Source organism: Paenibacillus sp. J22P277 (genome assembly GCF_059383675.1).
This window is the reverse complement of record NZ_JBXENS010000003.1, coordinates 403,701-461,371: the sequence shown is the minus strand read 5'-3', so window position 1 is coordinate 461,371 and position 57,671 is coordinate 403,701. Positions and strand designations below refer to the sequence as shown.

The 57,671-nt window shown below is 59.6% G+C and carries 55 protein-coding genes (2 of these 55 cut by a window edge); 45 read left to right on the top strand and 10 right to left on the bottom strand.

What is annotated here, in order from left to right; all coding sequences use genetic code 11:
- The 6 genes from AC50YL_RS11085 to AC50YL_RS11060 all read left to right on the top strand — a co-directional run.
- A protein-coding gene (locus tag AC50YL_RS11085; protein WP_494831884.1) for a thymidylate synthase crosses the window boundary here: on the top strand, positions 1–609 show its 3' portion. Its footprint begins 354 nt before the window's first position; 609 of the gene's 963 nt are visible here — the last part of the coding sequence; its start codon lies beyond the left edge, outside the window; its stop codon occupies positions 607–609.
- Between the two features lie 44 nt (positions 610–653).
- Positions 654–1,151: a type 3 dihydrofolate reductase gene (gene folA / locus AC50YL_RS11080; RefSeq protein ID WP_494831883.1), complete on the top strand. Its 498-nt coding sequence runs from the start codon at positions 654–656 to the stop codon at positions 1,149–1,151.
- Between the two features lie 206 nt (positions 1,152–1,357).
- Positions 1,358–2,845 carry a glutamate synthase subunit beta gene (locus AC50YL_RS11075; RefSeq protein WP_494831882.1) on the top strand — a complete coding sequence of 496 codons (1,488 nt, stop codon included), beginning with the start codon at positions 1,358–1,360 and terminating at the stop codon, positions 2,843–2,845.
- Positions 2,846–2,944: 99 nt separating this feature from the next.
- Entirely contained in the window at positions 2,945–3,268 is a 324-nt protein-coding gene (locus AC50YL_RS11070; protein ID WP_494831881.1) for a hypothetical protein, read from the top strand.
- Between the two features lie 48 nt (positions 3,269–3,316).
- Positions 3,317–4,438 carry a hypothetical protein gene (locus AC50YL_RS11065; protein WP_494831880.1) on the top strand — a complete coding sequence of 374 codons (1,122 nt, stop codon included), beginning with the start codon at positions 3,317–3,319 and terminating at the stop codon, positions 4,436–4,438.
- A gap of 21 nt (positions 4,439–4,459) precedes the next feature.
- Positions 4,460–7,024 carry a DNA topoisomerase 3 gene (locus AC50YL_RS11060; RefSeq protein ID WP_494832540.1) on the top strand — a complete coding sequence of 855 codons (2,565 nt, stop codon included), beginning with the start codon at positions 4,460–4,462 and terminating at the stop codon, positions 7,022–7,024.
- Positions 7,025–7,121: 97 nt separating this feature from the next.
- Here the strand turns inward: AC50YL_RS11060 and AC50YL_RS11055 are convergent, their stop codons facing one another.
- Entirely contained in the window at positions 7,122–7,895 is a 774-nt protein-coding gene (locus AC50YL_RS11055; protein WP_494831879.1) for an HAD family hydrolase, read from the bottom strand.
- Positions 7,896–8,019: 124 nt separating this feature from the next.
- On the opposite strand from AC50YL_RS11055, the gene AC50YL_RS11050 reads away from it, so the two are divergent.
- Positions 8,020–8,157 carry a hypothetical protein gene (locus AC50YL_RS11050; RefSeq protein WP_494831878.1) on the top strand — a complete coding sequence of 46 codons (138 nt, stop codon included), beginning with the start codon at positions 8,020–8,022 and terminating at the stop codon, positions 8,155–8,157.
- Positions 8,158–8,258: 101 nt separating this feature from the next.
- Here the strand turns inward: AC50YL_RS11050 and AC50YL_RS11045 are convergent, their stop codons facing one another.
- Entirely contained in the window at positions 8,259–8,480 is a 222-nt protein-coding gene (locus tag AC50YL_RS11045; RefSeq protein WP_161741908.1) for a hypothetical protein, read from the bottom strand.
- A 170-nt stretch (positions 8,481–8,650) separates the two neighbouring features.
- On the opposite strand from AC50YL_RS11045, the gene AC50YL_RS11040 reads away from it, so the two are divergent.
- From AC50YL_RS11040 to AC50YL_RS10985, 12 genes are all read left to right on the top strand, one after another.
- Positions 8,651–9,376, top strand: a complete 726-nt coding sequence (locus AC50YL_RS11040; protein WP_494832538.1) for a phosphonate ABC transporter ATP-binding protein — start codon at positions 8,651–8,653, stop codon at positions 9,374–9,376.
- Positions 9,373–9,909 carry a GNAT family N-acetyltransferase gene (locus AC50YL_RS11035; protein WP_494831877.1) on the top strand — a complete coding sequence of 179 codons (537 nt, stop codon included), beginning with the start codon at positions 9,373–9,375 and terminating at the stop codon, positions 9,907–9,909. The genes AC50YL_RS11040 and AC50YL_RS11035 overlap by 4 nt, the downstream gene beginning before the upstream one ends.
- Positions 9,910–9,995: 86 nt before the next feature.
- Positions 9,996–10,610 (top strand): DUF3298 and DUF4163 domain-containing protein, encoded by a 615-nt coding sequence (locus tag AC50YL_RS11030; RefSeq protein ID WP_494831875.1) that lies wholly within the window; start codon positions 9,996–9,998, stop codon positions 10,608–10,610.
- 19 nt (positions 10,611–10,629) lie between these two features.
- Positions 10,630–11,199, top strand: a complete 570-nt coding sequence (locus tag AC50YL_RS11025) for a response regulator (protein WP_494831869.1) — start codon at positions 10,630–10,632, stop codon at positions 11,197–11,199.
- Positions 11,200–11,508: 309 nt separating this feature from the next.
- Positions 11,509–13,215, top strand: coding sequence for an APC family permease (locus AC50YL_RS11020; RefSeq protein ID WP_494831867.1), 1,707 nt, complete (start codon positions 11,509–11,511; stop codon positions 13,213–13,215).
- Between the two features lie 259 nt (positions 13,216–13,474).
- The gene (locus AC50YL_RS11015; protein ID WP_494831865.1) at positions 13,475–14,137 is read left to right on the top strand and encodes an MOSC domain-containing protein; all 663 of its coding nucleotides are present in this window, start codon (positions 13,475–13,477) and stop codon (positions 14,135–14,137) included.
- 19 nt (positions 14,138–14,156) lie between these two features.
- Positions 14,157–15,185 carry a phosphotransferase gene (locus tag AC50YL_RS11010; protein ID WP_494831863.1) on the top strand — a complete coding sequence of 343 codons (1,029 nt, stop codon included), beginning with the start codon at positions 14,157–14,159 and terminating at the stop codon, positions 15,183–15,185.
- 135 nt (positions 15,186–15,320) lie between these two features.
- A complete protein-coding gene (locus AC50YL_RS11005; protein ID WP_494831861.1) occupies positions 15,321–16,241 on the top strand; it encodes a polysaccharide deacetylase family protein in 921 nt (306 codons plus the stop codon).
- Positions 16,242–16,455: 214 nt separating this feature from the next.
- Entirely contained in the window at positions 16,456–17,466 is a 1,011-nt protein-coding gene (locus tag AC50YL_RS11000; protein ID WP_494831860.1) for a 2-oxoacid:acceptor oxidoreductase family protein, read from the top strand.
- A gap of 38 nt (positions 17,467–17,504) precedes the next feature.
- Positions 17,505–19,811: a thiamine pyrophosphate-dependent enzyme gene (locus tag AC50YL_RS10995; protein ID WP_494831859.1), complete on the top strand. Its 2,307-nt coding sequence runs from the start codon at positions 17,505–17,507 to the stop codon at positions 19,809–19,811.
- A gap of 110 nt (positions 19,812–19,921) precedes the next feature.
- On the top strand, positions 19,922–20,209 hold the full coding sequence (locus tag AC50YL_RS10990) for a hypothetical protein (protein WP_494831858.1): 288 nt from the start codon (positions 19,922–19,924) through the stop codon (positions 20,207–20,209).
- Between the two features lie 30 nt (positions 20,210–20,239).
- Entirely contained in the window at positions 20,240–20,770 is a 531-nt protein-coding gene (locus AC50YL_RS10985; RefSeq protein ID WP_494831857.1) for a hypothetical protein, read from the top strand.
- Positions 20,771–20,838: 68 nt separating this feature from the next.
- On the opposite strand, the gene AC50YL_RS10980 is transcribed toward AC50YL_RS10985, so the two are convergent.
- Positions 20,839–21,840: a YpdA family putative bacillithiol disulfide reductase gene (locus AC50YL_RS10980; protein WP_494832536.1), complete on the bottom strand. Its 1,002-nt coding sequence runs from the start codon at positions 21,838–21,840 to the stop codon at positions 20,839–20,841.
- 202 nt (positions 21,841–22,042) lie between these two features.
- On the opposite strand from AC50YL_RS10980, the gene AC50YL_RS10975 reads away from it, so the two are divergent.
- The 15 genes from AC50YL_RS10975 (at position 22,043) to AC50YL_RS10905 (ending at position 37,300) form a co-directional block, all read left to right on the top strand.
- Positions 22,043–22,576 (top strand): ADP-heptose synthase, encoded by a 534-nt coding sequence (locus AC50YL_RS10975; protein WP_494831856.1) that lies wholly within the window; start codon positions 22,043–22,045, stop codon positions 22,574–22,576.
- A gap of 354 nt (positions 22,577–22,930) precedes the next feature.
- On the top strand, positions 22,931–24,682 hold the full coding sequence (locus tag AC50YL_RS10970; protein ID WP_494831855.1) for an ABC transporter ATP-binding protein: 1,752 nt from the start codon (positions 22,931–22,933) through the stop codon (positions 24,680–24,682).
- A gap of 64 nt (positions 24,683–24,746) precedes the next feature.
- A complete protein-coding gene (locus AC50YL_RS10965; RefSeq protein ID WP_494831854.1) occupies positions 24,747–26,555 on the top strand; it encodes an ABC transporter ATP-binding protein in 1,809 nt (602 codons plus the stop codon).
- Between the two features lie 167 nt (positions 26,556–26,722).
- Complete coding sequence (locus AC50YL_RS10960; RefSeq protein WP_161741877.1) at positions 26,723–26,995, top strand: hypothetical protein; 273 nt, start codon at positions 26,723–26,725, stop codon at positions 26,993–26,995.
- A 298-nt stretch (positions 26,996–27,293) separates the two neighbouring features.
- Positions 27,294–28,577 carry a serine--tRNA ligase gene (gene serS / locus AC50YL_RS10955; RefSeq protein WP_494831852.1) on the top strand — a complete coding sequence of 428 codons (1,284 nt, stop codon included), beginning with the start codon at positions 27,294–27,296 and terminating at the stop codon, positions 28,575–28,577.
- A gap of 93 nt (positions 28,578–28,670) precedes the next feature.
- Entirely contained in the window at positions 28,671–29,636 is a 966-nt protein-coding gene (locus tag AC50YL_RS10950) for an AAA family ATPase (RefSeq protein ID WP_494831850.1), read from the top strand.
- Positions 29,637–29,662: 26 nt separating this feature from the next.
- Positions 29,663–30,757, top strand: a complete 1,095-nt coding sequence (locus AC50YL_RS10945; RefSeq protein ID WP_494831848.1) for a DUF58 domain-containing protein — start codon at positions 29,663–29,665, stop codon at positions 30,755–30,757.
- Positions 30,754–32,061: a DUF4129 domain-containing protein gene (locus tag AC50YL_RS10940; RefSeq protein WP_494831847.1), complete on the top strand. Its 1,308-nt coding sequence runs from the start codon at positions 30,754–30,756 to the stop codon at positions 32,059–32,061. The genes AC50YL_RS10945 and AC50YL_RS10940 overlap by 4 nt, the downstream gene beginning before the upstream one ends.
- A gap of 77 nt (positions 32,062–32,138) precedes the next feature.
- Positions 32,139–32,489, top strand: a complete 351-nt coding sequence (locus tag AC50YL_RS10935) for a hypothetical protein (RefSeq protein WP_494831846.1) — start codon at positions 32,139–32,141, stop codon at positions 32,487–32,489.
- 249 nt (positions 32,490–32,738) lie between these two features.
- Positions 32,739–33,377, top strand: a complete 639-nt coding sequence (locus AC50YL_RS10930; RefSeq protein WP_494831844.1) for a nucleotidyltransferase family protein — start codon at positions 32,739–32,741, stop codon at positions 33,375–33,377.
- Between the two features lie 282 nt (positions 33,378–33,659).
- Positions 33,660–34,160 (top strand): 2-oxo-4-hydroxy-4-carboxy-5-ureidoimidazoline decarboxylase, encoded by a 501-nt coding sequence (gene uraD, locus AC50YL_RS10925; RefSeq protein WP_494831842.1) that lies wholly within the window; start codon positions 33,660–33,662, stop codon positions 34,158–34,160.
- A gap of 19 nt (positions 34,161–34,179) precedes the next feature.
- The gene (pucL, locus tag AC50YL_RS10920) at positions 34,180–35,187 is read left to right on the top strand and encodes a factor-independent urate hydroxylase (protein ID WP_494831840.1); all 1,008 of its coding nucleotides are present in this window, start codon (positions 34,180–34,182) and stop codon (positions 35,185–35,187) included.
- The gene (gene uraH / locus AC50YL_RS10915) at positions 35,184–35,531 is read left to right on the top strand and encodes a hydroxyisourate hydrolase (RefSeq protein ID WP_494831838.1); all 348 of its coding nucleotides are present in this window, start codon (positions 35,184–35,186) and stop codon (positions 35,529–35,531) included. The genes pucL and uraH overlap by 4 nt, the downstream gene beginning before the upstream one ends.
- 72 nt (positions 35,532–35,603) lie before the next feature.
- Positions 35,604–35,810 (top strand): hypothetical protein, encoded by a 207-nt coding sequence (locus tag AC50YL_RS10910; protein WP_494831837.1) that lies wholly within the window; start codon positions 35,604–35,606, stop codon positions 35,808–35,810.
- A 155-nt stretch (positions 35,811–35,965) separates the two neighbouring features.
- A complete protein-coding gene (locus AC50YL_RS10905; protein WP_494831835.1) occupies positions 35,966–37,300 on the top strand; it encodes a beta-propeller fold lactonase family protein in 1,335 nt (444 codons plus the stop codon).
- A 310-nt stretch (positions 37,301–37,610) separates the two neighbouring features.
- Here AC50YL_RS10905 and AC50YL_RS10900 read toward each other — a convergent pair whose 3' ends face one another.
- From AC50YL_RS10900 to AC50YL_RS10880, 5 genes are all read right to left on the bottom strand, one after another.
- On the bottom strand, positions 37,611–38,381 hold the full coding sequence (locus tag AC50YL_RS10900; RefSeq protein WP_494831833.1) for an alpha/beta hydrolase: 771 nt from the start codon (positions 38,379–38,381) through the stop codon (positions 37,611–37,613).
- Positions 38,382–38,505: 124 nt separating this feature from the next.
- Positions 38,506–39,597, bottom strand: a complete 1,092-nt coding sequence (locus tag AC50YL_RS10895; protein ID WP_494831831.1) for a GerAB/ArcD/ProY family transporter — start codon at positions 39,595–39,597, stop codon at positions 38,506–38,508.
- 31 nt (positions 39,598–39,628) lie between these two features.
- Complete coding sequence (locus AC50YL_RS10890; RefSeq protein ID WP_494831829.1) at positions 39,629–39,868, bottom strand: hypothetical protein; 240 nt, start codon at positions 39,866–39,868, stop codon at positions 39,629–39,631.
- Positions 39,869–39,872: 4 nt separating this feature from the next.
- Complete coding sequence (locus AC50YL_RS10885; protein ID WP_494831827.1) at positions 39,873–41,042, bottom strand: Ger(x)C family spore germination protein; 1,170 nt, start codon at positions 41,040–41,042, stop codon at positions 39,873–39,875.
- Positions 41,039–42,553, bottom strand: coding sequence for a spore germination protein (locus AC50YL_RS10880; protein ID WP_494831825.1), 1,515 nt, complete (start codon positions 42,551–42,553; stop codon positions 41,039–41,041). Before AC50YL_RS10880 ends, AC50YL_RS10885 begins: the two co-directional genes overlap by 4 nt.
- A gap of 244 nt (positions 42,554–42,797) precedes the next feature.
- Between AC50YL_RS10880 and AC50YL_RS10875 the strand changes: the two genes are divergently transcribed.
- On the top strand, positions 42,798–44,576 hold the full coding sequence (locus AC50YL_RS10875) for an ABC transporter ATP-binding protein (RefSeq protein WP_494832534.1): 1,779 nt from the start codon (positions 42,798–42,800) through the stop codon (positions 44,574–44,576).
- A gap of 114 nt (positions 44,577–44,690) precedes the next feature.
- Here AC50YL_RS10875 and AC50YL_RS10870 read toward each other — a convergent pair whose 3' ends face one another.
- The gene (locus AC50YL_RS10870) at positions 44,691–44,846 is read right to left on the bottom strand and encodes a DUF1540 domain-containing protein (RefSeq protein WP_161741843.1); all 156 of its coding nucleotides are present in this window, start codon (positions 44,844–44,846) and stop codon (positions 44,691–44,693) included.
- Positions 44,847–45,002: 156 nt separating this feature from the next.
- On the opposite strand from AC50YL_RS10870, the gene AC50YL_RS10865 reads away from it, so the two are divergent.
- A complete protein-coding gene (locus AC50YL_RS10865) occupies positions 45,003–46,301 on the top strand; it encodes a chloride channel protein (protein WP_494831823.1) in 1,299 nt (432 codons plus the stop codon).
- A gap of 155 nt (positions 46,302–46,456) precedes the next feature.
- On the opposite strand, the gene AC50YL_RS10860 is transcribed toward AC50YL_RS10865, so the two are convergent.
- Positions 46,457–46,930 (bottom strand): C40 family peptidase, encoded by a 474-nt coding sequence (locus AC50YL_RS10860; RefSeq protein ID WP_494831821.1) that lies wholly within the window; start codon positions 46,928–46,930, stop codon positions 46,457–46,459.
- Between the two features lie 274 nt (positions 46,931–47,204).
- Between AC50YL_RS10860 and AC50YL_RS10855 the strand changes: the two genes are divergently transcribed.
- The 9 genes from AC50YL_RS10855 to odhB all read left to right on the top strand — a co-directional run.
- Complete coding sequence (locus AC50YL_RS10855) at positions 47,205–47,744, top strand: hypothetical protein (RefSeq protein ID WP_494831819.1); 540 nt, start codon at positions 47,205–47,207, stop codon at positions 47,742–47,744.
- A gap of 63 nt (positions 47,745–47,807) precedes the next feature.
- Positions 47,808–48,149, top strand: a complete 342-nt coding sequence (locus AC50YL_RS10850; RefSeq protein ID WP_494831817.1) for a metal-sensitive transcriptional regulator — start codon at positions 47,808–47,810, stop codon at positions 48,147–48,149.
- A 133-nt stretch (positions 48,150–48,282) separates the two neighbouring features.
- On the top strand, positions 48,283–50,556 hold the full coding sequence (locus AC50YL_RS10845; protein WP_494831815.1) for a heavy metal translocating P-type ATPase: 2,274 nt from the start codon (positions 48,283–48,285) through the stop codon (positions 50,554–50,556).
- 41 nt (positions 50,557–50,597) lie between these two features.
- Positions 50,598–50,798 (top strand): cation transporter, encoded by a 201-nt coding sequence (locus AC50YL_RS10840; protein ID WP_161741825.1) that lies wholly within the window; start codon positions 50,598–50,600, stop codon positions 50,796–50,798.
- A 115-nt stretch (positions 50,799–50,913) separates the two neighbouring features.
- Positions 50,914–52,863 (top strand): ATP-dependent DNA helicase, encoded by a 1,950-nt coding sequence (locus AC50YL_RS10835; protein ID WP_494832532.1) that lies wholly within the window; start codon positions 50,914–50,916, stop codon positions 52,861–52,863.
- A 58-nt stretch (positions 52,864–52,921) separates the two neighbouring features.
- Positions 52,922–53,647, top strand: coding sequence for a DsbA family protein (locus AC50YL_RS10830; RefSeq protein WP_494831812.1), 726 nt, complete (start codon positions 52,922–52,924; stop codon positions 53,645–53,647).
- Positions 53,644–54,132 (top strand): disulfide oxidoreductase, encoded by a 489-nt coding sequence (locus tag AC50YL_RS10825; protein WP_494831810.1) that lies wholly within the window; start codon positions 53,644–53,646, stop codon positions 54,130–54,132. The genes AC50YL_RS10830 and AC50YL_RS10825 overlap by 4 nt, the downstream gene beginning before the upstream one ends.
- Positions 54,133–54,381: 249 nt before the next feature.
- Positions 54,382–57,288: a 2-oxoglutarate dehydrogenase E1 component gene (locus AC50YL_RS10820; protein WP_494831808.1), complete on the top strand. Its 2,907-nt coding sequence runs from the start codon at positions 54,382–54,384 to the stop codon at positions 57,286–57,288.
- Between the two features lie 3 nt (positions 57,289–57,291).
- Positions 57,292–57,671, top strand: partial view of a 2-oxoglutarate dehydrogenase complex dihydrolipoyllysine-residue succinyltransferase gene (odhB, locus tag AC50YL_RS10815; protein ID WP_494831806.1) — the start only. The gene runs 901 nt beyond the window's last position; the window shows 380 of its 1,281 coding nt (coding positions 1–380); its start codon is at positions 57,292–57,294; the stop codon falls past the right edge of the window.

The following is a 57,671-nucleotide window of genomic DNA, read 5'->3' as shown; positions in this document are numbered from 1 at the left end:
CTTTACCAGGAACAGGAGCAGCTGTTCGTGGCGCGCATCCTGAACGACGAGCATTTTGCGGCCGAATTCGGGGACCTCGGCAACGTGTACGGAAAGCAGTGGCGAAGATGGCAGACGTCGCAAGGGGAGACGATCGACCAGCTCCAGAACGTCATCGCGGAAATCAAACGCAATCCGGATTCCAGGCGGCTGCTCGTGACGGCTTGGTCGCCGGAAGACGCGACGCCGCAGCGTTCCGCGCTGCCTCCGTGCCACACGATGTTCCAATTCTACGTGGCGGACAATAAGCTGTCCTGCCAGCTGTACCAGCGCAGCGGCGACATTTTCCTCGGCATTCCGTTCAATATCGCGAGCTATGCGCTCCTGACGCATATGATCGCGCAGGAATGCGGACTGGACGTCGGCGAGTTCGTGCATACGATCGGGGATGCGCATATCTATTTGAACCACTTGGACCAAATCGATACCCAGCTCGGCCGCGAGCCGAAGCCGCTTCCGGCATTGAAGCTGAATCCGGATGTTTCGTCCGTCTTCGATTTCGAAGTCGACGACATTCAAATAGAAGGCTACGAGCCGCATCCTTCCATTAAAGCGCCCGTCGCGGTGTAAACATTCGAAGATCGGCAAGCAGCCGAAGGGAGCGTGACGGAAAGATGAGCATGACGATGATTGCCGCGATGGCACGCGACCGCGTCATCGGCATCGACAATGCGATGCCTTGGCATCTGCCGGCAGAGATGGCGCATTTTCGCCGGTCGACGGCCGGCAAGACCGTGATCATGGGAAGGAAGACGTTCGAGTCGTTCGGCGGCCCGCTCAAGAACAGGCGCAACGTGGTGCTGACGCGCAGCGAGGCTTATGCGCCGGAGGGCGCGGAGACCGTGCATTCCGTTGATGACGCGATATCGGCATTCGGCGGGGAAGACGAGCTGATGATTATCGGCGGCGCGGAGATCTACAAGCAATTCCTGCCCCATGCGGACAAGCTGCTGCTCACCGAGGTGGAGGCATCCTTAGAAGGAGATACCCGGTTTCCGGACTTCGACGAATCGGAGTGGCGGGTCGAGAACCGTGATTTCCATGCTCGAGACGAGAAAAACGCCTACGATTTCACCATCGTTACCTACGTGAGGACGAAGTCCGCCAACTGAAGGCTGCTGCGCCAAACGTCGAACATTATGTTACAAAGTGCAAATGATTGTACGGAAAATCCATTTAATGAATAGGACCTTATTGCTACGATATTGGAAATAGTTTATGGGAAAGTTTGATATTGAATAATAGTGGTTTTCTCGATATAGTTTTGAGAGAGAATACGAACATTCGGCAATGGGAAAATGGATGGAGGAAAGCGATCATGTCTACACCTACAGGATTTATGGACTACAAACGCGAGCTGCCTGCTGACCGGGATCCGCTGGAACGGATCAAGGATTGGAATGAATTTCATAAGCATTTCAGCGACGATCAACTGAAAACGCAAGGCGCGCGCTGCATGGATTGCGGTACGCCATACTGCCATACCGGCATCGAGCTTCCGGGCGGCACTTCCGGCTGTCCGGTCAACAACCTGATCCCGGAATGGAACAATCTCATTTATCGCGGACTGTGGCGCGAAGCGCTCGACCGTTTGCATAAAACGAACAATTTCCCGGAGTTCACCGGTCGCGTATGCCCGGCGCCGTGCGAAGGCTCCTGTACCGTCGGCCTCATCGGCGACGCCGTCACGATCAAGACGATCGAATCGGCGATCATCGATAAAGGCTTCGAGGAAGGCTGGGTCGTACCGCAGCCGCCTCACATGCGCACCGGGAAGAAAGTCGCGGTCGTCGGTTCGGGTCCTGCGGGACTTGCGACGGCGGCGCAATTGAACAAAGCCGGCCATAACGTTACGGTCTACGAACGTGCCGACCGAATCGGCGGATTGCTCACGTACGGCATTCCGACGATGAAGCTGGACAAGAAGGTCGTGCAGCGCCGCGTCGATCTTCTCGAAGCGGAAGGCATCAATTTCGTGACCAACGCCGAAGTCGGCACGAACGTTCCGGCCGAGCAGCTGATGAATGAATTCGATGCCGTCGTCCTTTGCGGAGGCGCTACGAAAGCGCGCGACGTCGAGATCGAAGGCCGCGATTTGAACGGGGTTCATATGGCGATGGATTACCTGAACGGCACGATCAAGAGCTACCTGGATTCCAATTTGGAAGACGGCAACTATATCAACGCGGAAGGCAAAGACGTCATCGTTATCGGCGGCGGCGATACGGGTACGGACTGCGTGGCTACGGCGCTCCGCCACGGCTGCAAAACCGTTACCCAATTCGGTACGCACGGCAAAGCTCCGCTTGCGCGCGATAACGACAAGAACCCTTGGCCGCAATTCCCGAACGTCTACACGCTCGATTACGCGCAAGAGGAAGCTCGCGCACTGTACGGCGAAGATCCGCGCGCTTTCTCCGTGCTGACGAAGAAATTCGTCGGCGACGAGAACGGCAAGCTGAAGGAACTGCACACGGTGCAAATCGAGCGTACGGTGGACGAAACCGGCCGCAAGATCTACAAAGAGATCCCGGGCACGGAGAAAGTATGGCCGGCCGATCTCGTACTGATCGCGGTTGGCTTCGAAGGACCGGAGAATACGCTGATCCAGAAGCTCGGCTTGGAGCAGGACCGTCGTTCCAACGTGAAGGCGGTTTACGGCAAATACAGAACGAACGTGGATAAAGTGTTCGCCGCCGGCGACATGCGCCGCGGACAAAGCCTCGTCGTGTGGGCGATCAACGAAGGCCGCGAGGCTGCCCGCGAAGTGGACCGCTATTTGATGGGATCTTCGATGCTTCCTTAAATTCACCTTCATACGCGATCCAATGTAACCCATTTATGAAATTAAGCGCCCCTCGGGCGCTTTTTATTTCGTTGCGCCTACTTGAAAGGAGTGACCATCGTGATACAATATGGTTCCGAAACCGTCACGCAGTTGAAGTTCCGATCGTTCAAACCGCGCCTGGAGCGCCGCGACAATCAGTGGATCGATATCGAGCTTGCGGTCGAGGTCGAGGATCGTACGCCGGTACCGGAAGGGCTGGCGGATCTAACGGCGCTCGTCATCTGCACGCACGGCGGCGCAATCGCGCAAATCGTGCCGCTCGACGAAGGCACGGATTGCGAATTCCAATTCACGTCCGACGAGAAAGAGCAGATCGGCGCGTACGTCGCAGGCAGCGAGATGCAGGCTGCCATTGCAAATCTAGCGCGCAACGAGGACTAGCTGTGGTACTATTATCCTGAGATCTTGACTGTTCAGGAGGGCGATGTCATGTACAGCAATGCCGCGGGCGTGCTAACGAGAGCTGACATCCATAAAATTCGCCATTACGTCCATCATAAGCACGGCGATTTGCCAAGCGAACGGCGTGCCGAAATCGTCGCGGATGCGATGCAGCGCATCGTGCTGCGCCAGCTGCCGGAGTTTCCGGAAGAACAGAAGCAGACCGTCATGAGAACGGTGCTGCGGGACGTCGTTGCCGGAAGAGGAATGCCCGTCAACGATTCGTTTATCTTCGAAGCCTGCATGAAATTGGATGCCGCCGGCGAGCCGGAGCTGCTGGAGCCGCTGCATGCCTGGGCGGAGAAGCGCCTGGGTACCGTCATCGCCCCGGCTTTGTTCCGGGAGGCCGTAGCCGAAGGCAAGCGGATCGCGTTTGCGCCCGAACTGGGCTTAACGGCCTGGGATGCGGTGATCGGAACCGTCGGGCTTCAGGACCCTGGGCGCCTCGCCGGCCGAAGCTCGCTAGGAATTGATGGTGCGCAGGCATTGCCTGGAGCGAATCGGACGCGAACGAAGCCGGGCGTTTACTTGGCGATGTCCGTCGTGCTGTGCGCGGCGATGCTCGGTTACGGGTGGTGGTCGCTTCGGCCGGCTCCGGTCGCGAACGAACGTTCGCACGTCGTAACGCGGGTACCGGTGCAGATGCCTCCGGTCGTGAAGCTGAAGAACGCGCTGCCTGACCATCTGCGCTATGCCGAGGTCGATCGTCAGAGGCTCGTCCGTTATTTGCGAACCAAATCCTCCTTGCTCGCCGAAGAGCCTTACTTAAGCGCGATTATTAAGGCCGCTAAAGACCACGACATCCATCCGCTGCTGCTGTTCGCAATCACGGGCCAGGAGCAGGGATTCGTGCCTAAAACGGCCAAGAACGCCGCTAAAATCGCCAACAACCCCTTCAACGTGTTTTATAGCTGGAAGTCGTTCAACACGACGATCGACGAATCCGCGCGAATCGCGGGCAATACGATTAACCGTTTGAGCTTCGAGCGGCCGGACAACGTCGACCCCGTCAAATGGATCAACCGCGAATACGCGGAGGATACGAACTGGTCGAACGGCGTGAACAGCCTGTTCAAAGCAATGATCGCCCAGATTACGACGGACAAGTAACGGTAAAGAAGAGGGATGGTCCTGAAAACATTAATCATTGCGGAAAAACCCGATATGGGCCGGACGATTGCCGCCGTCTTGGAACCGAAGGCGCAAAACAAACGCACGTATTTGGAAGGCGAGCGCTACATTATTACGTGGGCGATCGGTCATCTGGTCAGCTTGGCCGAACCGGATCAATACGACCCGAAATACAAACGTTGGAACGAGGCTGACCTGCCCATCATCCCCGATCGATTCAAGCTTTGGCCGAACGCGCGGACGAAGGATCAGCTGACGATCATCGGCGATCTGTCGAAACGCTGCGGCCGGCTGGTCAATGCATGCGATGCCGGGCGCGAAGGCCAGCTTATTTTCCATCTCATTCGGCAGTATTTGAAGCTGCCGCAGCCGACGGACCGGTTGTGGATATCCGACCTGACGCCGGAAACGATCCGCCGCGGTTTCGACGGACTTCGCAGCGACGCCGAATACGACGATCTGACGCGTGCAGCGCGCGCTAGGAGCGAAGCGGACTGGCTGGTCGGTATGAATGCGTCTCGCGCCTTTACGATCCGGCACAAGGCGTTGCTGTCCGTCGGGCGCGTGCAGACGCCGGTGCTGGCGCTGCTCTACGATCGGCATAAGGAAATCACGGCCTTCAACAGCGAGACATTCTTCATCGTACAGGCGGCGTTCAGCCAGCAGGATTTCGATTATAAGGGGATCTGGCAGGGCGACCGCATTACGAAGCGCGAAGAGGCGGAGGCGCTCGCCGCCAAAGTGAAAGGCAAGCCCGGGCGCATCGTCAGCTACACCGTGAACGAGTCCAAGGAATATCCGTACCGCCTCTATGATCTGACTCTGCTGCAGCGCGAAGCGAACGGCAGATACGGTTATCCGGCCAAGAAGACGCTGGATATCGCGCAGGCGCTCTACGAGAAGCACAAAGTCATCTCGTATCCGCGGACAAGCTCCAACTACGTTACGGAAGAGAACATCCCCGTCATGGGCAATGTCCTGCAAATGCTCAAAGGGACGTCGTACGCGGACCTTGCCAACGGTGCCGACCGCAGCCGCGTGCACAAAGGAAACCGGGCGGTCTGCAATCCGGCCAAAGTCGAAGACCATCACGCGATCTTGCCGACGCCCAAGAAGCCGGGGACGCTGAGCACCGAGGAACAGCATATATACGATATGATCGTGCGGCGGTTCCTGTCGCACTACTATCCGCCTGCGGTGTATAACAATCACGAAGTGATCACGGAGGTCGAAGGCGAGTCGTTCCGTACGCGGGCCAAGGAGCAGCTCGACATCGGTTGGCGCGTCGTGCTGGATCAAACGGAAGGAAGCGCGGCAAAGGCAAAAGGCAAAGGCAAGAAAAAGTCCGCGGACGCGGCGGATGATGGCGAGGATGATTTGGTCGAGACGGATCGACCGTTCTCCGTGAATGCCGACCAGCCGGTTCATTGCGACAATGCGGCCGCCGTAGAGAAGGAAACAAAACCGCCGAACCCTTATACGGAGGGTACGCTCCTGAAGGCGATGGAGAGCGCCGGCAAATCCATCGAGGACGAAGAGCTCCGCGATGCCATGAAGCAGACGGGACTCGGAACGCCGGCCACGCGGGCGGCCACGATCGAACGGCTGAAGCAGGTCGGCTATATCACGACCGCGGGGAAGCGGCTCGATATTACGATCAAAGGCTGCACGGCCATCGAGCTGATACGCGGCGCCGGCGTCGAGCTGCTGGCTTCGCCGGAGATGACGGGCCGCTGGGAGCAGCGCCTCCATCAAATCTCCAAAGGAGAAGCATCGGATGAACAGTTCATCGCGAAGGTGAAGCAGTTCGCGGAGATGATCGTGGCGAAAGTGAAGCTGCAGCAGCAGGCGGCGGCCAACTTATTCGATGAACCGGAATCCGGCGGCAAAAGCGGAGCCAAAGTGAAGGGGCGCGCTTCGAAGACAACCGCGCGCAAGGATGCGTCGCCGCGAAAAGCTGGCGCTTCCGCCGAACGCAGCGGCGCGAGGTCCAAGTCCGCCGCCGCAGCCGGAACGAGATCGCCGAGAACCGCGTCTACGGCTGATGGACCGAACCGGTCGGCAAGCAGCGGTTCCGGAGCGCGCGCTGCCGCTTCGAGAAGCTCCTCATCTCGCGCGGGGAGCGAGAAGCCGTCCGCGACGGTAAACAGCCGAAGCGAGAAGCCGTCCGTGACCGGAAGCAGCCGGAGCGAGAAGGCGACCGCGACGGTAAACAGTCGAAGCGAGAAGTCGATCTCGACTCGACCAGTCACGACCCAACAAGGCACGACCCGACAAGCGGCTCCGCGCGGTACGTTCGCGGCATGTCCGCGTCCGGGCTGCGGCGGACAATTGATCGAAGGCAAACGCGGCTACGGATGCCTGCGGTTCAGGGAAGGCTGTACCTTCGTGATCTGGAAGGAACAACTGGGGAAAACCATTACGCCCGCCATGGCGAAAGCGCTGGCGGAGAGCGGCGAATCGCGGAAATCGACGTTCAAGCTGGGAGATGGTACGACCGTATCGGGCAAATGGCGGTTGACCGACCCACTGACCGGAACGATCGCATTCCAACAGTCAACCTGACCTGGTAAGAATGAATAATAAAAATAAGCTTTCGGCGGCTGTCACATGGCAGCTGCCGAAAGCTTATTTGGCTTCAAGGGTGAACATGGGCACTGATTTAAGTCAGGCGCGTTCGCTCCGTATCGGTAGATCGCGAAAACTGCGCGACAACGTAGTTCTGGATGCTGCCCGGAATTTCGGAGAGCTGGTTCAACGTGAGGAACGCGCCTTTCGGTTCAACGTCGATCCCGACGATATTATAGACCCATTCCGCGTCCGTTTTCATATGGATCGCGTTGATACCGGTCGTCAAGGCGGGAATGACGTCGGTGCGAATCGAGTTGCCGATCATCCAGGTCGATGTCCGATCGAAGTTCCCTTCCTGCAGGATGCCTTCCATCGCTTCGGTGTTCTTCTTGGAACGTACGTAAATACGTGGACCAAAATAACGGTCCAGTTGCATTTGGTCGATTTTTTTGCGCTGAATGAGCAGCTCGCCGCCCGTATACAGGTGCAGCTCGTGACCCTGGGAAGAGAGCTCGTAAAGCGTTTCCTCCATATTCGGGTAGGGCTCCGCTTGAAAATCATATACGCTGTGCCCTAGCTTCCATAAGAAATCCTCTTCGGCCGCGGAAGTGGAACGGCCCAGCAGATTGGAAAAATGACGGTAGGTTTCAATGAACGACTGCGGGAAATGATCGCTCTTGAATCCTTCGACATGCACGCCGGCAATATCGATTTCCGTCTGCATGTCGCGGATTTCCTCGGGCGTGACTCCATATCCCCGGAACCAATCCATCATGCAATCCGTAAATTGTTCCACGACGAAGAAGAAATACTTGTTGCAGTAAATAAGCGTATCATCGAGATCGAATAGAATGGTTTGTTTCATCTTAGGCACGGCTCCTTCCCCGGATGATTTCGCTGTAGATTCAATCTACCGCATCTTGGGATTCGCCGTCAAATCGTATACCGCTGGGATGATTTACAAATACTGTAGCCGGAGGTGATGAGGTGTGGCACTGAATAAGAACGGCAAGCGAAACCGCAATGACGGTGAGCCTGGGATGAAAGAGTATTATGTAAGCCTTAAGCCGGAAAAAGCGGCGAACAGGCCGGCAAGCTTAAACGGCATTAACAAACAGCTGCCTTAAATCATCATCGAGAAATAGTCATCGGAAGATTTGGGGCGTCCATATGTCAGCGGTATTCACGAGGAAACAGGCTGGCATATGGCGACCCGGGGGATAGGACATTACGCATATTTGTTCAACTTGGCGGTAAGGTCTTGTTTGATGAAAGCGAGCCGCTTCCGGACGTAGAAATCATAGCTGGCGCCCTTCAATTCGCGGGGGCTTATGACCGCATCCTCACTGTTGTCGATAATGGTCAACGAGCCGTTGGAATAAAACTTGAAGGTAAGATCCCGGAAAGGTCGATGCGTCTCGATAAAACGATAGTTTTCACAGTTTGTCATGATGGGTAGCCTCCTAACGGTTAAAGGGAGATTAGAACATTTGTTCTTGTTTTTATTATAGCAAACATTTGTTCGTATGGAAACTATTATTTTTTTCCCTTACACTAGATTAATAGGAAATGCATATTGACGCAGACGAGCGCTATTCAAGCGGACAAGGAGAACCAATGATGATCAGAATATCGCAGTTATCGAAACAAATTCCGGGCGGGCCCAAGGTTCTCTCCGGCGTGACGTTCAATATAGAACCCGGCGAGTTCATCGCCGTCAAAGGCGCGAGCGGGAGCGGCAAATCCATGCTTTTGAAATGCTTGGCGCTGAAGGAGAAGTGGACGGGCGGTTCGTACGTCGTCGACGGCGTCGATATCTTCGGCAAGGGCATCCAAGGCCGTTTGAAAGTCCGGCGTGAGATCGCTTACCTGGAAGAGAAGCCGACGCTCTACGGCAACCGGACGGCGCTCAAGAACGTGCTGATCGGCGCCGTTGGCCAAACGCCGTTCTGGCGCAGGATGTCCGGCATGGTCCGCAACGACGATTACATGGGCGCGATGGACATGATCGAGAAGATGGGCCTCCTCGACAAAGCCCACCAGAAAGGCGACAAGCTAAGTGGCGGCGAGAAGCAGCGCATCGCGATGGCGAGGGCGCTCGCGCACGGGGCTAAGACGCTGCTGGTCGACGAGCCCGTGTCGGGTCTCGATCCGCATGCGGCCGAGCAGGTCCTCTCGGACCTCAAGAGAATGTGCCGGATCCAGGACGTGTCCGTCGTAGCCGTCATGCACCAAGGGGATTGGGCCGAACGGTTCGCGGACCGCATCATCGGCTTGAACAACGGCGAGATCGTGCTCGACATCAAAGGCCGTAGAATGACGGAAAGGGAGAAAAACCTGTTGTGACCGCGAACTCCGACCGTCATGCGAACGAAAACGAATCTGCGCATCCGATCGGATTGCGGCTCATCCGGGCGAACGAGCTGGATGCGGCGCATGCGCTCGAGCTGGCTTGTTATCCGCCGGAGGCTGCGGCAAGCCGGGACGCCTTCGCTTTTCGGCAGCAACATTTCCCGGGCTATTTCTGGTCCGCTTGGGAGAACGGCGCGTTGATCGGCCTCGCTTGCGGCGTGCGGACGGCCGAGGAAAGCAGCGATTCGGATCATGTCAAAGGCGCGCACGGCGCCGAATCGGACGGACCGTTCCTCTGCGTGCTGTCCGTGGCTGTAGACATCGGGCACAGGAGGCGCGGCATCGGACAAGCGCTCATGGAAGCGCTTATCCGCCGGGCGGCGTCCGATAGGCTGGAAGCGGCCGTGCTCATGTGCGAAGAGCATCTGATCGGCTTTTACGAGAGGCTCGGCTTCCAATACGCGGGACGATCGGCTTCCGAACACGGCGGCATCCGGTGGCATGAAATGAAGCTTCGGCTGGCATAACCGGCACGCGAACGAATACGGATGTCAATGGCGGCGGGAATGCGGCATAGAATGGAACATCAACCTAAATAGGCAGGTGTTCCGTCATGGCGTTTCAATTCCAGTCCCCGGCCGTCATCCAATCCTCGCGGGTGGCGTTCCCGAAAGCCGAGCTCTATGTGCCTGTTGTGAACGGTCTTCATAATACGGCGCGCAACGCGATCAACAACAAAATCCGCCAGACCGAGCGCCAGCTCGTTCAGGACCAAGGCGCGCTGACCGATCCGCGGGCGGAGATGATCGGTTATTTCGAGATCAAGACGAACGAAAAGAACGTGCTCAGCCTTTCCCTCTTCAACTATGCGTATACCGGCGGAGCGCACGGCTTGACGCTTCAGGAGTCGCTCACGTTCGATTCGGGAACGGGGAAGCTCTATACCCTCGCGGAGCTGTTCAAGCCGGGAAGCGATTACGCGAAGCGATTGTCCGATCTAATCCGGGCTCAGATCGCGGAACGGCAGATCGAGACATTCGAGCCGTTCAAGACGATCCGTCCGGATCAACCGTTCTACATCGCGGACCGTTCCTTGGTCATTTACTTCGCGCTTTACGAAATTACGCCTTACGCTTACGGCTTCCCGTATTTTCCGATTTCCGTATACGACCTGAGCGACATCGTCAATCCGAACGGACCGCTCGGCAGGATGGACGTGAACGATTAACCGACAGAAGGAGATTCCTATGATTTATGTTCTCATTGTGCTGCTTGTCTGTATCGGCGCTTTTTTCTATCGGAGGCAGCGACAGCGCGAGAACAGCAAGCCGGTTCTGGTCAAGCATGAGCCGATCCCGCCATTACGCATCAAGCCGTGGGAAGAACAAGCCGAAGACGACGCGGGAGACGGCCAAGCGTTCGGCGCTTGCCCCGGAACCGTGCTTATCGTGGACGATCAGCCGTTGATCCGCATGATGCTGAGGGAGCTGCTCGAGCAGGACGGGGTCACGGTGATCGAAGCGCCCGACGGCGGTTCGGCGATCGAGGCAGTACGAAAGCACTGCGTCGACTACGTGCTGCTGGATTTGAAATTGCCGGATATGAGCGGCATCGAAGCGTTGAAGGGCATGCGCCGAATCAACGATTCCGTCTCCGTGGCGTTGATGACGGGCTTCGGAAGTCCGGAGCAGCTGGCCGAAGCCGAGCTGCTCGGGGTCAAGACGTACTTCATGAAGCCGTTCGATCTCCAAAACGTGAAGAAACATGTTATGAACAGCCTGAAGAAGGTGAAATACAAAGAAGGGGAAGTGTCCTGATCCGCCCGGCTTCACGATCCGCATACTCCGCTGGCAGAGCTTCTGCCGGCGTTTTTTTATGGCAGGGAGAGGTGCCCGATCGGATCTGCGATTGGTTCTGTCGGCCCGCGGCATGGCAGCACGGGCGCCGCGCGGGAGAACGAAGCGCGCTAGCGGTCGTCGCTCGATCCGTGGCTCTCGGCCAATAAGCGCGGCGTCGCTCGATCCGCGGCTTCCGGCGAAGGTACCGGGAAAGTCATCGGGGGCTTTTTCCCGATGCGTGTGCTGAGGGATTCGGACGCCTCATAAAGTCAAATAGGGGGTGCCGGCATGATTCTGCTGTGGATGGGTTGCGCGGTTTTTGCCGCGGTATGCGGGCTGTCGCTCTTCTTGGCGCGGGTCGCGGAAGGGAATATGAAGCAGTCGCTGCACCAGCCGCTGCTTGAGCATACCGCTTACGTGCGCTATATGCGCGACAAACACGATTTGAACGGCTTGGGCTTCGCGCAACAGCTGACGAGGCATATGGGCGGACTGTCGTCGTTCGGATTGTCGTTCTCGTCCTTGTCGCTGATCGGGGGCGCCGTGTTTCTGCTCGGGCCGGCCATCGCGTCCGGCGGGCCGGCGATCATCGGGTTCGGATGGCCCGTGCTCGGCTTGTTCGGCTTGCTCACGGCCTGTTCCGTCGCGGCGTTCGCCTCCGCGGTGCCGACGGCGGGAGGCTGTTACCATTGGGCGCTGGCTTCGGGAGGGCGGCGGTCCGGGTTATGGTCCGGCTGGCTGCATCTCCTCGGATCTGGCGCGATGCTCATGACCATGAATCTCTGGCTCGCGGACTGGATGTGCCGGAACATCGAACGGCATCTGGGCTATACCGGCGGTACGGGTTTATTTTATATCGTGCTGGTCATGCTGTTCGTTACGCAGGCGGCGGTTAACGCGAGGGCCTTCCGCGCGCTGGGCCGGCTTCACTTCTGGACGGCCGGCTTTCAACTGCTGCTGTTCGTCGGTATCATCGCGATCCTCGCCGCCGTGGCCTGGCCGGGCGAGTATCCGTTTCAAATTCTGACCTACACGGCGATGGAGTGGAACCCGCTGCAAGGGGCCGCCGGGAGCGACGCGTCGTGGTTTCTGGGACTGATGCTGCTGCAGCGGATGTTTCTCGGCATCGGCGAAGGCGCGCAGTCCGGGGAAGAGACGAGAGATCCGCGCATCACCGTGCCTTGGTCGATTTATTTGTCCGCCGCCGCGCTGGCGATCTTCGGCTTTATCCTGTTCGCGTTCATCGCCGTTCATGCCAAAACCGGAGCGGAGGGTTTGACGGCTTTGCCGGGTATCGGCGATTGGCTGGTCGACGTATGGGACAAATGGGGAGCCGCAGGCTCGGTGCTGTTCTTCGTCCTCGCCGCGCTGCTCGCATGGGCGAACGGCATGTCGACGATGGCGTCCGCGTCGAGAACGCTCTTCGCGATGGCGCGGGACGAGTCGGTGCCCGCAGCCGGCAAACTGGCAGCCGTCTCCGAGCAGTACCGCTCGCCGGTTGTCGCGCTGCTGACGGTAACGATCGGGACGGGAGGCATCGCGTTGCTGCTGGCGATCGCGGCTTCGCCCGCCTCGCTTCCAGCGCTGATCGTTCAGCTGATCTTGATCAGCATCGCGGCCGTGCACGCGGCCTATGCCATCCCGGTCGGCGGGAAGCTGAGGGAAGCCTATGCGACCGTCAGAGGGATAAGAGGACAGCCGGGATCCCGAAAGCGAAACAAGCTGAACGGACCGTGGGCCTTGGGGAAGTACGGAACCGGCATCGACACGGTCACGGTCTGCTGGCTCGGGGGAAGCGCGCTGCTCGCGGTCGTCCTTTTGAAACCGATCGCGCTCATAGTCCTGGCCTCATGCCTGCTCGCGGCAGCGGTCGTCGTCGAAAGGACGCAGCGCAGCCTGAGACGAAAAACGCCCGTCAAGATCGTGGGCTCGATGCGCTTCAGCAGACGAACGATCGACGAATGTATCAGAATAGAAAGAAAATTTCCACAATGATGGATTTGCCGCCTGCGGCTCGCGGCAGCGTCGGAGGGACGGGAAATGAAAGGCATCCGGCGGGGAAATAGTCGTCCGCGCCGCGCGATCATTTCCCGGGGAAGCGCAGAAAGCAACACAATCAGCGGGCATTCGACACTTACTGTAGCATCCTGGCTGTTCGCGCAGGCCGATCACGCCTTGATGCCGTTAAACGTTGCCAACCCTAAGCGCAGCGCGTATAATTTCGGTAATAAAACGCACAGCCGGAGGTCGGGAAATGGAACTCGGAACGTTATTATCGCTCAATGTATCCAAGCTGGAAACGGTGCCGTTCGGCAAAAAGGAAGTCATCACGGGCATCAACAAAAAGCCGTTCGACGGTTCGCTCGACTTGAGCGCGACGGGCCTGACCGGCGACGCGCAGGGCGATCTCGTGTACCACGGCGGCGTCGATAAAGCGGTATGCGTCTACAGCGCCGTCCATTTTCCCTATTGGGCGGAGCAATGGGGGCGTCCCGTATCGGCGGGCGACTTCGGCGAGAATTTTACCGTGTCGGCGCTGACGGAGCATTCGCTGTGCATCGGCGACGTCGTTGCCGTCGGACAAGCCCTGCTGCAGGTCAGCCAGCCGCGGCAGCCGTGTTACAAGCTCGGCATGAAGCACGGTTTGCCATCGCTGCAGCTGGACGTGCAGGAGACCGGGTTTACGGGGTTTTATTTCCGGGTGCTGGAGGAAGGGGCCGTCGCGCAGGGGGATCTATTGACGCTGCGGCAGCGCCATGAAGCGGGCGTCAGCGTGGCGGAAGCGAACCGCGTCATGCACCGGGATCAGCGGGACCGCGACGGAATCGTCAAGCTGCTCGGCGTGCCCGAGCTTTCCGAGAGCTGGCGGCACACGCTCGGCAAACGATTGTCCAGGCTGGACGGCGAGGCCGGATGAAGGAGGATGGCGGTTCGAGATGACGGGACAGACAAGCGATTTTGCCGCTATCGCCGGCCATTATTCGTTGCGGGAGCCGCTGCGCATCGAACGGGAAGAAACGGGCATGAACAATACGACGCGGATGATCTATGCCGGCGATGAGCGGTACGTGCTCCGCGTCTACGACAATCACCGCGACCGCGCGATCGCGGGCGCCGAGCATGCGATACTGTCGGCGCTGCAGCGGGCGGGACTCTCCTTTCGAGTCCCGGCGCCCGTATCCAACCGGGACGGCGCGACGATCACGGAAGCGCCGGACGGCAAGCTCGCCGCGGTATTCGGCTACATCGCCGGTCGGCGTCCTTCTCCCGAATCCGGCGCGCATGTCGAGGGCTTGGGCCGGGCGGCGGGCGAATTGACGCTCGCGCTTGCTTCATTGAACCCGGATGCGCATGTGGCGCCGGCGTATAAGCCTTACTATGACTTCGAGGAAACGCATGCCGCGATGAACGAAGCGGCGGTCAAGGCGCTGTGCGAATCGTCGCCCAAGCTGGCGGAACACGCCGCAAAGGCAGCGTCGCTGCTGGAAACGAGACGACGGTTAACGGCATTAACCGAGCGGTTCAAGGCGCTCCCGCAGCAGTGGATTCACGGCGATATCGTATTCGCGAACGCGCTTGCGGACGGCGATGCGATCGCGGGTCTGCTGGACTTCGAGTTCTGCGCGGTCGATGCCAGGGCCATGGAGCCGGCGGTCGTGCTGGCCGAATTTCCCGGCGAGGACGATGCGCTGGCGCTGAATCGGATGAGGCGGTTTTGCCGCGGCTACGGGTCGAAAGCAAGGCTGGGCGCGGAAGAGATCCGGCTGCTGCCCGACCTGATGCAGCTGCGCATGATGGACGTCTGGCTGCATTTCGCGGGACGGCTGGCCGAAGGCTTGGATCCCGAGCGCGTCTGGCTGCAAGAGACCGAGCGCGTATCGTTCGCATGCGGATGGATCGACCGCCATCGTCCGCGATTGGACGTCCTGTTCGCGGCGATGGCCGAGCGGCAGACTGCCATCTAAGCGCGCTGCGGCCAAGCCCGGCGGATCATTCTTTGCGATAAAGAATGATCCGCCGGGCTTTTGTCATATAAATGTTACATGATGAAGCTTAACGCGCCCCCGCTCCCGGAGGCGCCGCAGGAGGGGAATGCGTGGATGAAAAGCACGGCCGAGCAACTCGGCTACGGGCCGAAGGACCGCCTCTTGATCATTAACGCGGACGATTTCGGGGTGTGCCATTCGACCAATGGCGGGATTCAGAAACTGATGGAGGAACGGACGGTGTCGTCCGCCACGATCATGATGCCCTGCGCGTGGGCGCGGGAAGCCGCGCAGTGGAGCGCATCGCATTCCCGGCTCGACGTCGGGGTGCATCTGACGTTCACGAGCGAATGGGACGCGATGAAATGGGGGCCGGTGTACCGCGGCGGCCCGACGCAATCGTTGACGACGGCGGAAAGTTATTTTCACAAGGACGCCAAGACGTTCGAGCGGCGCGCGGAAGCCGCGCAGGTGAAGCAGGAAATCGTCGCGCAGATCGAAATGGCGCTGACGCTCGGCATCGACGTCACGCATGCCGACAACCACATGGGCAGCCTGTACGGCCTCCAGACGGGAAGGGATTTCCTGAGCGAGACGTTCGACGCCTGCGCCCATTACGGCCTGCCGTTCCGGCTGCCGCGATACCTGCTGCTCGAAAGCGGCCTGCCGGCGCCGCCCGAGCTCGCGGGCCAGGCCATGAAGCAGGCCGAAGCGGCCGCGAGCAAAGGCGTCCTGGTGCTGGACTATCTCGTGGGCCTGCCGTTTCGCTCCGCCCCCAAGGAAACCTACGCGCAGTTCAAAGCGCAGATGATCGCGCTCATCAAACGGTTGAAGCCGGGGGTGACGGAGATCATCATCCATCCGTCCTTCGTCACCGACGAGCTGGCCGCCTTCCACGGCGAACCGCTTCGCCGGGGAATGGAGCTGGATATTTTCCGCGACGCGGAGGTGCAGGAGGCGCTTCGGCAAGAAAGCATCATCCCAATCGGCTGGCGCGAACTAAGACAGCATCAACGCAAGCGCAGTACGCCGTAACGCGCGGATCGACAAGGCGGAACGCCGCTGTTCCAGCCTTGTTCCCCGGCCGCGGACAAGCTGTACTATCACAGAAGGCCGAACAAATTGGCTGTATTACTCTTTTTCATTCCCTGTTCTGGAAATAAACGCTATTCGCCGTCCCGTACTAGTGATATACTGACTGTTGTGAAAATAAAAAGTATTCAGTTAATTCGGGAAGGGAGTGGAGCAAGTGGCAATACTTCCAAAGCAGAATGACCTGGGATTCTTTGAAATTCGACTGGAATCGATCGGCGGGCTGGGGGCCAACCTGGCGGGGAAAATGTTAGCTGAGGCGGGCGTAGTTGGAAGCGGTTTCAATGGCGTGAGCTTCTCTTCTTACGGGTCGGAGAAGAAGGGTTCGCCGGTCAAGGCGCATATCCGGTTTTGCGACCTGGAGACGAATATCCGCGATACGACGCCGGTCGAGCGTCCGCATATCGTCGGCGTTTTCCACGAAAACCTGTCCAAGACGGTCAATGTCATCAGCGGGATCTACGCGGACAGCGTCGTCTTGGTCAATTCCTCCAAAACGACGGAGCAGCTGAAGGAGAAAATCAAGCTGTCCGCGGGGACCCTTGCCGTCGTCGACGCGACAGGGATCGCGCTCGAAGAAAACAACCGCGTCAACATGGCGATGCTCGGAGGCTTGTTCCGGCTTTGCGACTTCCTGGATTTCGAACATATGAAGGGCATTATCCGCAAATCGCTGGAGAAGAAATACCCGCAGGCGGTCGATCCGGCGCTGCGCACGTTCCAGCGCGGCTACGACGAGGTGCAATTCCAGACGTTCGCGCTGCCCGAAGGAATCGCGATGCCGCAACCGACGCGCTGGGACATTCCCGCCCTCGGCTACCAGACGCAGCCGATCGGGGGCATGATCGTCAACCCCGGCAACAGCGTGCTGAAGGATCTGAGCATCTCGCGCCAAGGCATGATGCCGCATTTCGACGAGGAAAAATGCATCCACTGCGCGGCCTGCGACACGGCCTGCCCGGATTTCTGCTTCGTCTGGGACGAACAGCCGGACAAGAAGGGCCGCCCGCAGATGTTCCTGCAGGGCATCGATTATCAATATTGCAAGGGTTGCTTGAAATGCGTCGTCGCCTGTCCGACCGAAGCGCTCGCTTCCGAACGCGAAACGGACGGCTACGGCGACGATCACCGGGTCGCGCACAGATTTAATTGGGCATCAGCGAATTAACGTCGTGTTTTCCGCGCACGAAAGAGAGGAGCTTTCACATGGCCATCGATATCAACAAAGAAGTGAGCACGGGTACGGTCGAGCAGCGAATGGTGTACGAGTCGGGCAATGAAATGGCCGCCTATGCGGCGCATCAAATCAATTACCACGTCATGGGTTATTTTCCGATATCGCCGTCGACGGAGGTCGCGCAGTTCCTCGATCTCATGAAAGCGAACGGCCAGCACGACATCAAGCTCATACCGGCCGACGGCGAGCATGGTTCCGCGGGGATCTGCTACGGCGCTTCGGCCGCCGGCGGCCGGGTGTTCAACGCGACGAGCTCGAACGGCTACCTGTACATGCTGGAGCAAATGCCGGTCCAGTCGGGGACGCGCTTTCCGATGGTCATGAACCTGGTGTGCCGGTCCGTGTCGGGACCGCTGGACATTCACGGCGATCACTCCGACCTGTACTTCGCCCTCAATACCGGCTGGCCGATATTGATGTGCCGCGACCCTCAGGCGGTGTACGACATGAACATCATCGCGCTGAAGCTCGCGGAGGATCCGGAGGTCAGGCTGCCGGTGCTCGTGGCGTCCGACGGCTACTTCACGTCCCACCAGAAGCGGCGCGTGCAGACGTTCGCGCACCGCGCGGACGTGCATGCGTTCGTCGGAGAGCACTCTCCGGAAGGGTTCAAGCACGTGCTCGACCGCAACAATCCGATCACCGTCGGCCCGTACATGAACGAGCCCGACTATATCAACAACTGCTACCAGCAATCCATAGCCATGTATAAGGCTTCGGAAGTATTCGACCGGATCCGCCAGGAATACGCCGCGCTGACCGGCCGCGACTATCCGATTCTCGATCAGTACCGGATGGATGACGCCGAGGTGGCGGTGTTCCTGATGAACTCGGCTTCCGAGATCATCAAGGACGTGGTCGACCAGCTGCGCGCCAAAGGCATCAAGGCCGGCTCGGTCGCGCCGAACATCATTCGCCCGTTCCCGGCGAAGGAGATCGCGGAGGCTCTTCGCGGCGTCAAAGCCGTCACGATCGGCGACCGCGCCGATTCCTACGGCGGACATGGCGGCAACATGACGAACGAGATCAAGGCGGCGCTGTTCACGCACGGCGCGAAGGATACGCTCGTCATCAGCCGGATTTACGGTCTCGGCGGCAAGGATTTCTATGCCGAGGACGGCCATCATCTGTTCGAGCTTGCCATCGAAGCCGCGAACGCCGGCAAGGTCGACGTGCCGTTCGATTATTGGGGCCATACGCCGGGCGACCCCGACAAGGCGCCGAAGCGCGTGCTCGAACCGCTTCGTTACGAGGACCTGAAGACCGGCCTGATCACGGTCGACCGCGACGAGGCGACCGGCAAGCTGAAGGTCAAGGTGCCGCCGGTCCGCCAGCTGACGAAGAAGCCGAAACGGCTGGCGCCTGGTCACGGCGCATGCCCGGGCTGCGGCATTTTCTCCGGGCTCGAGTTGTTCTTCAAGGGCATCGAGGGCGATATCGTGGCGCTTTATCAAACGGGCTGCGCGATGGTCGTCACGACGGGCTTTCCGTATTCCTCGCATAAGGCGACTTACATCCACAATCTGTTCCAGAACGGCGCGGCCACCTTGTCCGGCGTCGTCGAGATGTTCTGGGAGCGCAAGCGCCGCGGCGAGCTGGACCAATACGGCCTGAAGGACGATTTCACGTTCGTGATGATCACCGGCGACGGCGGCATGGACATCGGCATGGGGCCGGCGATCGGCAGCGCGCTGCGCAACCACAAGATGATCATTCTCGAGTACGATAACGAAGGCTACATGAACACGGGGGCGCAGCTGTCGTACTCGACGCCGCTCGGCCACCGCACATCGACGTCCAACGTCGGCAAGCATCAAGGCGGCAAGCTGTTCCATCACAAGGACACGGCGCAAATCATGGCGGCCACGAACATCCCGTACGTGTTCACCGGCTCGGAATCGCTGCCGCAGGATCTGCTTCGCAAAGCGGCGAAAGCCCAGTACTACGCGCAGAACGTCGGTCTCGTCTACGGGAAGATTCTCATTTCCTGTCCGCTTAACTGGCTGTCCGAGGAGAAGATCGGGCAAACCTTGATCGACGAAGCCGTCAACACCTGCTTCTTCCCGATGTACGAGGTGGAAGAGGGCGTCACGACGATCACCTTCAATCCCGAAGAAAAAGGCAAGCGCATCCCGCTCGGCGACTGGCTCAAGAACATGGGCAAGACGAAGCACATGACCCGTCCGGAATACGCCGAAGCGCTCAAGTCGTTCGAGGACGAAGTGGAACGCCGCTGGCTGCGGCTGAAGGCGAAACACGAGAATATGTATCTCTAAACGGCTCGTAACACGAACAAGGCGCGGCGGCGCAAGTGCCGGGCCTTGTTTCGTTGTAGCCGCGCTAGACGCGGGGATCGGACGATTCCCGATGAAAGGAGTGGCCTCGCATGCCAACCGTTTTGCGTCACCGGATCTCCGGGGAGATCGCATGCGGCATGTTGAAGAACGTGTACGATTTCGCATATTATGGCGCGCTCTGGTGGGACGATAACGAGAAGGCGGAGGAGGAGTCCGCATCGGCGCTGGCGCTGGCCGGATACGAGGACGATTCCGGCTGGGACGCGCTCGAGGTCAGGGAGGAGCGGCTCAAGCTGTTCAACGTCAAGCTCAACAACGACCGCGGACGCAGGCTGCTTCTCCAATCCGACGGCACGGTCACCGTCATCAGAAGCTAGAGCGCATAACTGCGGGAGGTCGGGAAAACCATGCAAGCAGCTGATCAGGAGGATTATTTCGCGCGTTTGCGGGAACTGCGTTCGGCGGCCGACGTCGAGACGCTCGGGGAAACGCTGCGGCAGGCGGGCTTCACGCCGATGAGGCGATTTCTCGATGAATTTCGGCACTATCTCCGGACTTTCGAGGAGGCGGATTGCGACACGGCCGCATCCCTGCTCGCGCGCGCGATGGAAGCCGTCCCGGAGCCGGGGCGGATCAGCCCGTCTTGGACGTACATATGGCGCGAATACGGCGGCATCGTCCGCATGAAGGCCGAGATTTTTCGGGACGTTCCGAGACGGGACCGCGAAGGGGAGTGGCAGGTGCTGCTCGACAATCCGTATTCCAATCAAAATATCGCCGTTTACCCGGGCCTTGCCTTTATCGAGGCGGCGTATATGTTCGCGTACTTCCGGACGGAGCTGGCGAACAACGAGTACATCCGGCTGCAGAAGATCGCGACCGTCATTGCCTGCACGGGCGCGGACACCGACGGCATCCGGCCGATCGCGAGCCTGTAGCGCCCGGCGCGGGGCACCCAAAAGGCTTTGATTCCCGCAGCCGAAGGACGGCGCCGGAATCAAAGCCTTTATGCTTGCGAACGGGAGGGGACTTTGCCCGAGCGGATCAGATGCGCGGCGATCTTGCGTCCGTGGAAACGGCCGGATTCGATGAAGATTTCGTTCGCTTCGTAGCGCGAGGCGACGACGCCGGCCAAGTAGATGCCCGGGACGTTGCTCTCCATCGTCTCGTCGTCGAAGGTCGGGAAGCCTTCCTCCTCCATCGTCACGCCGGCGGCGTTCAAGAACGCGCGGTCGGGATGGAAGCCGGTCAGCGCCAGCACGAAATCGTTCGCCAGCTCCTCGCGTTCTCCCGCGCGCTCGATCGTGACGCTGCGCGGGCCGATCCGCACGACCCGGGATCCGAGGCGCATGCCGATCCGCCCTTTGTTCACGAGGCCTTCGAATATCGGACGAACCCAGGGCTTGATGCTCGAAGAGTACTGCTCGCCGCGGTAGACGACGGTGACCTCCGCGCCGACGCGTTCCAGCTCGAGCGCCGCGTCGATGGCCGAGTTGCTCCCGCCGATGATGGCGACCTTCATGCCGGTGTACGGATGCGCTTCGCGGAAGAAATGGGTGACCTTGTCCATCTCTTCGCCCGGAATGCCCAGTACGTTGGGGTGATCGAAATAACCTGTCGCCACGATGACGGTGCCCGCGCGGTATTGCCGGGCTTCGCCGAAGCGGTCGCGGCTGCGCAGGAGGAAGGCGCCGTCCGGCTGGCGCTCGACGGCTTCGACCGTCTCGTAGGCGTGGATGCGCACGTTCCGCCGCAGCGCGATGCTGCGGTAATAGTTGAGCGCTTCCAGTCGCGACGGCTTCTCGTTCGCCGTCGTGAACGGGACGTCGGCGATTTCGAGATTGACCGGCGTGCTGAAGAAGTTCATGTAAGTCGGGTATTGCGAGATGGAATGGACGACGTTCCGTTTCTCGACGATGAGCGGTTCGAGACCGATCGCTTGCAGCTCGATCGCCGCGGCGAGCCCGCAGGGACCGGCTCCGATGATGATGACGCGCTCGTCAGGCATGCGCATAACAATATCAACTCCAATATTCATTTGAGGCCAACGACGGGAATATCTATTATTCTAACATATCCTCGCGGCCCGGCGCTCGAAGGCCGCTCGGCGCCGGGGGAGCGCGACACGAGCGGATTCAACCATTTGGCTATGTGCCCGCGGGAACAATTTGTTGTATAATAAGCTAACGCTGCTTGAAGGGGGAGATAGAATGCGACGGCGATTTGTGATAGAAGCCGTAATGGTTGCAACATATGGTCAATTGCTCGTGCCAAGCCGGCCGGTCGATTTTGTCTTGCCGTATTCGACGATTATGGAGCTGTACGATATGAAGGACGGTTCGGAGCCCGTCATGGACGATCCGGAAGACGATAAGCACGTGAAGAACAAGATACAGGAGCTGATCGCGTTCTTCGAGGATCCGTTCAACCGCAAGAAGATCGAGCGTTCGCTGCAAATGCCGTGGCGCGAGAGCTCGCCGCTGCTGCTCAGCGACATGGTGCAGTTCACGGTCGTGCACGCGGTGGACAACGCCCAGTACGGCGAGTATTTCGACCCGATCGAGACGGAGCTGCTGCTGACGTCCATGAAGCTGAGCGTGCCGCTGCTGTCGGATCAATTCGAATTCCAGGATAAGCTGCTGGAAGCGGAAGTACCCGTGCAAGTGTACGATATCGAGGACTACGAGTTCGCGGTGGAACAGGGCATCACCGCTGCCGATTTCGAATCTTCCCGCGACCTGTAGGGGTTTTGTCGCATATGGGTATTTGTGGGTGTTTTGAGAATATGCGCCTAAAATAAACAATATTTTTCAGCGGAGCCTCTTGCGCGCCGCTGGAAGTGATGATAAGATTTGGATGTTCCAAACGAACGATAACGACGATAAGGAGGGCGATGGATATGATTTATTTTGCGAATGACATGCGCATGCCGAAAATGAATCCGATCCATCGGCCCGACTTCTTGCTGCGCATGAGACAGCTGTAACCAGCTGCCCTGTTCCGCGCGCGTAAGGAGACTTTGAGCCATGCGGCTCGGAGTCTCCTTTTTTGTTGTCGTCCCGTCGGTACCGGTCGTTGATAAAGGAGGAGTGCGGGCAATGAACGTCGTAATGCTGCGCTTGTTGAAGTATTTGCGTCCAAGCGCGAAGTGGGTCGTGCTGTCGACCCTGCTGCTGGTGTTCGGCACGCTTGTCGACCTGGTGGCGCCTTGGCTGCTCAAAGAAGTATTCGATAAGGGGATCGCAAACAAAAACGTAACCGTGATCTTGGGCTTCACGCTGGCGCTCGCCGGCATTCAAGTGGCGAAGAGCGTCGCGATGTACGCGCAGAGCCGGTCGCAGGAGCTGGTGGGGCAGAATGTCGTCTTCAAGCTCCGGGAAGAGATGTACGACCATCTGCAGCGGCTGTCGTTCGGCTACTACGACAAAGCGCAGACCGGCCAGCTCATGTCGAGAATGACCGGCGACATCGAATCTGTCAAGAACTTCATCGGTTTCGGCGCCATGTCCATGTTCACGGGCGCGCTGACCTTCGTCGGGACGATCGGCTTCATGCTTGCCATGCAATGGCAGGTTACGCTGCTCAGCATGGCAACCGTGCCGCTGCTGATGTTCGCGCTGTACCGGTTCAACAAGAAGGTCGGTCCGGCATGGGGCCAGGTCAGGGAGCAGATGGGGAAATTAACGACGACGCTGCAGGAGAACATCTCCGGGATTCGCGTCGTCAAGGCGTTCGCCCGGGAGAAAGCCGAGCAGCGCAAGTTCGAGGCACGCAACGATGACAACTTCGCGACGAACATGGAACGCGCCAAACTGGAGGCGGGCGCCTTCCCGCTGATGAATTTCTACGGCGGCATCGTGTTCGTCACGATGGTTTGGTTCGGCGCGCTGTACGTCGCCAAGGACGGGATGACTTTCGGCACGTTCATGGCGTTCCAATGGTACACCTGGGGCATCATCTGGCCGCTCAACATGCTCGGCTGGCAGATCAACATCATGCAGCAGGCGATGAAGGCCGCCCCGCGCGTATTCGAAGTACTGGATACGCCAGTCGATATCGCCGACGCGAAGGACGCGGGCGAGGACGTAGCCCGCATTCAAGGCAATGTGCTCTTCGACGGCGTCGCGTTTCATTTCGCGGACCAGGATCCGGAGAAGGAAGCCGGCGTGCTGGAGAATATCTCGCTCAGCGTGAAGCAGGGCGAAGTCGTCGCCGTGCTGGGCGCGACCGGCTCCGGCAAGAGCAGCCTGATCGCGCTCATGTCGCGGTTCTACGACGTCAGCCGGGGCAGGCTGCTCATCGACGGCGTGGACGTGAAGGATTACGAGCTCGACGGGCTTCGCCGCAAGATCGGCATCGTGCCGCAGGAGACGTTCCTCTTCTCGGCGACGATCCGCGAGAATATCGCGTACGGCGTGCCGGACGCGACGCAGGAGAGGATCGAATGGGCGGCGGGCAAAGCGCAGATCCATTCCTTCATCGAAGGCATGCCGTTCGGCTACGACACGATCATCGGCGAACGGGGCGTCGGGTTGTCCGGCGGCCAGCGCCAGCGCGTGGCGTTGGCGCGCGCGATCCTGATGGATCCGCCGATCCTCGTGTTGGACGAAGCGACGGCAAGCGTGGATACGGCGACGGAATCCGCGATCCACGAGGAGTTGCTGGACGTGATGAAAGGACGCACGACGTTCATCATCGCCCAGCGCCTCTCTTCCGTGAAGCGGGCGGACCGCATCATCGTGCTCGACCGCGGCCGGATCGTGCAGCAGGGCACGCACCGCGAGCTGTTCGCGCAGGAAGGCTTCTTTCGGAACCTGTTCCAATTGCAGGAAGCCGCTGCCTCGCGCTAATTCATTTACGTTATTAATTCCGAACTACAATCAATGATTCACGAGATCAAAGAGGGGGATGAAAGTGAGCCAGGTCGAATGGGATTCCGGCGAGGAGATCGAAGAAAAGCCGTTTAACCGCGCGTATCTGAAACGATTGTTCCGCTACGTGCTTCCTTACCGAAAGGTATTATCCTTCGTTATCGTCATCGTTTTGCTCAATATGGGACTCAGCCTGGCGGAGCCGCTGCTCGTCCGGTACATCATCGACAACGGGATCATGGAGAAGGATTTCATGATCATCAACATCCTAGGGGGCGTGCTGCTCGGATCCAAGGCGATCGGCTGGCTGCTCGGCTACCTGCACACGAAGATGATCAATTTCACGGGACAGCGCATCCTCTTCGACTTGCGCCAGCAGCTGTTCAATCATCTGCAGACCCTGTCGTTCCGGTTCTTCGACGGCAGGCCGGCGGGGAAGATCATGTCCCGGATCACGAACGACACGAACGCGATCGGCGAGCTCATCAACGGCGGCTTGATCACGATGGTCATGGAGTTCACGCATCTGGTGGGCATCGTCGCGATCCTGCTCTGGATGGACTGGAAGCTCGCGCTGCTTTCCTTCATTACATTGCCGCTGCTGTATATGATCGTCGGCTTGATGCAGCCGAAGATCGAGGGCTCCTGGTCGCATTCGCGCAAGACGATGTCGGCGATCAACGGCAACCTGAACGAAACGATCCAGGGCATCCGCGTCATCCAGGCTTTCTCGCGGCAGAAGGAAAACAGCCGGCGGTTCGAGCGTCTGAACAGCCGCAACAAGAACGCCTTCATGCGGGCGATCACGCTGGAGTCGATGGTCTGGCCGTCGGTCGAGATGATCGGCATGATCGGGACGTGCATCGTGCTCTGGTTCGGCGCGCGCTCCGTCATGGACGGGGCGCTGACGCTCGGTTTCATCATGGCGTTCATCAACTACTTATGGCGGTTCTGGGGACCGCTCAGCGCCTTGTCCAAAGTCTACAGCCAGGTCCTCTCGGCGATGGCCTCGGCCGAACGGATCTTCGAGATCCTGGACACCGAGCCGGAAGTGAAGGATCGCAAAGACGCCGCGGCCATGAAACGGATCCGGGGCGAGGTCGTCTTCGACAACGTATCGTTCCGCTATGCGGAGGATAAACCGGACGTGCTGCGGAACGTCAACCTGCGCATCGAGCCGGGTCAGCGCGTCGCGCTCGTCGGGCCCACCGGCGCCGGGAAGAGCACGATCGTCAATCTGCTCATGCGCTTCTATGACGCGACGGGCGGCCGGATTCTGATCGACGGCCAGGACGTGACGACGGTCACGCTTGAGTCGCTCCGGCGGCAGATGGGCATCGTACTGCAGGACTCGTTTATCTTTTCCGGCACGATCGAAGACAATCTGCGCTACGGCAACGAGGACGCTTCGGACGAGGCGCTGCGCCGCGCCGCGGAGAGCGTCCGGATCGACAACTTCGCGTCGCAGTTTGCGGACGGGTACGCCACGCAGGTCGAGGAGCGCGGCTCCAAGCTGTCCGTCGGCCAGCGCCAGCTGCTCGCCTTCGGCCGGGTGCTGCTGTCGGACCCGCGCATCCTGATTCTCGACGAAGCGACGTCCAGCGTCGATACCGAGACGGAGCAGCATATCCAAGCGGCGCTCCAGACGGTGCTGGAAGGACGCACGGCGTTCATTATCGCGCACCGGCTGTCCACCATTCGGGACGCGGACATCATTCTCGTCGTGAAGGACGGCCAAATATTCGAGCAGGGCTCGCACGACGAATTGATGCAGCAGGGCGGACTCTATAAGAAGCTGTATATGACGCAATACGAGATGCAGCAATCGCTGGCGATGCAGACGGGCGCATGATCGGAGGTTTATAGAGCAGTTCCCTTCCGATAGGAAGGGAGCTGCTTTTTCGCCTATGGGTTGGCAAGCCCGCAAACCGGGTAAACTGGATAAATGAATTGACATTCAGTCTTAAATTATATAAGCTTACAAGGAATTTTCAAATCTACAAAAACAGGAGATTGATTATGAAATTCAACATCAAATTTAAAGATTTTGCAGCGGCTGATGTGAATCCGGCAGCAGGTCTATATCATTTCGTCGTTACGATGTCCGATAATACGCAATGCCGCCTTATTTTCACGAAAAATCCGGACTGGAAGCTGATCGGCGTCAATCGCCTGCTGACGGTGCCTTGCCCGATCTGCAGAAGAGATTACTACTGCAACTGCATGTCCAGCTACGTGGAACAATTCGAGCGCGAAGTGCTGGATAACGAGCTGATTTCTTCCGTTCTTTAAATTCATCCGCTTATCCGGACAGCTGCCTCTTGCGCAAAGGCGGCTGTTTTTGCTATACTGCTCGCAATAAGCAAACAGGCCGATGATGAGATTCCAACTCGGAGGCGTTGCGTACGGAATGCGGCAAGCCCGCGTTCCGCCAAGCAGTCCGGCACCGCGCCGTTATCCGCGGAACCGAGAGAGTCGATCCTGGATCGACTAATTTGGGTGGCACCGCGAACGCGTTCTTCGTCCCATGGAAATGGGGCGGGAGCGCGTTTTTTTTGGCCCCGAAATGACGGATACGGGAGTGTTGACCATGTTGGACATCGGGTATATCAGGGAACGGGCGGAAGAGATTCAGCAAGCGGCGGACCGGAAGGGCATCGCGCTCTCGATCGGGGAGCTGCTGGCGGTCGACGACCGGCGGCGGGCGCTGCAGCGGGCAACGGAGTCGCTGCGCGCGGAGCGCAACCGCAACTCGAAGGCGATCCAGGGCTTGCTGCGCGAAGGGCGCGGGGACGAAGCGGAGCGGGCGAAAAAGGCAGCCGCTTCGGAGCTTGCGAAGCTGAAGGAGCTGGAGGAACGGTTCCGCCAGACGGAGCGTATGTACGACGTGCTGATGCTGCAGGTGCCGAATATCATCTCGCCCGACACGCCGGAAGGCGCGAGCGACCGCGATAACGTCGAGTTGCGCCGCGCCGGCGAGCTTCCGGCATTCGGCTTCGAGCCGCGCAGCCATGTACAGCTCGGCGAAGCGCTGGCGATCGTCGATATCGCGCGGGGGGTCAAAATCGGCGGCGCCCGGCAGTACGTGCTGAAGAACGCCGGGCTCCTGCTGCACCGCGCCGTGCAGCAGCTGGCGCTCGACCTGCTGCTGCGCAAAGGCTTCGACCTGCTCGACGTGCCGGTGCTGGTGAAGGAAGGGACGATGATCGCGACCGGCCATTTTCCCGGCAGCCGCGATCAGAGCTACGCGATCCACGGCGAGGACAAGTGGCTCGCCGGGACGTCGGAGGTGCCGCTCGTCTCGTATTACGGCGGCGAGATCGTGGATTTGGCCGCGGCGAAGCTGCTCGGGGCGGTCAGCGCCTGCTACCGGAGCGAGGTCGGTTCGGCCGGCAGGGACGTTCACGGCTTGTATCGCGTCCATCAATTCGCGAAGGTGGAGCAGGTGGTCGTTTGCCGGGCCGAGATGGCGGAAGGCCTAGCCTGGCTGGAACGGCTGACGGCCAACAGCGAGGAGCTGCTGGGGCTGCTCGAGTTGCCTTACCGCGTCGTGGCCGTCTGCGGCGGCGATCTGTCGCAGAAAAATTACAAGCAGTACGACATCGAGACCTGGATGCCGAGCCGGGACGGCTTCGGCGAGACGCACTCGGCGTCGCTGCTGCTCGATTTTCAGGCCAGGCGCTCGAATATCCGCTATCGGGACGGGGACGGAAGGCTGCGGCACGCGTATACGCTGAACAACACGATGGTCGCGAGCCCCCGGATTCTCATTCCGCTGCTCGAAAATCATCAGCGCGAGGACGGCTCGGTCCGCGTGCCTCCTGCCCTCCGGCCGTACATGCACGGCATCGCGGAGATCCGGCCCGTCCAATAAACGCTCCAAAAGGATGGCCCCTCGCCGGAAATGGAGGTATACTACTAAAGAAAGCACTTCCATTTCACTGGGAAACGAGAGGAGTACAGCGAGATGAACGTAGGAACTATCGCGCAAACGGCCAACGCGATCCGCGCTAACGTCGGGAAAGTCATCGTGGGCAAGGAAGAAATCGTGGATCAATTGATCATCGCTATTTTGGCCTCCGGACATGTCCTGCTAGAAGACGTGCCCGGAACGGGAAAAACGCTGCTCGCGAAGGCGGTGGCGAAGTCGATCGACGGCGAGTTCAAACGCATTCAATTTACGCCGGATCTGCTGCCTTCCGATCTGACGGGCATCCATTTCTACAATCAGAAGCTGGCGGAATTCGAGTTCCGGCCCGGTCCGCTGTTCGCCAATATCGTCTTGGCCGACGAGATCAACCGCGCCACCCCGCGCACGCAATCCAGCCTGCTGGAATGCATGGAGGAGCGCCAAGTGAGCATCGACGGCGAGACCCGTCTGCTCGGCCGGCCGTTTCTCGTCATCGCGACGCAGAACCCGATCGAGCAGCAGGGCACGTTTCCGCTGCCGGAAGCGCAGCTAGACCGGTTCCTGTTCAAGCTGAAAATGGGCTATCCGACGACGGACGAGGGCATCGCGATCATGAAGCGGTTCATGGCGGACAGCCCGCTGGAGCAGCTGGCTCCCGTCGTGACGACCGCGCAGATCGAGGAAGCCAAGGAGCAGTATACGGCCGTGCGGGTGACCGAAGAGTTGCTCGGCTACATACTGGCGATCGTGGAAGCGACGCGCAAGCATCCGGATGCGGCGCTAGGCGCGAGTCCGCGCAGCAGCCAGGCGCTGCTCCGCGCCTGCCAGGCCAGGGCGGCGATTCAGGGCAGGGACCATGTGCTGCCCGACGACGTGAAAGCGATGGCAGTGCCGGTGCTGGCGCACCGGATCGCGCTGCGCAGCGTGCAGCGGATGCGCGCGGACGCCGCCGAGAACGTCATCGGCGGCATCCTGGCAACGATCCCGGTGCCCGCCGACGCACCGCTCATCAGCCGAGCTTAACGCATGCCGCGGAAGGGAGGCTTCGAATGGGCATACATTGGTACATATTAAGCGCCGTCATCGTGATCGTGCTGCAGCGTTATCTGTTCCGGCACTTCGGCATGCGCAAGGTGAGCTATTCGCGATCGTTCAGCGTGGCAACGTGCTTTGAAGGCGACGACATCGAGATGATCGAGCGGCTCGCCAACGGCAAGCTGCTTCCCGTGCCTTGGCTGCGCGTGGAGTCGGTCCTGCACACGGGGCTGCATTTCCAAAGCGACGCCAACTTCGACGTCAGCAACGGGCAGTTCATGCAGAATCACAAGAGCCTGTTCAGCTTGAGAGGCAATAAGCGGCTGACGCGCAGGCATGCCGTCCAAGCCGCGCAGCGCGGCTGTTACCGGGTCGCGAGCGCCTCGTTGACGTTCGGGGATTTGTTCGGCTTGTTCAGCACCTGGAGATCCGAACCGCTGCAGGTCGAGCTGCTCGTCTATCCGCTGCCGGCCGACCGCGAGCTGATTCAGCTGCCGTCCCGAAGCTGGCAGGGAGACATCGCCGTGCGGAGATGGATCGTCGAGGATCCGTTCGCGATCAGCGGCGTCAGGGCGTACAGGCCCGGCGATTCGCTCAAGACGATCAATTGGAACGCCACGGCGCGCACGGGCGATCTGCAGGTCCACCGCCGCGATTACACCGCGGATTTCCGCCTGATCGTCCTGCTGAACATCGAGGATCACGCCGGCATGTGGCATGCCGTCAACGATACGGCAGTCATCGAACAGGGCATTCGTCTGGCGGCCGGCATTCTTCAGATGGCGACGGAACAGGGGCTTGAAACCGCCTTCGCTTGCAACGGCCACTCACTCGACGAACCGGACAAGGTCATGGTGGCGGAGCGGGGAAGCGGAAGCGAGCATCTGACGTATCTGTACGGCTTGCTGGCCAAGCTCGTCATCGTCCGCGCGCTGCCGTTCCAAACGATGCTGGAGCAGATGGCGCCGGAATGGAGCGAACGCAGCGACATCGTGATCATTTCCGCTTTCATGAGCGAGGATATTCACGAGATGGTCGCGAAGCTGCGGAAGGAAGGCCACGCGGTCGACTGGCTGCCGATCGCGGAGAGGGAGGCGGCAGCGGGATGACGGCCATGCTTCGCCGCTTAAGCGGCAGATTGTTTCTCGCCAGCCTGCTGGAGCTGATGCTTTTCTTCCCGGTCGTGCTGGGCGCGTTCGTCCTGAAGCCGCCGGGATCGGCTCCGCTCGTCCTCGTCGCGCTCCTGCTGCTCGCCGTGTATTGGATCGGACACGGGATCAACGCGCTGCTCAAATTCAGGCATCCGTTCCCGAAAATGCTGCTTGCCCTGCTCGTGGCGGCGGCAGCCGGCATACCGCTGCTCGGCCTCGCGCCGGGAAGCATCATCGCCACGGCGCTGGCGGTATTCGCGGCATACCGCGGCACCCGATTGCCGGGCATGCCGCTCGCGGTCAGGCTGACGACGCAGGATTATATCGTCGGCGTGTTCCTGTATTTCGTCGGTTCCATCGTGCAGAACTTCAACGACGCGTTCGACGAATACAAGCTGCTCTACCTCTTCACGGGCCTCGCGACGTTGTTCGCGGCGCTTTACCTGACCAACCGCGGCATGGTCAGCCGCGAAACGCTGTCCGGCTCCGAGAAGCCGATGGTGGAGCCTTCCGTCAGACGCAACAACCGGCTGTTCGTAGGCGTCGCGATCGGGGTTACCGTGCTGATCGCGTTGTCCTATCAGCTGCAGGCGCTGCTGGGCGAGGCCGGGAGCAGGCTGAAGGCCTGGTTGTCCAAGCTGTTCAGCGGATCCGGCGGCCAGCAGGAGCCGCCCCCGCCGCAAGACGTTCAGCCGCCGCCCGACTTCCTTCCGCCGGACGGCAAAACGAAAACGCTGCCGGCTTGGGTCGACTACATCATGTACGGCATCGTTATCGCGATAGCCCTCGTGCTGCTGTATCTGCTGTTGCGGCGCGTCAACCGGCTGCCGGGCTGGCTGAACGGACTACGCCAGCGCTTCCTGAAGTTGTTCGACCGGGACAAAGGCGGTTTGGCGCGCGGTTACGTCGACGAGGTCGAGCGGATCAACAAATCCGAACGGTCCTTTCGCAAACGGTTTGGCCGCAATAAGGAAGAGCGCCTCAGATGGAAAGACCTGACGGACAACGAATCCCGCATCCGGTATCTCTACAGGCGCTGGATCGGTAATGCCGTCAAGAAGGGGTTCGCGCACCGGGCGCATATGACGCCGCGAGAAATACAGCGCGAGCTTTTGAGCGACGGACAGACGCGCGAAGCTTTGCCATCGGCAGCGGCCGATACGCTGGTGGAGCATTATCAGCGTGTCCGTTACGGCGGCGGCAGGCTGTCCGACGAGGAGCTGCGGTCCATTGCCGCGCAGTTGGGGCAACCGAAGCCGTAACGGCATCGGCGGCATACATATTTATCCATGGACGAGGCATGCTAAGGGGGAAGATGCACACCTAAGGAGGTACGTCCATGAATAACGATATGTCGGGCCAAGGGGCCAACAGCCAGCAGCTATCGTACGAGCAATTTCAGGAACAGGTGAAGCTACGGCAGGAGCAAGAACAGCAGCGCGCCAAAGAAGCGCTTCGCAGCGCCGGGTTGGATCAGAATTCGCAGCACATCCAGTCGATCGTGCAAGTGCTGTACGGCGTGGAGAACGAATTGAAATTGGCGGAAAACCAGCTGCAAATGCAGATGGATGCGCAAAAGCGCCAAATCCAGCTGTGTCAACAGAAGATCCATCAAGCCATGGCGCAGGTCCAGGGCGCGATGCCGGCGGGCGGAAGCGCGCAGCCGACGGCGCAGAACTTTATGCAGTAATGACAGCGCGCAACGACAAAAATCCTTCTTGCCGCCCGGGTTCGGGCAATGGCAGGAAGGATTTTTGTTTTTCATGTAATTATATATAACACATAAGTAACACAATCGTTCACTTGCGTTAATCGATGTAATATAATATTACACAATAAGCATCGTGATCGGATTGGCATCCTGCCCGGCGCCGCGCAGCTGCTCGTAGCCGTCCGCTGCGCCGCGTCTCGGCCGAAGCAAAGGAAAGGATGGTGGCTTATGAGAATCGGAGCGGTTTACTTGGCTGCCGGCAACAGCCGTCGCATGGGGGAAGCGAAGCTTTCGATGGAGCTTGCGCCGGGCATTACGGTGGGGAGCCGCGGACTGCTGGAGCTCAGGAGCAGCGGCTTCCGGCCGATCGTCGTCGTGGTGCGGCCGGAGGATACGTTATTATGGTTGATCGACAAGGCGGACGGCTTCGGGGAGCTGCCGAAGTTTCGCATTTCTCCATGCAAGGACGCCGGTGAAGGCATGTCGCGCTCCATCCGGCACGGCATACAGGCGATTCTGCCCGAAGAGCCGGACGCGGTGCTGATCGCGCTTGCCGATCAGCCTTTCATATCCGCATCGCAATTGAAGCGTTTGGTGTCCGTCTTCCGGGAGGACCCGACGGCGGATTACGTCGCCAGCGGGTACGGCGATATCCCGGCGCCGCCGGTTATTTTCAACAAATCCTTGTTCGGCCGGCTGTGCCGGCTTGAAGGGGATGCGGGGGCGCGCGCCATCCTGCAATCGCCCGAGCATCGAGGGAAGGTCGTCCGCTATGCGGCGGAATGGTCGTTTGTCGATATCGACACCAAGGAGCAGCTGAACAAGGCGAGGCGAATCTGGTCGCAAGTGCAGGCGAGAGCGAGATAACCCGCGCCGCCGCCTCGCGTACGCCAGTATCGCATTCGAGCCGATACGCAGGCGCAGCTCAGCCTGCCCGCGAGCCGGAACGCGGAATATTCGGAATCAGAGCATTCTCGGGCAATCTGTATCGCTGTACGGGCTAGGTCGGCAATATCCGCGCCGTCCGGCGCGCCATTGACCAAAGGAGGGAACGGCCGTGAACGAACGGGAAAGGCATAATGGCTGCTCGCGCAGAAGCATTGAAGTATCGAGGATGGCCAGAATCGTTTCGCATGCGGGGGACGGGGTATGAGCATCCAACTCTGGCAGCTGAACACGCTGAGCCGCGAACGTTTTATCGGCCAGCTCGGCGCGATCTTCGAGCATTCGCCTTGGGTCGCGGAGCGGATATGGGAGCGGCGGCCCTTCCATTCCTTGCGCGAGCTGCACGAAGCGATGATGACGGCCGTGCAGGAAGCGCCGGAAGAACGGATCGTCGCGCTGCTGAGGGCTCATCCCGATCTGGCTTCCCGGGCGAGCATGACGGCGCATTCCACGGAGGAACAGCAGTCGGCCGGACTCGATGACTTGTCCGCGGAAGAGTACGACCGGTTCGCGGCGCTGAACGCTTCGTATCTGGCGAAGCACGGGTTTCCGTTCATCGTCGCGGTAAGGGGCAAGACGAAGGATGACATTCTGGCCGCCATGGCCGAACGCCTCAAGCACGACGGGGAGCAGGAAAAGAAGCAGGCGCTGCTCGAGGTTCGGCGCATCGCGGAATTGCGGCTGCGCGACCATATCGAAGAATAACGGCTAAGGGGATGACGGCATGCTGCGATTGAGCAACGGACGAACGTTGTATTACGGGAAAGGCGACGTGCTGACTTACCGTACGTACGCGACGCCGCTTACGGTGCCTGCCATTCCGGAGTCGGGGTACGCGGGAGACGCCAACGTGATTTTCGCGCATAACATCACGTTCGCCGTCAGCGGCGAGTCGCTCATGACCTCGTTCAGCGAAGGAGACAACGCGGAGGTCGTCGCTACCGACTCCATGAAAAATTTCATTTTGCGCCATGCGGCAGCCTACGAAGGCAGCACGACGGAAGGTTTTCTCGCTTACATCGGCAAGGCTTTCTTCGCGAAATACGCGCATATCTCCGCCATCGAGGTCCGGGGAGACCGGATCCCGTTTCAAGCGCTGACCGTTCGGGGAGCCGAAGGGCCGCGGGAAAGCGGTCTCGTCTATCGCCGTTCCCATAACGATCATGCGCATGCGGCGTTGGAGCTGCGGCGCGCGGCGCAGGGAGCCGGCGTCGTCGAGCAATGGAGCGGACTGTCGGATTTGCAGCTCATCAAAGTGAGCGGAAGCTCCTTCTACGGCTTCGTTCGCGACGAATACACGACGCTGCCCGAAACCTTCGACCGGCCGTTGTTCATTTTCCTCAACATCGAATGGCGCTACGAGGATCCGGAAGACGCATGGAACGGCTCGCGCGGACGCTACGCGCCGGCCGAGCAGGTTCGCGATCTGGCGCAGCAGGCTTTCCATGCGTACGAATCGCCGTCGATCCAATATCTGATCACGCGCATCGGCCTGCATATGCTGGACCGTTTCCCGCAGCTCGCGGAGGTGCGGTTCGAATCCAATAACCGGACGTGGGAGACGATCGTGGACCAAGATCCGGCCACGGGCGCTTCCGTCTTCACGGAGCCGAGGCCGCCGTTCGGATTCCAAGGCTTCGCGATGACGAGGGCGGACCTGACCGATCCGCAGTTCGCGTTCGACGCGGACGGACTCCATCGGCCGGCGGCCAAGGGCGTCGCGCGATCATGAACGGAGGCGGGAAGCTGACGACGCATGTGCTCGATACCTCGCGCGGCGTACCGGCCGCCGGGATGCGGATTCGGCTCATGGCGTTTTCCGCGGAGGGGACGGAACCGAAGTTGGCGGCGGAGGCGACGACGAACGGCGACGGACGCGTAGACCGCCCGCTGCTTTCGGACGGGGAACTGCGCGCGGGCGTTTACGAGCTAAGGTTCGACGTCGGCGGGTATTTCGGCGACCGGGCGTTTCTGGATATCGTGCCGATTCGCTTCGTCGTGGCCGACCCGTGCAAGCATTATCACGTGCCCCTGCTCGTGGCGCCATACGGCTATAGCACCTATCGGGGCAGCTGACGACCTTTACAGCCTTCGCTTCGGAATGATAGAGTAGAGCCATCCGATACGAAGCAAGGAGAGATGACGACCGTGAACGACGCCCGCACTTCCGTACATCCTTACTATCAGCATGCCGACGAGGCCTACAAGCTGCTGCCCCAAGCGGTCGCGCGGCTCGAGCAGCTCCGCGAAGCGTTTCGCACGGCCGACGAGGATTTTCTCACGATCGAGCTGGGAACGATGATCGCCCGGCTCGAGGAGATCCGGACGCTGCTGGCAGACGGGCCGCAGGGCTGAACAGGACGGCAGGCATTCCCGGACCGAACCGGGGATGCCTCTTTTTTTTGCGCACGTCATGCAATCTATCGATCCGAGCTGGGAGAATGCCTCGCTCCATTCGCGCTATTCATTCATAAGATAGAGGAATGGAAGAGTAGAGGAGGCGTCTACCTTTGCCGGTATTGGACACGGGACTGTTGTTTAATCGGGAGAAGCGGCGTACGGCAAGTTTGAGCATCAGCGTCATGAATCGGGGCAGGCAGCCGGCAAGAGCAACCGTTCAATTGTATACGGCTTCGATTACGGGAAATGTCGAGGGGGCCGGTCCCCATGAATCGGGTTACGGCACGATGCAGACGGAATCGCTGGCGAACGTGCAGCTGAGTCCGTCCGGCCGCGCGCGCAGCATGTATGCCGTGACCCGGGAGGTCAAACTGTTGACCGTATACGGCATCCGCGTGACGGTCAGCGGGCTCGCGGCGGGGGAGGTCGGGGCCTCGCTTGCCGAATTGGACGAATCGGGAAACGTCATCGAGCAGCATGTCCTGGAGCCGCTTCCGTCGGGAACGGACGATCTTTTGCATGCCTATATCGCCAACCATACCCAGCACTCGCTCACGGTCATTCAAACCGACACCAACGCAAGAGTGGCCACCATCCAGTTCCCGGCGGGAAGCAGCCCGCGCATGCTCGACTTCACGCCGGACGGACGCGAAGTGTACGTGACCTGCCAGGGGGACAAAACCGTCAAGATCATCGATACGCTTACCCATGAGGTGAGCGGCGAATTGACGTTTCCGGTGAACGCGGTGCCGTTTGCGGTCGCGATATCGCCGGTCGGCGCCAGGGCGTACGTGTCGACGATCATTCAGGATTACGTCGCCGCCTTCGACACCGACGCGAGATCGCTGATCAAGCTTATTCCGTTTCCGCCGGGCAGCGATCCCGCGTCGATCGCGGTCTCGCCGGACGGGAAACGGGTCTACTGCTGCCTGATCAACCGCGGCGCCATCGCCGTCATCGACGTCGGCTCGCTGACGGTGTCCGCGACCATCAAGCTGCCCGCCGGCGCCAAGCCGTCCGCCGTGGCGGTCGCGCCGGACGGCGAACGCATCTATGCGGCCGATGTTCATCATGATCGCATCTATTGCATCCATGCTTCCAATCACGTCCTAGCCGCGACGGTCATGCTCGATGAAGGCAGCGATCCGCAGCAGGTGATCGTGACGCCCGACGGCGCGCTTGCATACGCCGCCTGCCGGGGAACCGACGAGATCGTCGCGATCAATCTGTCCCGGAACGAAATTCTGACCAAGATCGAGCTGCCCAAGGGCAGCAACGCCAGCGATATCGCGGTCACCTCGGACGGACTCAAGATATACGTGACGATCCTGACGTTCGGCTATGTCGCCGTGATCGAGGTGGCGAGCCAGCTGCCGATCGCGATTTTGCCGACGGGCAGTTTTCCGTCGGGCGTCGCGGTATCGCCGATTCTGCTCCAAGGGTAAGCAAAAGCCGCAGAAGCGGGGCGTTAGACGGCCCCGAGCCTGCGGCTTTATTCGTGGAATGACATTCCGTGCGCGCATGCGTCGATCGGCACGAACCGATCGTGACTTGCGTCGCTCGTAACTGGCCTAGCACGTGCCTCTTACCGCCTGCGAGTTGCATCGATCGCGATACTAATCGCTTTAGACTCGTACCGCTCGTAACCAGCATTGTTCGAGTCTCTTGCAGCTCTGTCTTGCCTCGTTCGCGTCACGCTAAGACTCGGATCGCGAGCTTCGTGCGCGGACATGACGCCGTTGAGGCCGCACGGTTCTAGTCGCCGAGCGGCAGCCATTCCAGCACGCGTTGAATGTAGGTATCCCAATAAACCCAGCTGTGGTCCCCGGGGCCTTCGGTATAGGCGAGCGGCAGACCGAGCTGCTCCGCATGCCTGCGGAACTTGAGGTTGTCCTCGTACAGGAAATCCTCGGTCCCGCAGTATTGGTAGAGCTCCGGAATCGGCCGGCCGGAATCCTTGAGCGTTTGGGCAGCCAAGAACAGATTGTTCGGCAGCGCGTGCGCCTCGCCGGTCGTGCCGTAGATTCGTTTGAAATCCTCGGGCGCCCGCTCTTCGAAGACGGCGACGTCGAGCGCGCCGGACAAGCTTGCGGCCGCGGCGTACTGCTCCGGTTTGTTGAGCGCGAGCTTGAACGCGCCGTAGCCGCCCATCGACAAGCCGGCGACGAAGTTGTCTTCCCGCCGGTCCGACAGCGGGAAGAAGGAGCGGGCCAGCGCCGGAAGCTCCTCGCTGACGAACGTCCAGTAATCGCCTCCGCTTGCCATGTTCGAATAGAAGCTGCGGCCCGCCGCGGGCATGACGACGGCGAGACCGAGCGGTGCGGCATAACGCTCGATGGAGGTGCGTCTCAGCCAGATCGTATGATCGTCGGACAGGCCGTGAAGCAGGAACAGCGTCTTGTGTTTCTTTTGGGTCGCTTTCGATTCCATGCCGATCTGGGACTGCGCGTTTTGCGGAAGAATGACGTACATCGAGCTGGACAAGCCAAGAACATCGGAGTAGAAATCGCATTGAATGAATGCCATGTCTGGTAAATCCTCCTACAGGAAAGGGTATGTTGCGCACGGAACCCCAAGCAAGCGCTTACGGTTCGTTCTTCTCCATTGTACACGCCGCGCGCGGAACATGCAGGCATTAATTCATGATGCGCTAGGAAAGATTCGGACGGCATAGCGCGACGGCCGCCGCGGCGACCAGCACGGCGGTGCCGCTCGTCGTGACGGCCGGCCAGATGAGCGTCCAGAAGACGACGGCGTCCATCTCCGTCGAGAACAAGTTGAAGGACATGAAGATGATCAGCGCCGTCATCGGCAGGATGACGCTTCGGCTGTCCTTCAGCTTCAGGAGCAGGGACAGGCCGGAGCTGAGCGCAAGCATGGCGATCGTCGATTTGATGTACGATCCGGCGATCAGGGTGATGCCCGCGATCGCTTCGATCCGCTCGACGATGCCGGGGAGCTCGATGACCCGTGCCATTTCGTACAGCGAGAATTTGCGTTCTCCGGCCGCAGTGCCGAACACCATGATGGCGCAGAGGACCACCGCCAGGAAGATTACGATGTTGATGGCGTAGGCATAGAACAAAAATCGTCCGAGCGGCTGTTTCCGGGCGGCGCGGACGAATACCAGCAGCATGGAGAAGACGAAAATTTCCGCGTACGGAAAGCCGTGCGTAATGATCGCGCCGTGCAGGACGGGACCGGCGCCGGCGGTGAATTGGGGCAGCAGGTTGTCGGGCATGTAGTTATTGACGTTGAAGACCAGGATGATCACGATCGTGGCCAGCATCAAGAGCAGGAAGAGGCCGAACAGCCGCGCCATCACTTCGATGCCGGACAGCGCGGTCAGCCCGCAGACGACCATGATGAGCGTGTGGAACACGTAATTGGGCGTTTCCACCATCATCGTGCTGCTGAAGAACGCGCCGACGCCGGTCGTGATGTTCGTGATCATCAGCACGAGGATGAACAGAATCACGACGCTGAGCAACCCGCCGACCCATTTGCCGAACAGAAGAGCGAAATATTCGACCGCCGATCGCTCCGGAAACCGGCGATGCAGGTAAATAATGCTGGCAAGTCCGGGAAGACCGGCCGCTCCGGAGATGAGCACCGCGAGCCAGGTATCGTTGCCGGCGGCGGCGATCGCCGGTCCGGGTATGAACACGATCGACGAGCCGAGCGTGAAGGCGAGCAGCAGCAGCGCCATTTGACGCGGGCTGACCTTGTCGTTCTCGTACATGTCCGAATCTCCTTTCGCATGGCCGTGACGGCTATTGTTCGCCGATCGCCCGCAGCAGGCGCGTCATCGGACCCAAAAAGATCGCCCGGGGCAGGTCGTTGATGTTGACCCAGCTCTGGTTCGCGACGAAGCTGATCGCATAGAACAGCGAGATGACCATCAGGACAACCGAGAGCGCAATCTCCTTGCGAGTCGCGCTGTGCATGCGGACGTACATGCAGCCGATAAAAGAACCGTAAATGACAAGGCAGATGACGGTTTTGGTCATCATGCGGCTAACCTCCGTTATCGAAGACGGATTTCCCGTCCTCCAGGCCGGTGCTGAGAATCGTGATCTTGAGCTTTATATCGTATTTGCTGTTCGCGAGCAGCTGGTCGCGCTTCCCTTGCAGCCGCTCGTACTGGCGGGGATATTGCTTGTAAATCCGATTTTCGATGTCCAGTATATCGAGGTTTCTCCGTTGGCAAGACGAGATGAACGTCTCTAATTGCTTGCGGACGACGCTCGCGAGCCTGCGCTGATAATCACGGGCGTCCCGCGGCGTGACCAGCTTGCTGCACACCAGCTCGCGCAAGGTGCCCTCGATGCGAATATTGACGGTTGCTTGCGGAACGCCGCGGATTAGCGCGATGCGATTGCCGGCGTGGAACCGCACGATCTCCAAGGATTCGTCTTGGCCGCCTTCCATGCAGGGGACGATCAAGATGCCGCTCCGGTACTTGCCCGCGAGCATCATATAAGCTTGCACCTCGCGCGGAGTAAGGACCGCCCGAATGCCGCCCGCGCCGACGACGGCCGCCCCGCTCAGGTAGGAGCTCGCATGCGGATCGCCGGAGGACGTCAAATACGGGACGACGGCCGTCCTCGCTTTGCTGTCGAGCTGCGTGCGCAGATCGAGCAGCCGCATCTGCACGGTCTTGCCCGAATATTCGTTGGCGGCGCGCTCGATCTCGTGATTTTGCCGGCTGACGCTCGTCTCGATAAAGGGCTTGACGGACAGGTAGCGGCCGGCTTCGCCCTTGGTGACGACGACTCTCGTCGTGAGCCTGGGCTCGTCGTCGCGGTAGAAGAAATCGAGCGCGTTCCGATGCTTCGCGGAATTGATCAAGTCCTCGCCGAGCAGAATGGTCTGCATATGGCTCCATTGCGCCTTGCGCCCCAGCTTGAGCGTGATGTTGCGGATGGCATCGAACATGGTGTCGCCGACGGTTCGGATATTGACGAAGTTCCCGGTTCTGCTGCCGGGCGAAGGCTTGTAGAACTGCGAGGTCAGGGCGATCTTGCCGCTCTTGTCCACGTCGACCGCCACGCCGAGGATGAACCCGCGCTCGATCAGCTCCGTTCCGCCGCATCCCGGCAGCAGCAGCAATGTCGGCAGAATAGCGAGGAGAAGCAACCGGCGCCGAAGTGCGGAAAAGCGGCCGCCGCAGCGCAACCGCCTCATGACTGATCCGACCTCGCTTTGGCTTCTGCCGCCTTCATCCGGGCCTTGACCGACATCCGCACGAAGACGTTCCACAGCTGTCCGACCCGCAGCGGGGCCGTCGGCAGGTAGAAGGGCTGCCCGAGCGATCGCAGCGTCGCCAGATGCAGGAAGATCAAGATATAGCCGATCATCAGGCCGAAACCGCCCCACAGATACGCCAGCACCATGAGCGGGAACATCAGGATCCGCAGCGCGATCGCCAGCTCGTACTGCGGAAGCGAGAAGGAAGCGATGCCCGTCAGGGAGATGATGACGATCATGATCGGCGACGCGATCCCCGCCCGGATGGAGGCTTCGCCGATGATGAGCGCGCCGACGATGCTGACGGCGGAGCCGACCGGACGCGGCAGGCGGATGCCCGCCTCGCGCAGCAGCTCGAAGAAGAACTGCATCACGATCGCCTCGACGAAAGCCGGGAACGGAATGCCTTCGCGCGTATCGAGGATCGTGAGCAGCAGCGTCGTCGGAATCAGCTCGGGATGAAAATCCGCCAGCGCGATATACAAGCTCGGCAGCGTCAGCGCGATGAAGAAGGCGACGATGCGGAGCGCCCGGATGAGCGAAGAGATAAGCGGCCGCTGGTAGTAATCCTCGGCGGATTGAAACAGCTCGTAGAACATCGTCGGGCAGATCATGACGCTGGTGCTGCCGTCGGCGATCAGCATGATCTTGCCTTCGAGCAGCGCGCTGACGGCGACGTCCGGGCGTTCCGTGATACGATGCTGGGGGAACGGCGAATAGACGGCATCCTCGATCAGCTCGCGGAGGTAGTTCGTGTCCAGCACTTCCACCTGCTTCGCGTCCTTCAACCGCCGCTTCAGCTCGCCGAGCACCTCGGGCTTGACCGCGCCGTCCAGGTAGCCGACGATATAGCGCGTCCGCGTATTTCCGCCCGCCGCGTAATATTCGACTTTCAGCTTGGCCGACCGGAGCCTCACCCGGATCAGCGCGATGTTTTGGTCCAGCTGTTCGACCGTTCCTTCGCGAGGGCCGTTGATGACCGCTTCGGTGGCGGGTTCGTCGACCTGGCGGCGTTCGATCGCGAAGGCGTCGAAGCACAGCGCTTTGTTCCAGCGCTCGAACAGGACGACGGCCTGCCCGACCAATACGGCATCGGCAAGCAAGTCGTACCGATCGACCGTGCGATAGTTTTTGAAGGCCGCGCCCTTCGCTTCGAAGAACCCGATTACGCCGCGCAGCGTCCTTGCGCCGTCCGGGTCGTCCTCGGCGTCCGCGGGCGGATTTACCGAATCCAGCGCTTCTTTCAAGAGGCTGCGGTCCAGGTCGTTGGTCAGCGTGGAACAGATGACGCACAACGCCGTCAAATCGAGAGCGGCTCCGAAATGAAACGCCTCGTAGATCACGTCGTCGCATTTGTCGAAGATCGCCTCGATGCGCTTCCTGTTGTCGACCAACGACTCGGAGAGCTTCTCTTCGGCTTCGTGCCCGGCGGATCGGGTTTCGTTCATAGTCGGTTTCACCACGATTCTTGAGAGAGAAATGAACGCTCGTGCATGGTATTATTTGCTGCGGGAAGAAGATTATGCACTTCGGCCCGGAGAAGACGGCGCGAAACGCATTCGCGGCATAGCGTCTTGCGCTGTTCATGATCCGTTCAAAATTCGCTGTTATGCTTGGTTCAGTTGGCAGGCCGAACGAGAACAACCCATGCACGAATAGGAAGGAATGAACATTATGGAAGCAACGCGCACCATGCCGTATCGCGAAAGCAAGGAAACGAAAGGAAGCTGGCGGCTGTTCCTGAAGCTGCTTAAGCGGACGAAACCGTCCGTGGGCCTTATCGTGACGGCGGTCTTGATGAGCCTCGCGGGCACGCTGATCTCGCTGATTATTCCGCTGTTCACGAAGAAGCTCGTCGACGGCTTCGACGTCAGCAGCCTCAGCTTCGGGCAAATCGCCGTATTCGGAGGCTGTTTCATCCTGCAGGCCGTCGTCAGCGGGGTGTCGATGTACATGCTGAACGTCTCCGGTCAGCGCGTGGTCGCCAATTTGCGCGATCAATTATGGCGGAAGCTCTTAAGGCTTCCGGTATCGTATTACGATAACAACCGGACCGGAGAGACCATCAGCCGGATGACGAACGATACCGGCGTCGTGAAGCAGCTGATCGCGGAGAATTTCACCGGTTTTCTGACCGGCATCATCTCCGTCATCGGTTCGGTCGTCGTCTTGTTCTACATGGACTGGCAGATGACGGCGGTCATGCTGGGGGTTATTCCGATCGCGGCGCTGTTCATGGTGCCGCTCGGCCGGCAAATGTATCTCGTATCCAAGGGATTGCAGTCGGAGACCGCATCGTTTACCGCGACGTTGACGCAGGTGCTGTCGGAGATTCGGCTGGTGAAGTCGATGAACGCCGAGCCGCGCGAATACGAAGCCGGGGAGAAGGGGATCTCGAGCTTGTTCCGCTTCGGGCGCAAAGAGGCCAAGATCCAGGCGATGATCGCGCCGCTGATGTTCTTCGTCATGATGATGCTGCTCGTCGTGATCGTGGGCTACGGGGGCATGCGGGTATCGTCCGGCGCCTTGACGGCCGGCGAGCTGGTCGCGTTCATCCTGTACCTGATCCAAATCGTCATGCCGATGTCGCAGATCTCCACGTTCTTCACCCAGTTCAAGAAAACGGTCGGCGCGACCGAACGGATCATTCACATTCTCGACGCTCCCGAAGAAGATCATCAGAAAGGCAGACAGGTCGATAAAGCCGAGCAAGCCATTCGTTTCGAAAATCTGAGCTTCGGCTACGGCGACGGCGAGCCGGTGCTCAAGGAGCTGACCTTCGAGGTGGCGCCGGGTACCGTATCGGCGATCGTCGGCCCGAGCGGCGGCGGCAAAACGACGCTGTTCTCGCTGCTGGAGCGCTATTACGAGCCGACCGGCGGCACCATCAAGCTCGGATCCGACGGCATCGACGGCTTCGCCTTGGCGTCCTGGCGCAGGCAGATCGGCTATGTCTCGCAGGAGAGTCCGCTCATTGCGGGAACGATCCGGGAGAATATCTGCTACGGCATCGATCACGAGGTGACGCAAGAGGAGCTGGTCCGCGCCGCGGAAATGGCGTATGCCCATATCTTCATCAGCGAGCTGCCGAACGGGTACGACACGGAGGTGGGCGAACGCGGAATCAAGCTCTCCGGCGGCCAGCGCCAGCGCATCGCGATCGCGAGAGCCTTGCTGCGCGATCCGAAGATTCTGATGCTGGACGAAGCGACGTCGAGCCTGGACAGCAGGTCGGAGGTCGTCGTGCAGGAAGCGCTCAAGAACCTGATGACCGGCAGAACGACCCTCGTCATCGCGCACCGCTTGTCGACCGTCGTGGACGCGGACCAGATCGTATTCATGGAGAAAGGACGGTTGACGGGCAAAGGCACGCACGAGGAATTGCTGGCGAACCATCCCATGTACAAGGAGTTCGCGACGCAGCAGCTTCGGCTGATGGAACAGGACGCGGACGTCTCGGAGCTTCAATAACGAGCGAAAAAAAGGAATTTTCATTCTCACTGATAATTATTATCACCATTGGCTATACTACGGGATAGACGGACGACGGGCCGCCTTCTAGGCAAAGGCGGCCCGCTGCGTCGATTAAATTTTCGGTTCGAATGTTTTGCAGTCCGTTTCTTCGGAGTTATGCGCTTGTTTGCCCCGATTGTTCACGACATAGATCGAGGAAGCGTTGCAGTTGTTGCCGGCTGCCCAAAATTTGCAGGAATTGACTTCGCAAAGCACGTCTTTCGCCATGGTATGCTCACCTCCGTCCTTCGTTTAGGATGGGCGTTTCGGCATGCCTTTTATACTTCCCGCGTCAAGATTGTTGCCATAATGCGCCAAAGCCCGCTATCATAGAGAAAAACGAAGAAGGAACGGATGGACGGGCAGCCGTTACGGGTTACGAGGATGAGCATCGGCAAGATTATACGTTGGATTGTCTACGGCGCCTTCATGGGCGGGTTGACGGGCACGGCTTCCGCGATATTTCTGGCGGGGCTTGACGTCGCGACGGGTACGCGGCTTGCGCATCCTTGGCTGCTATGGCTGCTGCCGTTCGCGGGCGCTTTTGTCAGTTTGGTTTACGCCAAGTACGGCCGCAATGCCGGCAAAGGAAACAATTTGATCGTGGAACAGATTCGGCACGGCGACGAGCCGGGCGACCGCTACGAGCGCGTGCCTGCCTTCATGGCTCCGCTCGTGCTGTTCGGTACATGGGCGACGCACTTGTTCGGCGGATCCGCCGGCAGGGAGGGAACGGCGGTTCAGATGGGCGGCAGCATGGCGGAAGCGTTCGGCCGGCTCGTGAAGGCGGGCGGCGGCGATCGTCGGATGCTGCTCATGTGCGGCGTCAGCGGAGGCTTCGCCTCGGTATTCGGAACGCCGCTGGCCGGCACGGTGTTCGCGCTCGAAGCGGTGACGATGGGAAGATGGGTGTCGCCGCGGTTGATCGCGCCTTGCGCGATCGCCGCCTTCGCCGGCGATTGCGTGACGCGCGCTTGGGGCATTCATCATCTTCATTATGTTATGGGCGATATTCCGCCATTCACGCTTCTCGTGCTGTTGAAAGTGCTGGGCGCGTCGGTCGCGTTCGGCTTGATGAGTCTGTTGTTCACGCTCGGGATTCAATACGTCAAGCGCGGCATGGCCGCGATCTTCTCGCATGCGGTTTGGCGGAGCGTCATCGGCGGCTTTATCGTCATCGGGTTGGTCTACGCCGTCGGTACGCGCGATTACCTTGGACTCGGCCTGCCGCTGCTTGAGCAGGCGTTTCAAGCGCCATTGTCCGCGTTGGCGTTTCTATGGAAGGCCGTCTTTACGGTCATCACGCTGGGCAGCGGTTATATGGGCGGGGAAGTGACGCCGCTCTTCGTGATCGGAGCCGCGCTCGGCAACGCGCTGGCGCCGCTGCTTCATCTCGGCATCCCGTTCTTGGCGGGACTCGGCCTGATCGGCGTATTCAGCGGGGCGGCCAATGCCCCTGCGGCTTGTTTCGTGCTCGGACTGGAGCTGTTCGGCCTGCACGGCGCCGGCTACATGTTGGCCGCGAGTTTGGTCAGTTATATGTTTTCCGGTCACGCGGGCATCTACGGCGCGCAGCTGGCCGGCGTGGATCGGCCCCGGTTTTTCGTAAGGTTTCCCGGCGCGGGGCTGCTATATGGGCGCAGGAAATCGGCGAGAAGAGGAGCGAAGTCCCCCGAAGCATAAGCCGGCGGCGTGAATCTCGCATTGGAAGTCAACGCAATGCAGGTCAACGCAATGCAGATCAACGCAATGCAGGTCAACGCAAAAAGGAGCATCGTTCCCCAGGGAACGATGCTCCTTTGTTTGTTTGAGAATGCGATCAGTCGCCAGCCGCTTCGCTATACGCGGCGTGCGAAAGCATAGTGGTCTTTCCACCAGCCGGAGTTGATCGAGCTGATCATGACGCCCGGGCTGCCGTACGTGTGGATCATTTTGCCGCCGCCGATATAGATGCCGACATGATGAACGGGTTTATAGAAAAATACGAGATCGCCAGGTTTCAGGTTGCTTTTGCTGACGGCCTTGCCTTTCTTCGCCTGGTCATCGGATTCGCGCGGAAGCGTAACGCCATGCATGCCGAATACTTTCTTCGTGAACGAAGAGCAATCGAAATAGCGTGTCGTCGAAGTCGAAGCGCCGAATTTGTAAGGCGTACCCAAATAGTGTTTAGCGGAAGAGATGATGGACGAAGCCTTCGAAGAAGAGATCGCCGCGTGCGCCGGTTGCGCTTGCAATACCGCAGTGCCTCCCATTAACAAAGAAAAGCTTACCGTAACGCTCATCATCAATTTGCCGAACTTGTGTTTCATCATGTCAGTTCCCCCCAGGTTGTAGTAGCTTTCGCATGAAATGAAATCATCTTGCTCGCCGCCGCTATATGACGGTATCGAAAGTAGTAGGCCGTTTAACCTAGTTCCACTATACCACAAGAATTTTTTCCATCATTTGCTTGCAACCTTTTGAATACTTGTCTGATAAGGCTTTCATGCGTTCTATGAGAATTCGATTAGAAATTCCTCATAATCGCATATTGACAGCGCTTTACGAATACGTTCCATAAATACGGGGTAAAAGGGGCTAGGTATCATGACGGTATTCTATCTGGCGAGCCTCGCCGCGGTAACCGGCTTGTCCGGCAGATCGATACTTTATGCCTATCGGCGTCGCGCGGCGATTAGCTGCATGGCCGGCATGATGATCGCCATGACGATCGGCATGATGCAGAGCCTCGCGGCGGGCACGATCGCCGGCCTCCTGTTTCCGCAGGATCTGGCCGTTCCGACGGCCGGCGCGGTGCTGCTCGGCGTATTGTCCGGTTATCTGGCCGGGAAGCCGGTCAGCACGATGGCGGCGCTCGACGGCATGCTCGCGGGCATCATGGGCGGCATGATGGGCGCGATGCTGGGCGTCATGCTGGGCAAGAACGCGGCGATGATGGTGTTGTTCGTCGACGTGTTGTTTCTATTTATACATCTCGTCCTGCAGCAGTTGATCAAGGAAGAGGCGGCTCAGCCGGACGCGGCGGAGAATAAGAACGGCGCGGGGGCAGGATCGGTGCTGTTGCATCCGTACGCGTTCGGCTTAGGCGTCTTCGTGCTCGCCGCCGTCTTCCTGTATCAGGGCTGACGGCAGCGGATTGTATACCCCCCTCTGGTATGATATAGTGAGAAAAAGAAGGAGGGTGAGGGGATGGATCAAGCTTGCCACGACGCAGCAGCGGAATCCCGCGGCGCCCGGGAAGGCCATGAGGCGCACCGCAAAAGCTACCACAGCGAGGAAACGAAGAACAATCTGGTCTCCCGTCTGAACCGCATCGAAGGACAGATCCGCGGCGTCAAGGGACTGATCGAGAAGGATACGTACTGCGACGACGTGCTGAATCAGATCGCGGCGGCGCAATCGGCGCTCAACAGCGTAGGAAAGCTGTTATTGGAGCATCATATGAACAGCTGCGTCATCGACCGCATCCAGCAGGGCGACAACGAGGTCTTGAAGGAACTGATGGTCACGATGAACAAACTGATCAAATAACGAGACGGCCGGCAGCGGAAATCATGCTGCGAGGTCTTTTTTTTATTTCTTGCGATACCCCTATGGGGTATGTTATGATGATTTTGGAAGAGATACCCCATGGAGGTATATGACGGGGGAGGAGCAGAGGCAGATGACGAAACAAACCACGACCCTTCAGATCAGCGGGATGACCTGCGCCGCTTGCGCATCCCGGATCGAGAAGGGGCTTAACCGCATGGAAGGCGTCGCGAACGCAGCCGTCAATCTGACGATGGAAACCGCCCGCGTCGAGTACGACATAGACCTGACCGGCCCGGGCGCGTTTATGGACCGGATCGACACGCTCGGCTACAAGGCGGAGGTGCGGCAGGAAGAGTCGGTCCGTTCCGGAAAATTCGCCGAGCTGAAACGGCTGCGCTTGCGTTTCTATATATCCGCCGCGTTGTCGATTCCGCTGCTGGTTGCCATGATCAGCCATTTCGCGTTTCTGTCCTTCCTGACGCTTCCGGAATGGCTGATGAATCCTTGGGTGCAGCTTGCGTTCGCGACTCCGGTGCAGTTCTGGATCGGCGGGCCTTTCTATGTCGGCGCCTACAAAGCGCTGCGCAACAGGAGCGCCAACATGGACGTGCTGGTCGCGATGGGCACTTCGGCCGCGTATTTCTACAGCCTCTACGAAACCGTGGCATCCATCGGAAACGGCATGCATAGGTTGGAACTGTATTATGAAACGAGCGCGCTGCTGATCAGCTTCCTGCTGCTCGGCAAGCTGCTGGAGTCGCTTGCCAAGGGCCGCACATCGCAGGCGATCGGCGCCTTGGCAGGCTTGCAGGCGAAGCATGCGACGGTCGTTCGCGGGGAGCGGGAACTGAAGCTGCCGCTCGAAGAGGTGCTGGTCGGCGACGTCGTGCTCGTGAGGCCCGGGGAGAAAATTCCCGTGGACGGCATGGTTATCGGCGGCAGCTCCTCCGTCGACGAATCCATGCTGACGGGAGAAAGCCTGCCCGTCGAGAAGAACGCGGACGACCGCGTGATCGGCGCAACGATGAACGGCCGGGGTGCGCTCACGATTCGCGCCGTCAAGGTCGGACGGGATTCCGTCCTGGCCCAAATCATCCGCGTCGTCGAAGAAGCACAGGGGTCGAAGGCGCCGATCCAGCGGATCGCGGACGTCATCTCGGGCATCTTCGTGCCGATCGTCATCGGTTTGGCGGCGGCGACGTTCCTGCTCTGGTACTTCGCGTTCAGCCCCGGCGATTTTCCGGACGCGCTTCGCACGGGTATCGCGGTGCTGGTCATCGCTTGTCCTTGCGCGCTGGGCTTGGCGACGCCGACCTCGATCATGGCCGGATCCGGCCGGGCGGCCGAGCTCGGCATCCTCTTCAAGGGCGGCGAACATCTGGAACGGGCGCATGCCGTCGACGTCGTCGTGCTCGACAAGACGGGCACGGTGACGGAAGGCAAGCCGCGCCTGACCGACGTGGAGATCGACGCGGCGTTCGAATCGGGCGTTGAATCGAATTCCAATTCTGATTTTCATTCGAATCCCGACTCGAATCGCGAAGCCGGCCGGTTGCTCGGCTGGATCATGGCGGCGGAGAGCAGCTCCGAGCATCCGCTGGCCGAAGCGATCGTCGCCGGGCTTCGCGAACAGGGAACGGTGCCGGCCGCTATGCCGCAGCGATTCTCGGCCATACCGGGGTTCGGCGTCGATGCCGTCGTAGAGGGGCAGACCTTGCTTATCGGAACGCGGCGCTTTCTGACGGAGCGGGGCGTTGCCCTCGACGAGGAACGGCTGCAGCGGTTCGCGGCGCTCGAGGAGAACGCCAAGACCGTTATGCTCGCGGCGGTCAACGGCCGCTTCGCGGCGCTCCTGGCCGTCGCGGACACGATCAAGCCGACCTCGCGTTCGGCGGTCGCGGCATTGAAGGCGCTCGGCTTGCAGGTTATGATGGTGACAGGGGATAATCGGGCGACCGCGCTGGCCGTGGCCCGGCAAGCCGGCATCGAGCATACCCTGGCCGAAGTGCTGCCGGAGGGCAAAGCGTTCGAGGTCAGGAAGCTGCAAGCGGCGGGACGCAAAGTCGCGATGGTCGGAGACGGCATCAACGACGCACCCGCGCTTGCGGCCGCCGATATCGGCATCGCCATGGGGACCGGCACCGATATCGCCATGGAGACGGCGGACATCACGCTCATGCGCGGCGATCTCGGCGGCATCGCCGAAGCGATGGCCATCAGCCGCAAGACGATGTCCAACATCAAGCAGAACCTGTTCTGGGCGCTCGCTTACAACGCGATCGGCATTCCGATCGCCGCCGCGGGGTTGCTCGCGCCATGGGTTGCCGGGGCCGCGATGGCGCTAAGCTCCGTCTCGGTCGTATTAAGCGCGCTGCGCCTGCAGCGTTACCGCGCTCGTTCGTGACGAGCAGCACACACCAATTCCAATCGGGGAGATGATCCGAAATGACAAGCGTTATTGAAGTCAAAGGCATGTCGTGCCAGCACTGCGTGAACAGCATCGAGGGCGCGCTGAAGAAGAAGGGCGTATCCGCCAAGGTCGATCTTCCGGGCAACCGCGTGACGGTCGACTTCGAAGAGAAAGCGATCACGATGGCCCAAATCAAATCGACGATCGAAGACCAAGGCTTCGACGTCGTTTCCTAATAACCGGAACGGCAATCGATTACGCTGCCGGAGCCATGGCTAATCCGTATTTCGGGTTAGCCTTTTCTTGTGCCGGCATGATATGATAGAGGCTTGATTGGAGGCTGTCATGACGTTGAATAAGTATCCTTTTGAATTCGATCCGAAAGTGCCGTTCATCCAGCAGGCAAGCGACTGGATCGCGGATGTTTTTTATGAGCGCCTGCCCGAAGCCGGCTTCGAGCTGCGGGACGAGCAGATCTTCATGGCGTTCCAGCTGGAGCGCGCATATAACGAGAAACGGACGATTTTCGCCGAAGCCGGCGTCGGCACGGGCAAGACGTTCGTCTATTTGCTGTATGCCATCAACTATGCCCGCTACACGCGCAAGCCCGCGATCATCGCCTGCGCGGACGAATCGCTGATCGAGCAGCTGGTGAAGCCGGAGGGCGACATCGCGAAGCTTGCCCGCTACCTGGACCTGACGATCGATGCCAGATTGGGCAAATCGATGGATCAGTATATCTGCCTGAACAAGCTGGACGATGCGCGGGGCGGCTTGGACAATCTGGAGGCTTTAGGCGACGTATACGCCTCGCTGCCGGATTTCGTGAACAATTCGGGCACGATGCAGGCGTTTCAACCCTACGGCAACCGGAAAGACTATCCGCATCTGACGGACGAACAGTGGAACGCCATCTCCTGGGACGTGTTTCAGGATTGTCTTGTCTGCAGCAGGCGCCACCGCTGCGGGCAAACGCTGTCGCGGGAGCATTACCGCAAGGCGGCGGACATCATCATCTGCTCGCATGATTTCTATATGGAGCATGTCTGGACGTACGAGGCGCGCAAGCGCGAAGGCCAGCTGCCGCTGCTGCCCGAGCACAGCTCGGTCGTCTTTGACGAAGGCCATCTGCTGGAGACGGCCGCCCAGAGCGCTTTGACCTACAAGCTGAAGCACAGCGTGTTCGAATCCATCGTTACGCGTCTCCTGCAGGGCGAGATCCGGGAAACGCTGGCCGTGGCCATCGAAGAAGCGATCGAGCAGAGCGAGAAGCTGTTCGAACTGCTCGATGCCGGCAGCATCGCCGTAGAAGCGTCCGACCGCCGGGAAGTGCCGCTCTCGAAAGCGTTCCTGAGCGAGCTGGACCGGTTCGCCGTTCTCTTGTCCGCGATCGAGGAAGAACTCGTCTTCGAGAGCGGCATGTTCACGATCGACGCGTATCAGCTGACGATCGTGGAAGAGCATATCGAGATGCTCCAGCTGGCGCTGCGGTTGTTCAAGCAGCCCGAAGGCCTCATCTCGTGGGTGGAGCAGGACCGCGACGGCACCTCGCTCGTCATCATGCCGAAGCTCGTGAAGGAAGTCTTGAAGGAGCGCGTCTTCTCCCAGCGGATGCCGGTCGTCTTCTCTTCCGCGACGCTGTCGGTCGAAGGTTCGTTCCGATACATCGCGGACAGCCTCGGCATCGACGATGCACTGTCCTTCTCCGTGGCGTCGCCTTACGAATACGAGGAACGGATGTCGGTCGCGTTCTCGAGCGAGACCGATCCGGACGCGAAGCTGCGGCTGACGCTCGACCGCCTGCGACAGTCCGCGGGCAGGGCGCTCCTGCTGTTCCCGTCCATGGAGGAGCTCCGGCGCTTCCGGGACGACATCGCGGCCATTCCGGGCTATGGGGAATTCCGCTTCCTGTTCGAAGGCACGGCCGAGATCAGTCATCTGATCGCGGCATTCCAGAACGACGAGGCCAGCGTCCTGTGCGCCGTTACGTTATGGGAGGGACTGGATATTCCCGGTCCGTCGCTCTCGCACGTGCTGATGTGGTCGCTGCCGTTCCCTCCGCGCGATCCGGTCTTTACCGCCAAGCGCCGGGAAGCGGACGATCCGTTCCGGCAAGTGGACATGCCTCATATGCTGCTCCGGCTTCGCCAGGGATTGGGCCGCTTGATCCGCAAACGCGACGACGAGGGGATCGTGACGATCTTCGGGCAAGAGCTCGCTGACGGGGAAATCTTGGACCGGATCAAAGGCGTCCTGCCGCCCGGCGTAGCGTCTGCGGAACTGCTGCCGTCCCCGAATTGACATCTACTGGCACGGCTCTTACAATTTGAGTAGACTGATAGAAAAGGAAGGGAAATAGATGACGCAACCGATCAAGAAAACGGCGTACAAGAGCCAGCGGAAAGCCGAGCTGGAGAGGCAGGAGAAGCAGCGCAAAACGATGAGAAAGCTGATATGGGGGACCGCCATCGTCGTCGTGCTGGGTATTGTCGCGGCGCTCGTCTTCACGCCGAGGTCGAACCCGACCGATTTCGATTACGCGAATCTTCCCGTCCTCGGCAAGACCGACGCGCCCGTCAAAATCGTAGAGTTCGGCGATTACAAATGCCCGTCCTGCCAGGTTTTCAGCCAACAGGTGAAGCCTGTGCTGGAGAAAGAGTATATCGACACCGGCAAAGTGGCGCTCTACTTCAAGGATTTCGCGTTTATCGGACCGGACTCCCTGACCGCCGCATCGGCCGCCCATTCCGTCTTCCATCAGAATAACGACGCGTTCTGGAAATACTATGACGCCCTCTACAAGAACCAACCCGACGAGAAAACGCTGTGGGCAACGTCGGATTACCTCGTGAAGCTGGCGAAAGACAACGATATCGGCATCGACTACGACCTGTTGAAGAAGGACATCGACGGGAAAACGTACGAAAAGGAAGTCACCAAGAGCAACGCCGATGCGCAAAAAGCGAACGTCCAGTCGACGCCGACGCTGTTCATCAACGGCAAGGAGTTCACCGGTCAATTCGCCGATTACGGCGCGATCAAAGCGGCGATCGAGGATGCCCTCGCGGCTGGTAAATCCGAATGACGCCGAAGTCGCCGTTCCTGGCCTTCTTCAACCGGTACGCCCTTTATTTCGCCTGGGTCGTGTCCATCGTCGCGGTCGGAAGCAGTCTGTATTTAAGCGAAATCATGAAATTCATTCCTTGCAACCTATGCTGGTATCAACGGATCTTCATGTATCCCATCATCATTCTGCTCGGCATCGCCTGCTACAATCAAGACCGTAAGATCATCCGCTACGTGCTGCCGCTTTCCATCATCGGAGGCTGTATCTCCTTGTATCATTATTTGGAGCAGCAAATTCCGGCCTTGGCGCGCATGCTTCCGTGCACGGTCGGCGTGCCATGCAGCGAGGATTACCTGGATTGGTTCGGCGGATACGTCACCATTCCGTTGCTGGCGCTCATCGCGTTCATCCTGATCACCGCCCTGCTGATCAACGGCGCGAAGAAGGAAGAGGGGGAAGAGCTCGACGACGAGGAAGAAGACGTGGTTCGCGCGCATTCCTGATCGCGATCGGTTAACAATAAGGCTGTCCGTGCATCCGAAAATGGATGCGGGCAGCCTTTTTTTACGGCATCTGCCAGTGCTGTCGAATGAAGGAGGTCGTAAATATGAAGATTATGAGGACATTTGTCACATTATTTGTTCCTCCCATTTACTTCTGGTATCATATATGGATGAACGTTATAACGGGTTAATGGAACAAGAAGGCATTATACGCGCCCGTTGTACAACTATTGATGGAGGTAGCCGTTAATGACAGCAGACAGTATTGACCGCAAGTCGCCTTGGGAGCTCTATTACGGTCCGAACCTAGGGTACATCGAAGAAATGTACGAGCGCTTTTTGCGCAACCCGAACGACGTAGATCCCGCCGTGAAGGAATTATTTGAGAAGTGGGGACCGCCGCCTTCCGTATCGGCAGGCAGCAGCGTGAACGTGAATCCACCGCTCAAGGTAACGACGGACGGTTCCAATAGTATTAAGACGATCGATCCCGCCTATCTGAAAAAAATCGTCAACGCCGGCAAACTCGTGCGCAACATCCGCACGTTCGGCCATCTGGCCGCCGACAACGATCCGCTCGGCCTGACGCCGCCTCCGGACACTCGCTTGCTCGAACCTTCCACGTTCAAGCTGACCGACGAGGATCTCGAGGCTATTCCCGCTTCGCTCATTTGGGAAGAAGCGCCCGAAACGATCGGAAACGGCAAGCAAGCCATCCAACATTTGAAGGACGTTTACATGAAGTCGTTCGGCTTCGAATTCGCCCATATCCACGAGCAGGACGAGCGCCTTTGGCTGCGCCGCCAAGCCGAGCTCGTCATGAGCAGCAAACCGATGACTGCGCAGGAGCGCATCGGGCTGCTGCAGCGGCTGATCGACGTCGAACAATTCGAAACGTTCATCCACCGCTCGTTTGTCGGCCAAAAACGCTTTTCCATCGAAGGAATCGATACGCTAGTGCCGATGCTGGACGAAGTCGTGAGAGAAGTGGCTCATGACGGCGCACGGCATATTCTCATGGGCATGGCCCACCGCGGGCGCCTGAACGTGCTGACGCACGTGCTCGGCAAGCCGTATGCGGCGATTTTCGCGGAATTCCATCATTCGGCTAATAAAGATTCGGCCGAGGGCGCCCTGGGTATCAACACCGGCTGGACGGGCGACGTGAAATATCACCTTGGCGCCCACCGCTCGGTGAAGGAAGGCGAGACGGTCGAGACGCGCATTACGCTGGCCAACAACCCGAGCCATTTGGAATACGTCAATCCGGTCGTCGCGGGCTTCGCGCGCGCCGCGCAGGACGACCGTTCCAAGCCAGGTTATCCCGTTTCGGACTTTGGCAGCGCGGCAGGCGTCCTCATCCACGGCGACGCGGCATTTCCGGGCGAGGGCATCGTAGCGGAAACGCTGAACTTCAAGAGCCTGCGCGGCTACGAAAGCGGAGGCACGATTCACATCATCGGCAACAACCGTCTCGGATTCACGACGGATAGCCTAGATTCCCGTTCGACTTATTACGCGAGCGACTTGGCCAAAGGCTACGAGATCCCGATCGTTCACGTCAGCGCGGACGACCCGGAAGCTTGCATCGCCGCCGTTCGCATGGCTTGCGAGTACCGCCAAAAGTTTCACAAAGACTTCCTGATCGATCTGATCGGTTACCGCCGTTATGGTCATAATGAAACGGACGACCCGGAAACGACGCAGCCCCTTGTGTACAAGAAAGTGAACAGTCACGCGGTGATCGCGCGTCTCTACGCCGAGAAGCTCAAGGAGAAAGGCTTCGTGACGGAGGAGCAGGTCGCGGCTTTGCGCAAAGGCGGTCTTGCGAAGCTGCAAGCGGCCCTTGACGAAGTGAAGGGGAACGACAAGAACCATAAGCAGCCGAAAATCGACGATGTCGGCAGCAAACGCCGCAAGAAAGACATCGCCACGGGTGTTGCGCCGAAGAAGCTGCGCGAAATCAACGCGGATCTGCTAAAACGGCCCGAAGGCTTCAAGGTGAACGACAAGCTCGAACGGATCCTGACACGCCGCACGGGCGCGCTGGACAAGGGCGGCAAGGTCGATTGGGGCCTCGCGGAATCGCTTGCCTTCGCGACGATATTGGCCGACGGCACGCCGATCCGCTTGAGCGGACAGGACGTGGAACGCGCGACGTTCGCGTTCCGCAACTTGGTGCTGCATGATCCAACCAACAATGCAACTTACTCTCCGATGCATACGCTGCCGCAGGCGAAAGCTTCCTTCGCGCTGCACAACAGCCCGCTGGCCGAAGCGTCCGTGCTCGGCTTCGAATACGGGTACAACGTGTTTTCGCCGGAAACGCTCGTTATCTGGGAAGCGCAGTACGGCGACTTCGCCAACTGCGCGCAAGTCATCGTCGACCAATTCATTACGGCGAGCCGCGTGAAATGGAGACAGCAATCCGGACTCATCATGCTGCTGCCGCACGGTTACGAAGGCAATGGGCCGGAGCATTCCAGCGCAAGGCTGGAACGTTACCTGCAGCTGGCGGCCGAAGACAATCTGACGATCGTCAACATGACGTCGGCATCGCAGTATTTCCACCTGCTTCGCCGTCAAGCAGCGATTCTGAATACGGAAGAATCGCGTCCGCTGATCGTCATGTCGCCAAAAAGCTTGATTCGCAACGCGAGCGTCGCGTCCGAGCCGTCCGAGCTGTCCGAAGGCTCGTTCAAGCTGGTGCTGGAACAGCCTGGCCTCGGCAAGAAAGCGGACAAAGTCGAACGCTTGATCTTCTGCACGGGCAAAGTGGCCATCGACCTGGAAGCGGGTCTCGAGCTGAAGGAAGGCGAGACCGCGGATGCTTGGGATTGGCTCCATATCGCGCGCGTGGAACAACTCTATCCGTTCCCGAAATCCGACGTGGAGCAAATCATCGCGCGCTTCCCGAACGTCAAAGAAGTGCTTTGGGTACAAGAAGAACCGCAAAACATGGGCGCTTGGAATTATGTCGAGCCTCGTATCCGCGCCCGCGTATCCGACAAAACGACGGTCCGTTACGTCGGCCGGCCAAAACGTTCCAGCACGGCGACGGGCTTCCACAACGTGCACGTTATCGAACAACAGCGCATCATTTCGGTCGCCCTTAACCGCAGTACATTAAACGCGAACAGCCAAGGAGAGAAGTAGGCAATGAACGATATCAAAGTACCCGAGATGGGCGAATCGATCGTAGAAGGCACGATTTCCAAGTGGCATGTGAAAGTCGGCGACAGCGTCAACGTCGGCGACGTCCTGGCCGAGCTTGAGACAGACAAGGTCAACATCGAGATCAGCGCGGAGCAGGCCGGCGTCGTCGGCCAGCTTCTTCGCAGCGAAGGCGACACGGTTGCCGTCGGCGAGACGATCGGCGTAATCGGCGGCGCGGCTGCTGCAAGCACTCCTGCGGCTGCTGCTCCTAGTGCTCCCGTTGCACCTGCGGCAGAGCCTGCTGCCCCAGTCGTTCAAGAACAAAAACCTGCCGTCGCGGCTTCGACTCCAGTTGCCGCTTCCGTATCCGCAGACGCGGCTTC

Bases quoted from the DNA above. Each gene is read 5' to 3' on its own strand.
- folA (WP_494831883.1), top strand. From the start codon at position 654: ATGAGCATGACGATGATTGCCGCGATGGCACGCGACCGCGTCATCGGC.
- AC50YL_RS11075 (WP_494831882.1), top strand. From the start codon at position 1,358: ATGTCTACACCTACAGGATTTATGGACTACAAACGCGAGCTGCCTGCT.
- AC50YL_RS11065 (WP_494831880.1), top strand. From the start codon at position 3,317: ATGTACAGCAATGCCGCGGGCGTGCTAACGAGAGCTGACATCCATAAA.
- AC50YL_RS11055 (WP_494831879.1), bottom strand. From the start codon at position 7,895: ATGAAACAAACCATTCTATTCGATCTCGATGATACGCTTATTTACTGC.
- AC50YL_RS11045 (WP_161741908.1), bottom strand. From the start codon at position 8,480: ATGACAAACTGTGAAAACTATCGTTTTATCGAGACGCATCGACCTTTC.
- AC50YL_RS11040 (WP_494832538.1), top strand. From the start codon at position 8,651: ATGATCAGAATATCGCAGTTATCGAAACAAATTCCGGGCGGGCCCAAG.
- AC50YL_RS11030 (WP_494831875.1), top strand. From the start codon at position 9,996: ATGGCGTTTCAATTCCAGTCCCCGGCCGTCATCCAATCCTCGCGGGTG.
- AC50YL_RS11025 (WP_494831869.1), top strand. From the start codon at position 10,630: ATGATTTATGTTCTCATTGTGCTGCTTGTCTGTATCGGCGCTTTTTTC.
- AC50YL_RS11020 (WP_494831867.1), top strand. From the start codon at position 11,509: ATGATTCTGCTGTGGATGGGTTGCGCGGTTTTTGCCGCGGTATGCGGG.
- AC50YL_RS11015 (WP_494831865.1), top strand. From the start codon at position 13,475: ATGGAACTCGGAACGTTATTATCGCTCAATGTATCCAAGCTGGAAACG.
- AC50YL_RS11010 (WP_494831863.1), top strand. From the start codon at position 14,157: ATGACGGGACAGACAAGCGATTTTGCCGCTATCGCCGGCCATTATTCG.
- AC50YL_RS11005 (WP_494831861.1), top strand. From the start codon at position 15,321: ATGAAAAGCACGGCCGAGCAACTCGGCTACGGGCCGAAGGACCGCCTC.
- AC50YL_RS10995 (WP_494831859.1), top strand. From the start codon at position 17,505: ATGGCCATCGATATCAACAAAGAAGTGAGCACGGGTACGGTCGAGCAG.
- AC50YL_RS10990 (WP_494831858.1), top strand. From the start codon at position 19,922: ATGCCAACCGTTTTGCGTCACCGGATCTCCGGGGAGATCGCATGCGGC.
- AC50YL_RS10985 (WP_494831857.1), top strand. From the start codon at position 20,240: ATGCAAGCAGCTGATCAGGAGGATTATTTCGCGCGTTTGCGGGAACTG.
- AC50YL_RS10980 (WP_494832536.1), bottom strand. From the start codon at position 21,840: ATGCCTGACGAGCGCGTCATCATCATCGGAGCCGGTCCCTGCGGGCTC.
- AC50YL_RS10975 (WP_494831856.1), top strand. From the start codon at position 22,043: ATGCGACGGCGATTTGTGATAGAAGCCGTAATGGTTGCAACATATGGT.
- AC50YL_RS10970 (WP_494831855.1), top strand. From the start codon at position 22,931: ATGAACGTCGTAATGCTGCGCTTGTTGAAGTATTTGCGTCCAAGCGCG.
- AC50YL_RS10960 (WP_161741877.1), top strand. From the start codon at position 26,723: ATGAAATTCAACATCAAATTTAAAGATTTTGCAGCGGCTGATGTGAAT.
- serS (WP_494831852.1), top strand. From the start codon at position 27,294: ATGTTGGACATCGGGTATATCAGGGAACGGGCGGAAGAGATTCAGCAA.
- AC50YL_RS10950 (WP_494831850.1), top strand. From the start codon at position 28,671: ATGAACGTAGGAACTATCGCGCAAACGGCCAACGCGATCCGCGCTAAC.
- AC50YL_RS10945 (WP_494831848.1), top strand. From the start codon at position 29,663: ATGGGCATACATTGGTACATATTAAGCGCCGTCATCGTGATCGTGCTG.
- AC50YL_RS10940 (WP_494831847.1), top strand. From the start codon at position 30,754: ATGACGGCCATGCTTCGCCGCTTAAGCGGCAGATTGTTTCTCGCCAGC.
- AC50YL_RS10935 (WP_494831846.1), top strand. From the start codon at position 32,139: ATGAATAACGATATGTCGGGCCAAGGGGCCAACAGCCAGCAGCTATCG.
- AC50YL_RS10930 (WP_494831844.1), top strand. From the start codon at position 32,739: ATGAGAATCGGAGCGGTTTACTTGGCTGCCGGCAACAGCCGTCGCATG.
- uraD (WP_494831842.1), top strand. From the start codon at position 33,660: ATGAGCATCCAACTCTGGCAGCTGAACACGCTGAGCCGCGAACGTTTT.
- pucL (WP_494831840.1), top strand. From the start codon at position 34,180: ATGCTGCGATTGAGCAACGGACGAACGTTGTATTACGGGAAAGGCGAC.
- uraH (WP_494831838.1), top strand. From the start codon at position 35,184: ATGAACGGAGGCGGGAAGCTGACGACGCATGTGCTCGATACCTCGCGC.
- AC50YL_RS10900 (WP_494831833.1), bottom strand. From the start codon at position 38,381: ATGGCATTCATTCAATGCGATTTCTACTCCGATGTTCTTGGCTTGTCC.
- AC50YL_RS10895 (WP_494831831.1), bottom strand. From the start codon at position 39,597: ATGTACGAGAACGACAAGGTCAGCCCGCGTCAAATGGCGCTGCTGCTG.
- AC50YL_RS10890 (WP_494831829.1), bottom strand. From the start codon at position 39,868: ATGATGACCAAAACCGTCATCTGCCTTGTCATTTACGGTTCTTTTATC.
- AC50YL_RS10885 (WP_494831827.1), bottom strand. From the start codon at position 41,042: ATGAGGCGGTTGCGCTGCGGCGGCCGCTTTTCCGCACTTCGGCGCCGG.
- AC50YL_RS10880 (WP_494831825.1), bottom strand. From the start codon at position 42,553: ATGAACGAAACCCGATCCGCCGGGCACGAAGCCGAAGAGAAGCTCTCC.
- AC50YL_RS10875 (WP_494832534.1), top strand. From the start codon at position 42,798: ATGCCGTATCGCGAAAGCAAGGAAACGAAAGGAAGCTGGCGGCTGTTC.
- AC50YL_RS10870 (WP_161741843.1), bottom strand. From the start codon at position 44,846: ATGGCGAAAGACGTGCTTTGCGAAGTCAATTCCTGCAAATTTTGGGCA.
- AC50YL_RS10865 (WP_494831823.1), top strand. From the start codon at position 45,003: ATGAGCATCGGCAAGATTATACGTTGGATTGTCTACGGCGCCTTCATG.
- AC50YL_RS10860 (WP_494831821.1), bottom strand. From the start codon at position 46,930: ATGATGAAACACAAGTTCGGCAAATTGATGATGAGCGTTACGGTAAGC.
- AC50YL_RS10855 (WP_494831819.1), top strand. From the start codon at position 47,205: ATGACGGTATTCTATCTGGCGAGCCTCGCCGCGGTAACCGGCTTGTCC.
- AC50YL_RS10850 (WP_494831817.1), top strand. From the start codon at position 47,808: ATGGATCAAGCTTGCCACGACGCAGCAGCGGAATCCCGCGGCGCCCGG.
- AC50YL_RS10845 (WP_494831815.1), top strand. From the start codon at position 48,283: ATGACGAAACAAACCACGACCCTTCAGATCAGCGGGATGACCTGCGCC.
- AC50YL_RS10840 (WP_161741825.1), top strand. From the start codon at position 50,598: ATGACAAGCGTTATTGAAGTCAAAGGCATGTCGTGCCAGCACTGCGTG.
- AC50YL_RS10830 (WP_494831812.1), top strand. From the start codon at position 52,922: ATGACGCAACCGATCAAGAAAACGGCGTACAAGAGCCAGCGGAAAGCC.
- AC50YL_RS10825 (WP_494831810.1), top strand. From the start codon at position 53,644: ATGACGCCGAAGTCGCCGTTCCTGGCCTTCTTCAACCGGTACGCCCTT.
- AC50YL_RS10820 (WP_494831808.1), top strand. From the start codon at position 54,382: ATGACAGCAGACAGTATTGACCGCAAGTCGCCTTGGGAGCTCTATTAC.